Source organism: Streptomyces sp. TRM68416 (assembly GCF_014596915.1).
Lineage (GTDB): Bacteria > Actinomycetota > Actinomycetes > Streptomycetales > Streptomycetaceae > Streptomyces.
This window is the reverse complement of record NZ_JACVWU010000030.1, coordinates 1-54,278: the sequence shown is the minus strand read 5'-3', so window position 1 is coordinate 54,278 and position 54,278 is coordinate 1. Positions and strand designations below refer to the sequence as shown.

The 54,278-nt window shown below is 72.1% G+C and carries 60 protein-coding genes and 4 pseudogenes (1 of these 64 running past the window's edge); 28 read left to right on the top strand and 36 right to left on the bottom strand.

The annotated features are described in order from the left end of the window. The 4 genes from ICC28_RS34855 to ICC28_RS34840 all read left to right on the top strand — a co-directional run. Positions 1–295, top strand: the final stretch of a protein-coding gene (locus tag ICC28_RS34855) for a glycosyl hydrolase family 95 catalytic domain-containing protein (protein ID WP_188292816.1). 2,630 nt of this gene lie to the left of the window's left edge; 295 of the gene's 2,925 nt are visible here — the last part of the coding sequence; the start codon falls outside the window, past its left edge; it ends in the stop codon at positions 293–295. Then, entirely contained in the window at positions 292–1,611 is a 1,320-nt protein-coding gene (locus ICC28_RS34850; protein WP_223190308.1) for a ricin-type beta-trefoil lectin domain protein, read from the top strand. Before ICC28_RS34855 ends, ICC28_RS34850 begins: the two co-directional genes overlap by 4 nt. Before the next feature lie 283 nt (positions 1,612–1,894). Continuing rightward, the gene (locus tag ICC28_RS34845) at positions 1,895–2,113 is read left to right on the top strand and encodes a DUF2568 domain-containing protein (RefSeq protein WP_317454149.1); all 219 of its coding nucleotides are present in this window, start codon (positions 1,895–1,897) and stop codon (positions 2,111–2,113) included. A 165-nt stretch (positions 2,114–2,278) separates the two neighbouring features. Further along, positions 2,279–3,244: a TauD/TfdA dioxygenase family protein gene (locus ICC28_RS34840; RefSeq protein WP_188292813.1), complete on the top strand. Its 966-nt coding sequence runs from the start codon at positions 2,279–2,281 to the stop codon at positions 3,242–3,244. Between the two features lie 40 nt (positions 3,245–3,284). Here the strand turns inward: ICC28_RS34840 and ICC28_RS34835 are convergent. Both ICC28_RS34835 and ICC28_RS34830 read right to left on the bottom strand, forming a co-directional pair. Beyond that, positions 3,285–3,934, bottom strand: a pseudogene (locus ICC28_RS34835) (LLM class flavin-dependent oxidoreductase); the annotation flags it as partial. 46 nt (positions 3,935–3,980) lie between these two features. Further along, complete coding sequence (locus ICC28_RS34830) at positions 3,981–5,480, bottom strand: metallophosphoesterase family protein (RefSeq protein ID WP_188292812.1); 1,500 nt, start codon at positions 5,478–5,480, stop codon at positions 3,981–3,983. Between the two features lie 137 nt (positions 5,481–5,617). Between ICC28_RS34830 and ICC28_RS34825 the strand changes: the two genes are divergently transcribed. The 7 genes from ICC28_RS34825 to ICC28_RS34795 all read left to right on the top strand — a co-directional run bounded on the left by ICC28_RS34825 (position 5,618) and on the right by ICC28_RS34795 (position 9,997). Next, positions 5,618–5,977, top strand: coding sequence for a zinc ribbon domain-containing protein YjdM (locus ICC28_RS34825; protein WP_223190304.1), 360 nt, complete (start codon positions 5,618–5,620; stop codon positions 5,975–5,977). Between the two features lie 158 nt (positions 5,978–6,135). Continuing rightward, a complete protein-coding gene (locus ICC28_RS34820) occupies positions 6,136–6,477 on the top strand; it encodes an ArsR/SmtB family transcription factor (protein WP_188292811.1) in 342 nt (113 codons plus the stop codon). Beyond that, a complete protein-coding gene (locus ICC28_RS34815; RefSeq protein WP_188292810.1) occupies positions 6,474–8,186 on the top strand; it encodes a SulP family inorganic anion transporter in 1,713 nt (570 codons plus the stop codon). Before ICC28_RS34820 ends, ICC28_RS34815 begins: the two co-directional genes overlap by 4 nt. Further along, positions 8,183–8,590 carry a pyridoxamine 5'-phosphate oxidase family protein gene (locus tag ICC28_RS34810; protein ID WP_188292809.1) on the top strand — a complete coding sequence of 136 codons (408 nt, stop codon included), beginning with the start codon at positions 8,183–8,185 and terminating at the stop codon, positions 8,588–8,590. Before ICC28_RS34815 ends, ICC28_RS34810 begins: the two co-directional genes overlap by 4 nt. Then, the gene (locus tag ICC28_RS34805) at positions 8,590–9,042 is read left to right on the top strand and encodes an ATP-binding protein (protein WP_188292808.1); all 453 of its coding nucleotides are present in this window, start codon (positions 8,590–8,592) and stop codon (positions 9,040–9,042) included. The genes ICC28_RS34810 and ICC28_RS34805 overlap by 1 nt, the downstream gene beginning before the upstream one ends. An 86-nt stretch (positions 9,043–9,128) precedes the next feature. Next, entirely contained in the window at positions 9,129–9,530 is a 402-nt protein-coding gene (locus ICC28_RS34800; RefSeq protein ID WP_188292807.1) for an STAS domain-containing protein, read from the top strand. Positions 9,531–9,646: 116 nt separating this feature from the next. Then, entirely contained in the window at positions 9,647–9,997 is a 351-nt protein-coding gene (locus ICC28_RS34795; RefSeq protein ID WP_188292806.1) for an ArsR/SmtB family transcription factor, read from the top strand. Between the two features lie 29 nt (positions 9,998–10,026). On the opposite strand, the gene ICC28_RS34790 is transcribed toward ICC28_RS34795, so the two are convergent. The 3 genes from ICC28_RS34790 to ICC28_RS34780 form a co-directional block, all read right to left on the bottom strand. Continuing rightward, the gene (locus ICC28_RS34790; protein WP_188292805.1) at positions 10,027–10,908 is read right to left on the bottom strand and encodes an MHYT domain-containing protein; all 882 of its coding nucleotides are present in this window, start codon (positions 10,906–10,908) and stop codon (positions 10,027–10,029) included. A gap of 164 nt (positions 10,909–11,072) precedes the next feature. Continuing rightward, on the bottom strand, positions 11,073–11,828 hold the full coding sequence (locus ICC28_RS34785) for a dienelactone hydrolase family protein (RefSeq protein WP_188292804.1): 756 nt from the start codon (positions 11,826–11,828) through the stop codon (positions 11,073–11,075). 73 nt (positions 11,829–11,901) lie between these two features. Beyond that, a complete protein-coding gene (locus ICC28_RS34780) occupies positions 11,902–12,522 on the bottom strand; it encodes an L-threonylcarbamoyladenylate synthase (RefSeq protein WP_188292803.1) in 621 nt (206 codons plus the stop codon). 95 nt (positions 12,523–12,617) lie between these two features. On the opposite strand from ICC28_RS34780, the pseudogene ICC28_RS34775 reads away from it, so the two are divergent. Further along, positions 12,618–12,752 (top strand): annotated as a pseudogene (locus tag ICC28_RS34775) (MerR family DNA-binding transcriptional regulator); the annotation flags it as partial. Between the two features lie 134 nt (positions 12,753–12,886). Here ICC28_RS34775 and ICC28_RS34770 read toward each other — a convergent pair. Next, positions 12,887–13,042, bottom strand: coding sequence for a hypothetical protein (locus tag ICC28_RS34770; RefSeq protein WP_188292801.1), 156 nt, complete (start codon positions 13,040–13,042; stop codon positions 12,887–12,889). 496 nt (positions 13,043–13,538) lie between these two features. Here ICC28_RS34770 and ICC28_RS34760 point away from each other — a divergent pair, with 496 nt between their 5' ends. Further along, entirely contained in the window at positions 13,539–15,083 is a 1,545-nt protein-coding gene (locus tag ICC28_RS34760; RefSeq protein ID WP_188292800.1) for a helix-turn-helix domain-containing protein, read from the top strand. Between the two features lie 121 nt (positions 15,084–15,204). Here the strand turns inward: ICC28_RS34760 and ICC28_RS34755 are convergent, their stop codons facing one another. From ICC28_RS34755 to ICC28_RS34730, 6 genes are read right to left on the bottom strand one after another with little or no spacing between them, the layout of a single operon-like run. Then, on the bottom strand, positions 15,205–16,440 hold the full coding sequence (locus tag ICC28_RS34755) for a cytochrome P450 family protein (protein ID WP_188292799.1): 1,236 nt from the start codon (positions 16,438–16,440) through the stop codon (positions 15,205–15,207). Beyond that, positions 16,437–17,675 carry a cytochrome P450 gene (locus ICC28_RS34750; RefSeq protein WP_188292798.1) on the bottom strand — a complete coding sequence of 413 codons (1,239 nt, stop codon included), beginning with the start codon at positions 17,673–17,675 and terminating at the stop codon, positions 16,437–16,439. The genes ICC28_RS34755 and ICC28_RS34750 overlap by 4 nt, the downstream gene beginning before the upstream one ends. Then, positions 17,672–18,283: a GTP-binding protein gene (locus ICC28_RS34745; RefSeq protein WP_188292797.1), complete on the bottom strand. Its 612-nt coding sequence runs from the start codon at positions 18,281–18,283 to the stop codon at positions 17,672–17,674. Before ICC28_RS34745 ends, ICC28_RS34750 begins: the two co-directional genes overlap by 4 nt. Continuing rightward, a complete protein-coding gene (locus ICC28_RS34740; protein WP_188292796.1) occupies positions 18,252–18,617 on the bottom strand; it encodes a DUF742 domain-containing protein in 366 nt (121 codons plus the stop codon). The genes ICC28_RS34745 and ICC28_RS34740 overlap by 32 nt, the downstream gene beginning before the upstream one ends. After that, on the bottom strand, positions 18,614–19,036 hold the full coding sequence (locus tag ICC28_RS34735; RefSeq protein ID WP_188292795.1) for a roadblock/LC7 domain-containing protein: 423 nt from the start codon (positions 19,034–19,036) through the stop codon (positions 18,614–18,616). The genes ICC28_RS34740 and ICC28_RS34735 overlap by 4 nt, the downstream gene beginning before the upstream one ends. After that, entirely contained in the window at positions 19,033–20,430 is a 1,398-nt protein-coding gene (locus tag ICC28_RS34730; protein WP_188292794.1) for a sensor histidine kinase, read from the bottom strand. The genes ICC28_RS34735 and ICC28_RS34730 overlap by 4 nt, the downstream gene beginning before the upstream one ends. 362 nt (positions 20,431–20,792) lie before the next feature. Between ICC28_RS34730 and ICC28_RS34725 the strand changes: the two genes are divergently transcribed. The 3 genes from ICC28_RS34725 (at position 20,793) to ICC28_RS34715 (ending at position 22,908) form a co-directional block, all read left to right on the top strand. Continuing rightward, positions 20,793–21,029, top strand: a complete 237-nt coding sequence (locus ICC28_RS34725; RefSeq protein WP_188292793.1) for a hypothetical protein — start codon at positions 20,793–20,795, stop codon at positions 21,027–21,029. A 115-nt stretch (positions 21,030–21,144) separates the two neighbouring features. Next, positions 21,145–21,927: an alpha/beta fold hydrolase gene (locus ICC28_RS34720; RefSeq protein ID WP_188292792.1), complete on the top strand. Its 783-nt coding sequence runs from the start codon at positions 21,145–21,147 to the stop codon at positions 21,925–21,927. 99 nt (positions 21,928–22,026) lie between these two features. Continuing rightward, complete coding sequence (locus ICC28_RS34715; protein ID WP_188292791.1) at positions 22,027–22,908, top strand: DUF72 domain-containing protein; 882 nt, start codon at positions 22,027–22,029, stop codon at positions 22,906–22,908. A 15-nt stretch (positions 22,909–22,923) separates the two neighbouring features. On the opposite strand, the gene ICC28_RS34710 is transcribed toward ICC28_RS34715, so the two are convergent. Next, on the bottom strand, positions 22,924–23,847 hold the full coding sequence (locus tag ICC28_RS34710) for a LysR family transcriptional regulator (protein WP_188292790.1): 924 nt from the start codon (positions 23,845–23,847) through the stop codon (positions 22,924–22,926). Positions 23,848–24,028: 181 nt separating this feature from the next. On the opposite strand from ICC28_RS34710, the gene ICC28_RS34705 reads away from it, so the two are divergent. After that, a complete protein-coding gene (locus tag ICC28_RS34705) occupies positions 24,029–25,492 on the top strand; it encodes an MFS transporter (protein ID WP_188292789.1) in 1,464 nt (487 codons plus the stop codon). A 31-nt stretch (positions 25,493–25,523) separates the two neighbouring features. Next, complete coding sequence (locus ICC28_RS34700) at positions 25,524–25,664, top strand: hypothetical protein (protein ID WP_223190302.1); 141 nt, start codon at positions 25,524–25,526, stop codon at positions 25,662–25,664. Positions 25,665–25,751: 87 nt separating this feature from the next. Here ICC28_RS34700 and ICC28_RS34695 read toward each other — a convergent pair whose 3' ends face one another. The 15 genes from ICC28_RS34695 to ICC28_RS34625 form a co-directional block, all read right to left on the bottom strand. Further along, the gene (locus ICC28_RS34695) at positions 25,752–26,285 is read right to left on the bottom strand and encodes a molybdenum cofactor biosysynthesis protein (protein WP_188292788.1); all 534 of its coding nucleotides are present in this window, start codon (positions 26,283–26,285) and stop codon (positions 25,752–25,754) included. A gap of 36 nt (positions 26,286–26,321) precedes the next feature. After that, positions 26,322–27,173 (bottom strand): endo alpha-1,4 polygalactosaminidase, encoded by an 852-nt coding sequence (locus ICC28_RS34690; protein WP_188292787.1) that lies wholly within the window; start codon positions 27,171–27,173, stop codon positions 26,322–26,324. Continuing rightward, the gene (locus tag ICC28_RS34685) at positions 27,170–27,832 is read right to left on the bottom strand and encodes a spherulation-specific family 4 protein (protein ID WP_188292786.1); all 663 of its coding nucleotides are present in this window, start codon (positions 27,830–27,832) and stop codon (positions 27,170–27,172) included. The genes ICC28_RS34690 and ICC28_RS34685 overlap by 4 nt, the downstream gene beginning before the upstream one ends. Beyond that, positions 27,829–28,722, bottom strand: a complete 894-nt coding sequence (locus ICC28_RS34680) for an NAD-dependent epimerase/dehydratase family protein (protein WP_188292785.1) — start codon at positions 28,720–28,722, stop codon at positions 27,829–27,831. Before ICC28_RS34680 ends, ICC28_RS34685 begins: the two co-directional genes overlap by 4 nt. 7 nt (positions 28,723–28,729) lie before the next feature. Beyond that, positions 28,730–29,443, bottom strand: coding sequence for an NDP-sugar synthase (locus tag ICC28_RS34675; protein WP_188292784.1), 714 nt, complete (start codon positions 29,441–29,443; stop codon positions 28,730–28,732). A 22-nt stretch (positions 29,444–29,465) separates the two neighbouring features. Then, the gene (locus tag ICC28_RS34670) at positions 29,466–30,467 is read right to left on the bottom strand and encodes a GDP-mannose 4,6-dehydratase (protein WP_188292783.1); all 1,002 of its coding nucleotides are present in this window, start codon (positions 30,465–30,467) and stop codon (positions 29,466–29,468) included. Between the two features lie 46 nt (positions 30,468–30,513). Then, positions 30,514–31,869 (bottom strand): hypothetical protein, encoded by a 1,356-nt coding sequence (locus ICC28_RS34665; RefSeq protein WP_188292782.1) that lies wholly within the window; start codon positions 31,867–31,869, stop codon positions 30,514–30,516. Further along, on the bottom strand, positions 31,866–33,380 hold the full coding sequence (gene pelF / locus ICC28_RS34660) for a GT4 family glycosyltransferase PelF (protein WP_188292781.1): 1,515 nt from the start codon (positions 33,378–33,380) through the stop codon (positions 31,866–31,868). The genes ICC28_RS34665 and pelF overlap by 4 nt, the downstream gene beginning before the upstream one ends. Before the next feature lie 85 nt (positions 33,381–33,465). Then, complete coding sequence (locus ICC28_RS34655) at positions 33,466–35,571, bottom strand: hypothetical protein (protein WP_188292780.1); 2,106 nt, start codon at positions 35,569–35,571, stop codon at positions 33,466–33,468. Positions 35,572–35,963: 392 nt separating this feature from the next. Then, complete coding sequence (locus ICC28_RS34650) at positions 35,964–36,491, bottom strand: hypothetical protein (protein ID WP_188292779.1); 528 nt, start codon at positions 36,489–36,491, stop codon at positions 35,964–35,966. A gap of 413 nt (positions 36,492–36,904) precedes the next feature. Beyond that, positions 36,905–37,246, bottom strand: a complete 342-nt coding sequence (locus ICC28_RS34645; protein ID WP_188292778.1) for an ArsR/SmtB family transcription factor — start codon at positions 37,244–37,246, stop codon at positions 36,905–36,907. Positions 37,247–37,441: 195 nt separating this feature from the next. Beyond that, positions 37,442–37,816: a hypothetical protein gene (locus ICC28_RS34640; protein ID WP_188292777.1), complete on the bottom strand. Its 375-nt coding sequence runs from the start codon at positions 37,814–37,816 to the stop codon at positions 37,442–37,444. 230 nt (positions 37,817–38,046) lie between these two features. Next, positions 38,047–38,469, bottom strand: a complete 423-nt coding sequence (locus ICC28_RS34635; protein WP_188292776.1) for a DUF350 domain-containing protein — start codon at positions 38,467–38,469, stop codon at positions 38,047–38,049. A gap of 121 nt (positions 38,470–38,590) precedes the next feature. After that, positions 38,591–39,202, bottom strand: coding sequence for a lipoprotein (locus tag ICC28_RS34630; protein WP_411158639.1), 612 nt, complete (start codon positions 39,200–39,202; stop codon positions 38,591–38,593). 58 nt (positions 39,203–39,260) lie between these two features. Then, the gene (locus ICC28_RS34625) at positions 39,261–39,611 is read right to left on the bottom strand and encodes a helix-turn-helix transcriptional regulator (protein WP_188292774.1); all 351 of its coding nucleotides are present in this window, start codon (positions 39,609–39,611) and stop codon (positions 39,261–39,263) included. Between the two features lie 130 nt (positions 39,612–39,741). Here ICC28_RS34625 and ICC28_RS34620 point away from each other — a divergent pair, with 130 nt between their 5' ends. Together ICC28_RS34620 and ICC28_RS34615 are read left to right on the top strand one after the other, a co-directional pair. Continuing rightward, positions 39,742–40,488 carry an ANTAR domain-containing protein gene (locus ICC28_RS34620; RefSeq protein ID WP_223190301.1) on the top strand — a complete coding sequence of 249 codons (747 nt, stop codon included), beginning with the start codon at positions 39,742–39,744 and terminating at the stop codon, positions 40,486–40,488. Positions 40,489–40,599: 111 nt separating this feature from the next. Continuing rightward, positions 40,600–40,773 carry a CsbD family protein gene (locus ICC28_RS34615; RefSeq protein ID WP_188292773.1) on the top strand — a complete coding sequence of 58 codons (174 nt, stop codon included), beginning with the start codon at positions 40,600–40,602 and terminating at the stop codon, positions 40,771–40,773. A 99-nt stretch (positions 40,774–40,872) separates the two neighbouring features. Here the strand turns inward: ICC28_RS34615 and ICC28_RS34610 are convergent, their stop codons facing one another. From ICC28_RS34610 to ICC28_RS34600, 3 genes are all read right to left on the bottom strand, one after another. Next, entirely contained in the window at positions 40,873–41,964 is a 1,092-nt protein-coding gene (locus tag ICC28_RS34610) for an acyltransferase family protein (RefSeq protein WP_188292851.1), read from the bottom strand. A gap of 178 nt (positions 41,965–42,142) precedes the next feature. Continuing rightward, on the bottom strand, positions 42,143–42,463 hold the full coding sequence (locus ICC28_RS34605) for a hypothetical protein (protein WP_188292772.1): 321 nt from the start codon (positions 42,461–42,463) through the stop codon (positions 42,143–42,145). A 44-nt stretch (positions 42,464–42,507) separates the two neighbouring features. After that, positions 42,508–43,323: a sulfotransferase family protein gene (locus ICC28_RS34600; protein ID WP_188292771.1), complete on the bottom strand. Its 816-nt coding sequence runs from the start codon at positions 43,321–43,323 to the stop codon at positions 42,508–42,510. Between the two features lie 195 nt (positions 43,324–43,518). Between ICC28_RS34600 and ICC28_RS34595 the strand changes: the two genes are divergently transcribed. Together ICC28_RS34595 and ICC28_RS34590 are read left to right on the top strand one after the other, a co-directional pair. Beyond that, positions 43,519–43,971, top strand: coding sequence for a flavodoxin family protein (locus tag ICC28_RS34595; protein WP_188292770.1), 453 nt, complete (start codon positions 43,519–43,521; stop codon positions 43,969–43,971). A 120-nt stretch (positions 43,972–44,091) separates the two neighbouring features. Next, positions 44,092–44,619, top strand: coding sequence for a hypothetical protein (locus ICC28_RS34590; RefSeq protein WP_188292769.1), 528 nt, complete (start codon positions 44,092–44,094; stop codon positions 44,617–44,619). A 91-nt stretch (positions 44,620–44,710) separates the two neighbouring features. On the opposite strand, the gene ICC28_RS34585 is transcribed toward ICC28_RS34590, so the two are convergent. Further along, the gene (locus ICC28_RS34585; protein ID WP_188292768.1) at positions 44,711–45,274 is read right to left on the bottom strand and encodes a hemerythrin domain-containing protein; all 564 of its coding nucleotides are present in this window, start codon (positions 45,272–45,274) and stop codon (positions 44,711–44,713) included. Positions 45,275–45,422: 148 nt separating this feature from the next. After that, positions 45,423–46,868 carry a glyceraldehyde-3-phosphate dehydrogenase gene (locus ICC28_RS34580; protein ID WP_188292767.1) on the bottom strand — a complete coding sequence of 482 codons (1,446 nt, stop codon included), beginning with the start codon at positions 46,866–46,868 and terminating at the stop codon, positions 45,423–45,425. 511 nt (positions 46,869–47,379) lie between these two features. On the opposite strand from ICC28_RS34580, the gene ICC28_RS34575 reads away from it, so the two are divergent. Further along, complete coding sequence (locus ICC28_RS34575; RefSeq protein ID WP_188292766.1) at positions 47,380–49,101, top strand: alpha-glucosidase; 1,722 nt, start codon at positions 47,380–47,382, stop codon at positions 49,099–49,101. A 126-nt stretch (positions 49,102–49,227) separates the two neighbouring features. On the opposite strand, the gene ICC28_RS34570 is transcribed toward ICC28_RS34575, so the two are convergent. Further along, positions 49,228–49,608 (bottom strand): winged helix-turn-helix transcriptional regulator, encoded by a 381-nt coding sequence (locus ICC28_RS34570; protein WP_188292765.1) that lies wholly within the window; start codon positions 49,606–49,608, stop codon positions 49,228–49,230. Positions 49,609–49,700: 92 nt separating this feature from the next. Here ICC28_RS34570 and ICC28_RS34565 point away from each other — a divergent pair, with 92 nt between their 5' ends. Together ICC28_RS34565 and ICC28_RS34560 are read left to right on the top strand one after the other, a co-directional pair. Further along, entirely contained in the window at positions 49,701–50,108 is a 408-nt protein-coding gene (locus ICC28_RS34565; RefSeq protein ID WP_188292764.1) for a RidA family protein, read from the top strand. Next, positions 50,071–50,445, top strand: a complete 375-nt coding sequence (locus ICC28_RS34560) for a D-Ala-D-Ala carboxypeptidase family metallohydrolase (protein ID WP_317454152.1) — start codon at positions 50,071–50,073, stop codon at positions 50,443–50,445. The genes ICC28_RS34565 and ICC28_RS34560 overlap by 38 nt, the downstream gene beginning before the upstream one ends. Before the next feature lie 127 nt (positions 50,446–50,572). Here the strand turns inward: ICC28_RS34560 and ICC28_RS34555 are convergent, their stop codons facing one another. Continuing rightward, complete coding sequence (locus ICC28_RS34555) at positions 50,573–51,022, bottom strand: DUF6228 family protein (RefSeq protein WP_188292763.1); 450 nt, start codon at positions 51,020–51,022, stop codon at positions 50,573–50,575. A 9-nt stretch (positions 51,023–51,031) separates the two neighbouring features. Then, complete coding sequence (locus tag ICC28_RS34550) at positions 51,032–52,006, bottom strand: helix-turn-helix domain-containing protein (protein WP_188292762.1); 975 nt, start codon at positions 52,004–52,006, stop codon at positions 51,032–51,034. Between the two features lie 110 nt (positions 52,007–52,116). On the opposite strand from ICC28_RS34550, the gene ICC28_RS34545 reads away from it, so the two are divergent. The 3 genes and pseudogenes from ICC28_RS34545 (at position 52,117) to cpt (ending at position 54,018) form a co-directional block, all read left to right on the top strand. Further along, complete coding sequence (locus tag ICC28_RS34545; protein WP_188292761.1) at positions 52,117–53,145, top strand: saccharopine dehydrogenase NADP-binding domain-containing protein; 1,029 nt, start codon at positions 52,117–52,119, stop codon at positions 53,143–53,145. A gap of 27 nt (positions 53,146–53,172) precedes the next feature. Next, a pseudogene (locus tag ICC28_RS34540) lies at positions 53,173–53,394 on the top strand (DUF6223 family protein); the annotation flags it as partial. Between the two features lie 89 nt (positions 53,395–53,483). Then, positions 53,484–54,018 (top strand): annotated as a pseudogene (gene cpt, locus ICC28_RS34535) (chloramphenicol phosphotransferase CPT). Positions 54,019–54,278: the final 260 nt, after the last annotated feature.

Here is a 54,278-nt window from a genome sequence, read left to right as displayed (position 1 = left end):
CGCCGGTAGCAGCAGCGGCGCCGACGTCACCCAGCAGCCGGACAGCGACGTCGCCGCCCAGCAGTGGCGGACGGTCGACCACGGCGGTGGCGTGATCAGTCTGGTCAACCGGCAGAGCGGCCTCGCCCTGGACGTGTGGGAGGCCTCCACCGCCGACGGAGCCCGCATCTCCCAGTGGGCAGCCACCGGCAGCACCAACCAGCGATTCCAACTCGACCGCATCCAGCCCCAGGGCGAACTGCGGCCCGACCGACCAGCCAGAGCCATGTCACCGAGCGACGAGGGAGTCGCATGATGTCGATCCGCAGACGGTTGTCCGGGCGAGCAGTGTTCGTGGTACTGCTCGTTCTGGCCATGGTCGGCGTGGCAGGAGTGAGCGTTGCCGCCGGCCCGCCGCCCACCGCCGAGGGCACACTTGCGGGGACCGCCGGATGCGGACGTGCCCCCACACTGACGAACGGTACGCACACGATTCAAAGCGGCGGCAAGAGCCGTTCCTTCATCCTGAGCATCCCGGAGAACTACGACAACACCCGCCAGCACCGACTGGTCTTCGGATTCCACTGGCTGGGCGGCACCGCCGGGCAGGTCGCCGGCGGCGGAAGCGATGGCGAGGTCTATGCCCACTACGGACTCCGGCGACTGGCGAACAACAGCGCGATCTTCGTGGCGCCGCAGGGCCTCAACAACGGCTGGGGCAACTCCGGCGGCGAGGACGTGACCTTCGTCGACGACATGATCAGGCGTATCGACAACGATCTCTGCGTCGACACCACGCAGCGCTTCGCCCTCGGGTTCAGCTACGGCGGAGCCATGAGCTACGCACTGGCGTGTGCCAGGCCGGACGTCTTCCGTGCGGTCGCCGCGATAGCCGCGCCCGGGGGGATCAGCGGGTGCAGCGGGGGCACCCAGCCCTTCGCGTACATGGGAATCCACGGCATCAACGACAACATCGGCGCCGGTCGAGGGATGCGGGACAGGTTCGTCAGGAACAACGGCTGCACTCCGCAGAACCCGCCGGAGCCCGCGCCGGGCAGCCGCACCCACATCACCACCGCCTACTCGGGCTGCCGCGAGGGGTATCCGGTCGTCTGGGCCGCGTTCGACGGAGGCCACCAGCAAGGCCCCGTGGACGGGTGCGCGGGCTGCGAGAGCGGCGCCAGGAGCTGGGTCAAGGAAGAGGTCTGGAGCTTCTTCACGGGTACCGGCCCGAACCCGACCCCCCCGAACCCGACCGCATTCCGGCTGCGGAGCCAGTCCGCCGACCGATGCCTGGACGTCAGCGGCGCCAACTCGTCCAACGGCGCCCAGATGATCATCTGGGACTGCCACACCGGCGCCAACCAGCAGTTCACCCGGACCGGACAGACCCTGCGGGTGATGGGCAGATGCCTGGAGGTGCCGAGCAACGCCGCCTCCGGTACCCGAGCACGGATCTGGGACTGCACCGGCGGCGCGAACCAGCAATGGAATGTGAACACCGACGGAACCGTCAGCCACGTCCAGACCGGCCTCTGCCTGGACGTCAACGGCGGCAGCACCGCCAACGGCACTGAGGTGATCGTGTGGAGCTGCCACACCGGTGCCAACCAACGCTGGGCCCGGGCGTAAACAGGGGAGATGAAGGTGGCCGCAGTGCTCGCGGCCGCCTTCATGTCCCCCCCCCCAACGGCGACCTGCGGTCGGGCCCGGCTGTCCTCTCCGGTTGAGGCCGCGGATGCTCCGGATACGACCGGCAAGTGACCGACCGTCAGACCACCCGGGTTCAGGTCCTCGGCCCTTGTGGAGGGTTCCCGGATGGGGAACGATGCCTCGCCGTCTGGAGCCGGCGCAAAGTACCCCTCCGTGGCACTGGCTGATGGTCGTGGCACTACCCCGTTGCCGTGGGCTGCGTGTGGGGTTCCTTCACCGCGCCGGACGACCGTCCAAGGGCGAGAGCGATGTCCGCACCCCCGGACCATTGCGCCCGCTCCTCGAACTCGCTGTCTTCTTCGGCGCGGTGGCTGCGTTCTACCTCGCCGACCTGTGCCGCGCGGCCCGCTGGCTCCTTGTGATCATGGTCGGCTACCAGGTCCTCGCCTACGACAGGATCGGCCGGCTGCTCACCCACTGAGCGGCCACCGCCTCCGATGCGTTCCCGCCGTCGGCCAGATATGCGCTGGTGGGCTACCCCTCCAACCGAGCCACGCCCAAGGGGTTTACGGCACGGCCCGGTCGCCACCGGCGCCGACGGCTGTCACGATCTCGGGGAACCGGACGGACGACCCACGGAGCACGCATGACGACGGACAGGGGCACGGTGGAGGAGCGCACGGGGATCGAGGTGCGGCCGGTCGCCGGTCACATCGGGGCCGAGATCGGCGGCGTGGATCTGGCGGGCGACCTCGACGACTCGGTGATCGCGGCCATCAGGGCGGCGGTGCTGCGCTGGAAGGTGGTGTTCTTCCGCGGGCAACGGCTGGACCACGCCGGGCACGTGGCGTTCGCGCGCCGGTTCGGTGAGCCGGTCGTCCTGCCCCGCCGCGGGAAGGCGTCGCCGCCGGACTTCCCGGAGGTGGAGACGACCGCGGACCGCCTGGAACTGGGCGGCCGGTTCGGCATGGGCCACGACGAGTGGCTGCAACGCCGCCGCCACACCCTGCTGCGCGGCTGGCACTGCGACCACGGTGCCCGCGTCGACCCGCCCGCCGCGACGATCCTGCGCGCCGAGACCGTCCCGCCCTACGGCGGCGACACCACCTGGTCCAACCTCGCCGCCGCCTACGCCGGACTCTCCGCACCCGTACGGCAGTTCGTGGACGGTCTCAGGGCCGAACACCGCCTCGGCGTCGGCTACCAGTCACGCCCCGGCGACGACGCCTACGTCCGCCACCTCCTCGACCACCAGGTCGCCACCCTGCATCCCCTGGTCCGGGTCCACCCCGAGACGGGCGAGCGGATCCTCTACGTCAACGGCTACTACGTCGAGCAGATCGCCGACGTCTCCCGCGCCGAGAGCCAGGCCCTGCTCGACATGCTGCTGGAGCAGGCCGTACGGCCCGAGTACACCGTCCGCTTCCGCTGGGAGCCCGGCAGCGTCGCCTTCTGGGACAACCGCGCCACCATCCACCTGGCCCCCGGCGACACCGCCCACCTCGACTTCCCGCGCACCATGCACCGCGTGATGCTCACCGGCGACGTACCGGTCGGACCGGACGGCAGGCCGTCGGAGCCGATCGTCGGCACACAGCCCGGCCGCTGGTGACCTCAACAGGCCTCCGTCCCCGCCTCCGCCTCTGCCCCCGCCCCGGCCGCCGGCCCAGCGCCGGGCCGAGCACCGTCGCCATGTCGGTGAGGATCTGCACGTAGTCCTCGTGCGCGAAGGTGAACGGCAGCGCGAACGCCACCTCGTCCCACCTCGCGGAACGCGGCGTGCGCGTGCAACCGTTCGGCGATCTCCTCGGAGAGGGGACAGCTGGATCTCCGCGAAGCCGTAACGCCCCTCGGCGCCCTCCGCCTTGACGACGCTGCTGGTCAGGAAGTTCATGCCGTGCTCACCGGACCACCGCGCGGAGTTGAGACCGGTGCCGCCGTACCACAGGCGGCGGCCCAGGCCGGGGGAGTGCGACTGGACGCGGTCCGAGCTGTACTCGATGTGCGGCTGCCGCCGCGCGGCCTCGAAGCCGTCCGCGCCGCTGACGTCCGTGGCGGGCTCGCCCCGTACCAGGTCCAGCAGCCGCCGCACCCGCTCGTAGCCGAAGTCCTCGGCGTCCGCGGTGTCCGGATAGAGGGCGTCCTTGACCCGGTCGAAGTGCCTCGGTGGTCCGGCGCTCACCCCCGGGTTGAGCCGGCCGCCGGACAGGATGCCGACGGTCGCCAGGTCCTCGGCCAGCCGCAGCGGGTTCTCCCGGCCGAGCGGGGTCGCGGAGTCGCCGACACGCCGCCTCCAACGTTCAGGGGGCAACACCGGTGGCGACCACGTCCCGGCCGGTGCGGTTCCGTCATACCAGGGGAATGGTGACCTCGTCCTCGACGGGCGGGTCGACCTCCTGGGCGCGGTTGCCGGTGGCCGCGTAGCAGCGCAGCCGGACCGCCTCCGGTGAGACGTCCACGCGCAGGAAGCACTTGAAGAAGGGCGGGCTGTACGTGGCCGAGCTCGGCGAGAACAACTGGGTGTAGATCTTGCGCACCGGCAGCCGGAAGCGGGCCTTGCGGCCGGGCCGTCGGCCGGTGCCGAGCAGGCTCGCGACCAGCCGGGTGCGGCGGGTGATCCGGGTCGCGCCGGGGGCGCGGCCGGGCCGGATGCCGAGGCGCTCGGCGATGACGGCGGTGGCCTCGTCCTCGGTGAGCGTGAAGAAGCGGCGCAGCCGCAGCCGGCGTCCGTACAGCCTGCTGTAGAAGGCCAGGGAGTCGCCGCGCAGCGGGTAGCAGCGGAAGTCGTCCTCGGTGACGTCCGCCACGTCGACCCGCGGAATGGTGTGCGTGGCGTGCATGAAGGCGCCGCCTCCGCCGCAGACGACGTACTGGATGGTGCGGCCTTCGACCCGCACCGGATAGCGCTGGTAGTTGTGGATGTCGCCGCCGATCGCCGCCACATAGCGGTGGGCGGGGTCGCGGACGAGGTCGTCGACCGTGCCGCCGCCCTCGATGGCGCACGGGCGGTACTCGCCGTCCACGTACAGCGGGGAACCCGTGATGAGGATCTTCGGGCGCGGATCCAGGGAGACCTCGCGCAGCCACGCGCCCTGCTCGGCGTCGAGGGTGCCCAGCAGCCCGGTGTCGATGGCGACGATCCGCACCGGCCCGGCGTCGACGGCCCAGTACGGGCCGGGCTGGACGGCCTGCTGGGCGGGTTCCGACCGCAGCCGCCGGGCCTCGGCGAGCCGCCCGCCGTCCCCGTCCCGCGGCCGGTGCCACAGCAGGGAGCGCAGCCAGGCCCGGGTGAGGGGGCGCGGCTTCGCCTCGGGCGGCAGCGGCGGGGCGTCGCCGCAGAAGACGCGCATGAACGCGCCGAGGTCCTCGTACCAGTCGTGGTTGCCGGGTATCGCGTAGATCGGCGCCCGGTAGTCCCGGTACGGGCGGAAGAACTTGCCGTCGTAGTCGTCGGCGCTGCCCACCGGGTAGATCACGTCGCTGGCGAGCACCGCGAAGCTGGTGTCCCGACCCGCCTTCAACAAGCCTGGTACGACGGCGTACTGGGGCTCGTCGCCCTCGCCGGTGTCGCCGATGACGAGGAAGGAGAACCGGTCGGCCTCCGCACGCCGGATCACCTTGTCCGCCGGCGCGCCCGCGGCGGCGCGCTGGGCCACCCAGCGGCTGCGGGTCCGCCCCGTGGGGTCCCCGAACCAGGAGGCCAGCACGCCGTTGCGGGCGGCCCACAGCATTCTCGGATCGAGCCAGGAGATCTTCTGGACCTCGGTGGGCATCAGCCGCCGGTACGCACCGGGTTCTGCGGAACCCCAGCCGGCGCCTTCGGCGGTGTCGCGTGAAGAGTCGGGCATCGCTGCACCGTAACAATGATCTACGAACGCAGGGAGGGCGGGAGTGCCGTACAGGGCAAAGGAGTTGGGGCGCGAGGGGCCCACCCCCGGCGCCCGGGGTGCGTCCCGGTCCTCCGGGCGCTGGGTACGCTGGCCGGATGATCGAGAATCCTCCCCCCTGTCCGAAGTGCTCCTGTGAGTACACCTACGAGATGAACGCCCTGGTGGTCTGCCCCGAGTGCGGCCACGAATGGGTACCCGCCGACAGCGCCGCCGACGGCGGGGGCGACGCCGGCGAGCGCGTCGTGAAGGACTCCGTGGGCAATGTGCTCCAGGACGGCGACAGCGTGGTCGTCGTCAAGGCGCTGAAGGTCAAGGGCAGCCCCTCGGGGATCAAGGCCGGCACCAAGGTGCGCAACATCCGGCTGGTCGACGGCGTCGACGGGCACGACATCGACTGCAAGGTCGACGGCTTCGGGGCGATGCAGCTGAAGTCCAGCGTGGTCAAGAAGGCCTGACCCCCCTCCCGACGGGAACGCCAGGGACATCACGTGATGCGGAATTGCAAAATTTCGCAATTGATTAGATGCTGTGATGGCTGTGCTCGTAGGTAGCCGCGGGCACAGCCACCACCACAGCCACTCCCGGGTGGGGCTCGCAGGGAAACCGAGGGATCGTGTCCGTTCCGCTGTACCAGGCCAAGGCCGAGTTCTTCCGGATGCTCGGGCATCCGGTGCGGATCCGGGTGCTGGAACTCCTCCAGGACGGCCCGATGCCGGTACGGGACCTGCTGGCGGCCATCGAGGTCGAGCCCTCCGGACTGTCCCAGCAACTGGCCGTGCTGCGGCGCTCGGGGATCGTCACCGCGACCCGCGAGGGCTCCACCGTCGTGTACGAACTGGCCGGCGGCGACGTCGCCGACCTGATGAAGGCCGCACGCCGCATCCTGACCGAGATGCTGTCCGGACGCGGCGAACTCCTCGACGAGCTGCGGGGAACCGAGGGCACCCGGCGATGAGCGGCACGCTCGCCCGCGTCACCTCGCTGCTGCCCACCCGCGCCGATCTGGCGGAGACGCGCCGCGACCCCCGCCGGGACCTGCTGGCCGGGCTCACCGTGGCGATCGTGGCACTCCCGCTCGCCCTCGGCTTCGGCGTCTCCTCCGGCCTCGGCGCGGAGGCCGGACTGGCCACCGCCGTGATCGCCGGCGCGCTCGCGGCGCTCTTCGGCGGATCGAATCTGCAGGTGTCCGGGCCCACCGGCGCCATGACCGTCGTCCTCGTGCCGATCGTCGGCCAGTACGGGCCGGGCGGGGTGCTGACCGTGGGGCTGATGGCCGGCGTGATGCTGGTGGCGCTGGCCGCGCTGAAGGCCGGCCGGTACATGCGCTACATCCCCGCACCCGTGGTGGAGGGCTTCACGCTCGGCATCGCCTGCGTGATCGGCCTGCAGCAGATCCCGAGCGCCCTCGGCGTGCCCAAGCCCGAGGGCGACCACGTCCTGGCGGTGACCTGGCGGGCGTTCGAGGAGTTCGCCGAGGCCCCGAACGGGACCGCCCTCGGCCTCGCGATCGCGGTGGCCGCCGTCATGCTGGCCGGCGCCCGATGGCGGCCGACCGTGCCGTTCTCCGTCCTGGCCGTGATCGCAGCGACGGTCGTCACACAGGCCGTCGGGCTGGACGCGGCGAAGCCGATCGGCGACCTGCCCTCCGGCCTGCCCGCCCCCTCCCTGTCCTTCCTCGACCTCGGCTCGCTCGGCACCCTCCTCGCCCCGGCCGTGGCGGTCGCCGCCCTCGCCGCCCTGGAATCCCTGCTCTCGGCGTCGGTCGCCGACGGCATGACCGTCGGCCAGCAGCACGACCCGGACCGCGAACTGTTCGGCCAGGGCCTCGCCAACATCGCCGCCCCGCTCTTCGGCGGCGTCCCCGCGACCGGCGCCATCGCCCGCACCGCGGTCAACGTCCGCGCCGGCGCGAGCTCCCGGCTCGCCGCCCTCACCCACGCCGCGGTACTCGCCGTGATCGTCTTTGCGGCGGCACCCCTGGTCTCGAAGATCCCGCTCGCCGCCCTCGCCGGTGTCCTGCTCGCCACCGCCATCCGCATGGTCGAGGTCGGCTCGCTGCGGGCCATGGCCAAGGCCACCCGCTCCGACGCCCTGATCCTCGTCCTCACCGCCGCCGCGACCCTCGTCCTCGACCTCGTGTACGCCGTCGTCATCGGCCTGGCCGTCGCGGGCGCCCTCGCCCTGCGGGCCGTCGCCAAGCAGGCCCGCCTCGACCAGGTGCCGCTCGACCGCGGCGACCACACCGCCGAGGAACACGCGCTGCTGGCCGAGCACATCCTGGCCTACCGCATCGACGGCCCGCTGTTCTTCGCCGCCGCCCACCGCTTCCTGCTGGAGCTGACCGACGTCACCGACGTCCGCGTGGTGATCCTGCGGATGTCTCGCGTGTCCACCATGGACGCCACGGGCGCCCTCGTCCTCAAGGACGCCGTGGAGAAGCTGGGGCGGCGCGGCATCCTCGTCCTCGCCTCCGGCATACGCCCCGGCCAGCTCCAGGTCCTCGACTCCGTCGGCGCACTGGAGCCGCTGCGCCACGACGGCCGCACCTACGACAGCACCCCCGAGGCGATCCGGGCCGCCCGCGACCACCTGGAGACGGCCGGCCTCCTGCGCGCCCGCCCCGCCCCGAAACCCCGACCCGCCGGTGAGGAAGTCCCGCAATGAGCGCTGCCCCCACGTCCCTGCGCATGGTCGAGGTCTCCGGCGCGGAGGCACTGTGGCTGCTGGAGGGCACCAGCCTGGGCCGCCTGGTGTACGCGCAGCGCAACGGGACCGCGGTCCGGCCCGGCCGACACGTGTGGGAGTACGGCACCCTGGTCGTCCGCGCCCCCGCCCCGGCCGCGTCGGTGCGGGCGACGGCGGCCTACCACGTGGACGAGATCCGGGCCGTACCCGGCACCGGCTGGACGGTCACCGTCTCCGGCCCGGCCGAGGCGATCACGGATCCCGACGAGGCCGCCCACTACCGGCGCTCCCTCAGCGGCTGGACCCACGGCCCGCACGACACCCTGCTGCGTCTGCACCCCCAGAGCGTCACCGGCTTCCGCCTCGCCCGAACGGAGGCGTGATGACCGCGCACGGCGAAGTCCTGACCCGTCGGCACGTGCTCACGCTGCCCACCGAACCGTCCGCCGTACGGATCGCCCGCGAGACGGCCGAGCACGCCCTGGCCGAATGGGGGATCGGCCTGAGCCACCCCACGGTGGGCCCGGCCCTGCTGATCCTCGGCGAACTCGTCACCAACAGCGTCCGGCACGCGGCCGCCGTCTCCCCGCAGATGACCGTGGTCTACGCGGCGGGCTCGGACTGCCTGGCCCTCGCCGTGCACGACCGGCACCCGTACCAGCCCCCGCTGCGCTGCATGCTCACCGGCGACGGCGGTCTCGGCACCGTCATGGAACTCGTCCTCGCCCTGAGCGGTACGGCGGTGGTCCGGGCCGACGCCGACGGCGGGGGCAAGAGCATCTGGATCACCCTTCCCCTCCGAACGACCGCCGGACGACCTCTGAGCAACGGCTGAACGACGACTGAACGACCCCTGAACGCCCCCTGCACACCTGAACGCCCCCTGGGCGACCGCAGCACCGTAGAAGGAAGCACACCCGCATGACCATCGACTGGCGCTACACCGTCGAGGAGAACCTCGGCATCCTCTCCGTCGCCGGTTACCTCGGCCCCGACGCGGCCCGCCGGTTCACCGGCGCGGTCGGCTGGGCCCTGGGACGCGGCACCGGACCGGTGATCGTCGACCTGACCGAGCTGCGCGGCTGGTCCGCCGAGGGGCAGATGGCGATCGCCGAGGCCGCGCACCGGCTGCTGGAGGCGGGCCGCGGCCTGGAGCTGGCGGCCATCCCCGCCGACGGTTCCCTCGTCCCGACCGGCGACGGCCCGCCGATCCCCGTCCACGCCGACCTGCCGACCGCACGCGCGGCGCACGGCACGGGCCGCACGGAGTCCGCGGCGGGCCGCCACGAGTGGCGCACCACCGGATGGGCCGTCGAGGACTGACCTCCGCCCCCACGGCACCGGCGCACCCCCTCCCACGCGCATGACCTCGGGAATTGCTAAGGTCGGCAACTCCTGGAGGAGGCCGTCACGGTGGTGTCGGGAAGGGGGAGGGCACGATGAGTACGCCGCTGTACCAACTGAAGGCGGAGTTCTTCAAGACGCTCGGCCATCCGGCCCGGATCCGGGTCCTGGAACTGCTGAGCGAACGCGAGCACTCGGTCGCCGAGATGCTGCCCGAGGTCGGCATCGAACCCGCGCACCTCTCCCAGCAGTTGGCCGTGCTGCGCCGCGCGAACCTGGTGGTCACCCGCAAGGAGGGCTCGACCGTCCACTACTCGCTCACCAGCCCGCACGTCGCCGAACTGCTCCGTGTCGCCCGCACCATCCTCTCCGGCGTCCTGGCAGGCCAGGCCGAACTGCTCGCCGACCTGAAGGCGGCGCAAGGGGAGAGGGGGCCGTCGGCGTAACCGCCCTTCGCGGGGGTCCACGCCGTGCCTCACCACTCGCGGGTGCGTGCCGCGTCCTCCGGCGGCCCCGGCTGTTGCCAGCGCGGACCGGCGGCCGAGGAGCGGGCGTCGAAGAGGGAACCGGCGGCCGGTTCGACGGATTTCGCGCGTGGGCCCGAGGGCCGGTTCCACTCGCCGTCGCCGAGCACCAGCAGCGGGTCGAACATGACCACGACCCCGGCCAGCAGAAGGAAGATCACCGGCCCCAGGAGCATGGGCAGCAGCAGGGAGGTGGGCGATTCGCCCGACCAGGCACCGCCGGTCGCGCTGTGCACATGTACGTTGACGGCGGCCATACCGGTGTAGTGCATCCCGGACACCGCCACGCCCATGACCAGGCTGGCCCCGAGGCTCGTCAGGAAGCCGTGTACGGAGACGGCGGCCCACAGAGCGGCCGTCGCCGCGGCAACCGCGATCAGCAGGGACAGGGCGACGGTGAAGCCGTCGTAGCGGATCTCGCCGTTGAGCCGCATCGCCGCCATGCCGAGGTAGTGCATCGCCGCGACGCCGAGCCCGGTGACGGCGCCCGCCATGGTCAGCGTGACGGCTCCGGCGCCGCGGTAGCCGACCATGAACACGCCGATGCCGACCACGACGATCGCCACGGCCAGACTCAGCACCGTCAGGCTCGTGTCGTAGCGGATCCGGGTCTCCTCGACATGGAAGCCGATCATCGCGATGAAGTGCATCGTCCAGATGCCGCAGCCGATCGAGGCGGCGCCCAGCGCCAGCCAACCGGGTTTCCACGAGTGCTCGTTGATGAGGGAGCGGACGACGCACCGCAACCCCAGGGCCCCACCCAGGCAGGCCATCACATAGGCCGCCACCGGTGTCACCGCTCCGTAGCGGAACCCGTCCACCGTGCCTTGCATGCGCCAACTCCCCCCAGAGTCATCGCCAGTTGTCGTGCAAGGTCTACGGGTAATGAACGGGCAGAGCAAGCCGTTACCGCGAGTCCACAGTTAACTCTGGGGCACCGGACGTGAACTCCGGCCACCGGGCATCGCATTCCGGCCATGAGTGCAGTCGGTCTGGCTCAGAACGTGCGGCGGAGGAGATCCAGCAGCGCCGCCCAGTGCCGCTCGTCCGCCTCGCGGTCGTACGCGGAGGTGTCGGCCTGGGTGAAACCGTGGGGCGCTCCCGGGTAGACCTCGCAGCGGTGACGTACGCCCGCAGCGGTCAGGGCCTTGTCGAGGCGGTCGATCTGGTCGCGGGGGAGTGACGGGTCCCGGTCGGCGTGGCCGAAGTACACCTCCGCGGTGATCCGGTCGGCGATCAGGTGCGCGCTGTCCGGGTCCTCGGTCGCCAGGCGCCCGCCGTGGAAGCCGGCCGCGGCCGCCACCCGGTCCGGATGGGTGCCGGCGGTCAGCAGGGCCAGCCGGGCGCCCATGCAGTAGCCGGTCAGCGCGACCGGACCGTCGGCGACCAGAGGGCTGTCGGCCAGCCACCCCAGATACGCACCGGCGTCCCGCATCGCGAGCTCCGGGGTCAGCGCCCGCATGATCGGCCCGAGCCGCTCGAAGATGTCCGGACGCGCCTCCGGGTCGATGAACTCGGGCAGTTCGACCACGGGCGCACGTCCGTGGCGGTAGAAGAGGTGGGGCACCAGGACCGTGTATCCGGCCTCGGCCAACCGGTCCGCCATGGACCGCAGCCGGGGGCGCGGACCGAAGGCGTCCATGTAGAGCAGGACCCCGGGCCGCGGGTTCCCGTCGACGGGGTGGGCCAGGTACGCGTCGGCGGTGCCGTCCTCGGTGGCGATGTCGACTGCGGATCCCTGTATGGCGGTCATGACGGGTGTGCTGCCTCTCTGAGCGAAGAGTGTGCGGAAGGAACAGGTCAGGGGAGCCCTGAAACGCCCCGCCTCACTCGAATCGCGATGTGTCCCCCGCCCCCCGCCGCACGATCTCGGCCTCGCCGCCGGAGAAGTCGATGACCGTCGTCGGCTCGGTGCCGCAGTCCCCGGAGTCGACCACCGCGTCCAGCACATGGTCCAGACGGTCCTTGATCTCCCAGCCCTGGGTCATGGGCTCGTCCTCGTCGGGCAGCAGCAGCGTGCTGGACAGCAGCGGCTCGCCCAGCTCGGCCAGCAGCGCCTGCGCCACGACATGATCGGGGATGCGTACGCCCACGGTCTTCTTCTTCGGGTGCTGGAGCATGCGCGGCACCTCCCGCGTCGCGGGCAGGATGAAGGTGTAACTGCCGGGTGTACACGCCTTGATCGCGCGGAAGACGTCGTTGTCGACCCGGACGAACTGGCCGAGCTGCGCGAAGTCCTGGCAGACAAGGGTGAAATGGTGTCGGTCGTCCAGCTTGCGGATGGTGCGGATCCGGTCGATGCCGTCACGGCTGCCGAGCCGGCAGCCCAGCGCGTAACAGGAGTCCGTCGGATACGCGATGAGCGCATCGGCTCGGACGCTGTCGGCGATCTGGGAGACGATACGCGGCTGGGGGTTGTCGGGGTGCACGTCGAAGTACTTCGCCATCCGCCGAGGGTATGCCCTCTACGCCCCGCCGACGTGCAAGGCCTGCGGGTCGCCGACTTGAGTCTCCCCGCCGGGGGAGACCGGAGGGCGGGGGCATGCACGGGGACACCCTGTACTCGATCGGCGAACTCGCCCGCCGCACCGGCCTGACGGTAGAGACGGTGCGGCTCCGGTCCGACCGCGGCATCGTCAGCCCTGCCGAGCGCACCCCCGCGGGCCACCGCCGCTACGTCCCCGCACCGCCCGACGCCCCCACCGAGGAACAGGACTAGGCGTGAGCGGAGTTGGGGGCCTGTCCCTGGACCCCGTGTTCCGCGCGGCGCTCCGGGGCCTGGTGGAGGACCTCACGCACCGCACGTCCGCCTCACCGCGCCCGGACGTCGTCGTCATCGCCCACCTCCATGCGGGAGCGGCCGTGGCCGCCGGACTCGCCCGAAGCCGCCCCGTCGACGCCCTGACCGCCCACTGCGCCCACACCCTCGGCCACCCGGAACTGCGCCGACTCCTGCTGCGTCGCCACGGACCAGCCGTACTGGGCGGGCCGCGTCGGCACCGGCACGGCACACGACGGCCCGAACCCGACCTTCGCATCCCTGTTGGCCGCGCTCGCCCTCGCTCCCGAGGCCCGAGCCCGGGCGGCCGTTGCGGTCGGCGCGATCCGCACCGACGGCGCGCGGGTGGCCGCGGAGTTGCTGCTCGACGAGGCCGGCTGAGAAAAGCGCCGGACCACGGGACCTGCCGCCCGATGGTGCCGCGCCCCCCCGTCACGAGGCCCGCCACCCGATGGTGCCGGGCCCCCATCGCAAGGCTCGCCCCTCGACCGGGCCGGGCCCCGTCCTGCCTCCCCGCCCGCCCTCTCCGGGAAGGTCACCCGTACGTCCTGATCCGCCCCGCCTGACCGCCGCCGCCCTGGGCACCCGTCCCCGAAGCGAGCGTCGACGGCCGGACGGGGTCGGGTGGGGTAACGTCCCTGGCCGGTAGGTGTGGGACGAGGCGAAAGGCAAGGGAAGGCCGACGTGGCTGGCCGAGAGGGCGGGATCCGCCGGGCGGAGGCGAAGGAGCCCGACGACGGGGCATGGGCACAGGAGCTGCTGGACCTCCTGCGACCGGCCCGGCGTGACATCGGGCTGGTCGTGGCGTGGCTCGCGGACGCCGTGGACGGCACCGCGTGTCTCCAGGACGACGAGGGCACCCTGCTCGCCGGCACGCACACGCCCGTGGACAAGGGCCTCTTCGAGGACCTGGTCGGCGAGGTCGCCGCGGGCCGGATCGCCTCCGCCGCCTGGGAGGGCCAGGGCCGTCATCTGCGGCTGGTCCGCGTGGAGTACCCGGGTCCGGCGTCGGCGGGCGTGCTGACGGTCTCCCGCGCCGAGGCGTTCGACCGGCGCAGCGCCGACATCGTCAGACGCACCGTCCAGGTCCTCGAACTGCTGCTCAGCGCCCGGGAGACCACCACCGCCGGACACCGGCTGGAACGCGCCACCGCCGACCTGAGACTGGCGATCCTGCAACTGCTGATGGTGGAGGACATCATCGCCGCCCGCCGTGTCGCCGCGGGCCTGTGGCCGGGCCTGCTCGACACCGACTCCGCCTGCGTCTACGTCGTCGAGAGCAGCCCCGAGGAGCGCGACCGGCTCGCCGAGGAGTGCCTGGACGCGACGCGGGAGCAGGCGCTGGTGGTGCGCTGCCCGGCCATGGACGGACATGTGATCGTGGTGACGCCCCGGGACACCGTGGCCGGTGAACTTCGCTCCCTGATCGGCCGCCGCCCGCGGGTGTTCCTCGGCGGCAGCGCCCGGCAGCGCCTCGCCCGCACCGCCACCGCCTACGGCCAGGCCGTCAGCGCACTTGCTGTGGCGCACTTCCGACCCGACAACGCCGCCGTCTACGCCGAACGCACCCACCCGGAGCGTCTGATGGACCCCGCGGCGCTACGCGCGTGGACCGACCGGGTGCTGCGTCCCCTGGACACCCTGTCCCACCCCACCCGCGCCGAGCTGCTCGCCACCACCCGGCTGGGCCTGGAGTTCACGGCCGTCAGCGCGGCCAAGGTCCTGGGCGTCAGCCGCAACACCGTGCGCGCCCGCATGGACCGCACGGAGGCCCTGCTGGGCACGGACTTCACCGACCTCGCCGCCCGCGCCGTCGTCCACCTCGCCCTCAACGCCCAGGAAGGCCTGGAGCCCGCCCCCGCCGGCGCGGGCGGCCCGCAGAAGGATCCCGCCCGCCTCGACGACCTGCTGGCCGGGCCCGCCCTGCAGGTGTGGGCCCGTGACCTGCTGGCCCGCCTCGACGCCGACGCCCGCCCCCTGCGCCGCACCCTGCGCGCCTGGATCGCCGAGGGCGGCAACGCCGAACGGGCCGCGCAGAGCCTGGGCGTCCACGCCCAGACCGTGCGCGACCACGTCCGGGGAGCGGAGCCGGTCCTGGAACGGCAACTGCTGGCCGGAGGCAGTGATCTGTACGAGGTGGTCCTGGCCCACCTGGTGGCGGGAGACCTGGACCAGCCGGTCCTGCACCGGGCCAATCGGGAGCATTCGGACTCACTTGTGCACAGGTGAGTCCCGCGGCCCGATCAGCGGGCATCGCCGCGGTTCACAAGCCCGCCGCCGTGCACGTAAGTTCGACGAGCCGCGGGGGCACGACCGGAACGGGGGACCGGTCGCGCCCCTGCCCGCGGTCTCAGCCGCCCGGCCGCACCGGGATCTCCTGCCAGCCGAACGCGATGAACGACGCCACCTGACGCAGCTCCGACGCGTCCACGGCGAGCCGCAGCCCGGGGAAGCGCGCGAACAGGGCCGGCAGCGCGGTCAGCGCCTCCACCCGGGCCAGCGGTGCGCCGATGCACCGGTGCACACCGATCCCGAACGCCATGTGGTCGTCCGCGCCGCGGGAGGCGTCGAAGACGTCCGCGTCCGCCCCGTAGTGCGCGGGATCCAGTCCGGCCGCCGCGTACGTCGTGATGACGGCGTCCCCGGCCGGGATCGTGACGTCGCCGACGGTGAGGTCGGTGACGGCGAACCGCAGCGGAAGCGAGGCGATCGAGGGGTGCACCCGCAGTGTCTCGTCGACGACCGCGTCCCAGCCGACGCGCCCCGACCGTACGGACGCCAGCTGCTCGGGGTCGCGCAGCAGGGCGACGACCGCGTTGCCGATGAGATTCACCGTGGTCTCGAAACCGGCGCCGATGACCAGCAGCAGCGTGTAGACGAGCTCCTCGTCGCTGAGCCGGTCGCCGTCCTCGTCCCGCACCCGGATCAGCTCGGTGGTGAGGTCGTCGCCGGGGTGGGCGGTGCGGTGGGCGATCAGCGCGGGCAGCACCGTGCCGATCTGCTGCTGCACGAAGGCCGCGTGCTCGGGCGTCGGGTCGGAGGTGTCCATGATGGCCGCGATCAGCCGCGTGGTGTCGTCCACCAACTCGTCGGGCACACCGAACAGTTCGCAGATGATCCGCAGCGGGAGCGGGTGGGCGAGGGCCGTCTTGAGGTCGACGACGTCGTCCTCGGCCGCGGCCACCTCGTCCAGCAGCTCCGTCGTGATCGCCTCGACCCGGGCCCGCATCGCCTCGGTGCGCCGCTGCGTGAAGCTGGGCGCCACCAGCTTGCGCAGCCGCGTGTGGTCGGCGCCGTAGGTGGAGAGCATGTTGACCACGCCGACCCAGCCCAGGATCCAGCCCCAGGAGGGGTGTTCGCCGATCTCGGGCCACAGCCTCCAGTGCTGCCGCGGATCCTTGCTGATCCGGGGGTCGAGGATCAGCTGTTTGAGGACGTCGTAGCCGGTGGGCGCCCAGGCGGGTATGCCCCCGGGCAGCTCCACGGGCACGATCGGGCCCAGGGCGCGCAGCCGGGCGGCCTCGGCGGGGATGTCGGAGCCGAACGGGTCGATGGCGAAGCGTTCGGTGCGGTCGGTCACGGTCACGACGGGACTCCTGGCTGGTCGGGGGAGCGGGGGCTGAACCTGACGGGCAGGGCGGTGAGCGAGCGGTGGAACGGGCCGGGCCGCCAGGTCAGACGGTCGCGCGGCAGCACGGGCCGTAGGTCGGGCAGCCACTGGGTGAGCCGCTCGATCGCCTCGGTCGCGATGAGCAGCGTGTGCTGCTTGACCGGGCACGCGTGCGGACCCGCCGACCAGGACAGGTGCGAGGCGTCCCCCGGGCGCCGGGCACCGGCGTCCGCCCGCTCGGCGGCGTGGGCGAGCGCCCCGTAGGAGATCACCACCGGGACCGCGGCCCTGATCCACGCGCCGTGGAAGGACACGGGCCTACGGGCGTAGTGGATGCCGTAGTTGGCCAGCGGCGTCTCGTGGTGCAGGACCTCGGTCACGGCGTCCATGACGGGGCGCGCCCCGCTGGTGAGGGTGGAGTAGTAGGCGGGGTTGCCGAGGATGCGGGAGAGTGCGTTGGAGACGAGGTTGGCCGTCGGTTCGTGCCCCGCGCCGAGGGTGAGGAAGACCTGCCAGGTGACCTCCTCCGGGCTCAGCCGGGCCGGGTGGTCCAGCAGCCGGCTCGGCAGGTCGTCGCCGCGCCGCTCGGCCTTGGCGGCGATCAGCTCCAGCACGTAGCCGCCGTACTCCGCCTCGCCCTCGGCGGCCTCGGCACCGCCCTCCATCATCTTGCCGAGCGCCGTGTTGAGCCGGTCGCTCTGGCTGTCGGGCAGCCCGAACAGGCTGTTGAACACCAGCGCCATCAGCGGCCGGGCGAAGTCGCCCACCAGGTCCGCCTCGCCCCTCGGCCCGATCCGGCCCACCAGCAGATGCACCGCCCGGTGCACCCGCGCCCGCAGGTCGTGCGGCTCCACCTGGTCGAAGACGTCGATCAGCGAGGTCCGGTAGCGGGCATGGGCGGCGCCGTCGGCGAACAGGGTGTTGGGCCGCCAGCGCATCATCCCGAGCACCGGCGAGTCGTCGGCGACCGTCGACTCCCAGGGCCGCGGGTCGTGCGAGAACGTCTCCGTGTCCCGCAGCAGATCCAGCGCGGCCTGCCGGTCGGTGACCACGTAGGCGGGCACGCCCGGCGCCAACTCGGCCCAGCCGACCGGTCCTTGGGCGCGCAGGGCGTCGTAGTAGCGGTACGGGTCCTGGGCGAAGCCGTCCTCCCACAGGCGCACGGGCGCCGAGCGGGAGAAGGTCTGCTGGGCGGCGGGGTAGGTGGTCACCGGCTCTCCGGAGGGTGGCGGTCGATCAGGTGCTGGACCAGCGCGAGCAGGGCGTCGACGGAGGAGTCGGCGTCCCGCGCGTCGCAGGTCACCATCGGCGTGCCGGGCTCCAGGTCCAGCGCGGCACGCAACTGCTCCTCGGTGTGGTGGTCCGGGGCGTCGGGGAAGGCGTTGAAGGCCACCGCGTACGGCAGCCCCGTCTCCTCCACCAGGCCGAGCACGTCGAACGACGCGTCGATCCGGCGGCTGTCCACCAGCACCAGCGCGCCGAGCGCCCCGTAGGCGATGTCGTCCCACAGGGAACGGAACCGCTCCTGGCCGGGCGTGCCGAACAGGTACAGCACGATCCCGCCCGCGAGGCTGATCCGGCCGAAGTCGATGGCGACGGTGGTGGTCGTCTTGTCCCGCACCCCGGCGAGGTCGTCCGTCTGTGCGGAGGCCTCGCTCAGCCGCTCCTCGGTGTGCAGCGGCCGGATCTCCGAGACGGAGTCGATCAGGGTGGTCTTGCCCACCCCGAAGGGGCCCGCGACCAGGATCTTCACCAGGTCGCGGGCGGTGTCGGGCAGGTGGATGGTGTCACTGGTGGTGTTTGAGGGCGCGAAGGCCATCGGCCACTCTTTTCAGCAGGTCGGGGTCGAACCGTTCGGCGGGCGGGACCGGTGCGCGGGCCACTGCCAGGTTCCGGTCGACGAGGGAGCCGGCCAGCACCCGCACCGCGGAGACCGGCAGCCGCAGCAGCGCCGCGGCCTCCACCACCGTCAGGGACCCGCCGTCCAGGACGTCCAGCAGGGCGAGTTCGGCCGCGGGCAGGCCGGACGGCACCGGCAGGCCGGTGCCGGTGAGCACCGACAGCCGTTCCAGGTGCGGACGGCTGGGCCGGGCCACACCGCCGGTCGACAGGTACGCGGGTACGAGCGGACGGCCGGCGGGGCGGCCCGTCATGCCGGCGCGCCGCCGTCGGCTCCTCGGGTCGCGGCGGCCATCGCCTTCTCGCCCAGCCGCGCCACCTGGGAGTGCACCCGGTGCGCGAGCAGGTCCAGGCGCACCTCGCCGTCGCCGTAGGCGGCCACGCAGGTGCCGTGGTCGGTCGGCACGATCAGCACGTACCCGTGGTCCGACTCGATGACGACCTGCCGCACCTCGGCCCGGTCCCGGTCGGCGAACGCGGCCGCCGCGGTGCGGCACGCCCCCTGCACGGTGCTGGTGATCGCGGCGACCCGCTCGGCCGACGGCTGCGACAGGGCGTCGGTGTAGCCGGTGACGAGGCCGTCCCGGGTGAGCAGCACGGCGGCCACGACATGCGGCACCTGCAGGATCGGGTCCAGCACCCATGCGGTGTCTCCTGTTTCGCGGCCGGTCATCGGGCCGTGCCCCCTTCTTCCTCGGTTTGCTCGGTGTGTTCGGTGTGTTCGGCGTCGTCGGTCTGCGGATGGGTGCGAGCGCGGGCCGCCGCGGTGCCGGACTGCAGCGCGCCGAGCGCGGCGGCGGCCTCCTCCGGGCCGGGCGCGGAGGGCCGGGGCGCCGGTGCCGCCGGCGCCGGTTCCGCCGCGGCGGCGAGGCGCTCCCGCCGCCGCCGCTGCGGCAGGGCGCCCGTCTGATGTCCGGGTACGGGGGCGGCGGCGCCGTCGCCCGGCTCCGCGCCGTAGGAGTGGGAGGCCGCGGCGGGCTCCTCGGGCTCGGCCCGGCGGGTGGGGCGCGGGGCACTGGCCGCGGGCGGCTGTTCCTCGGGGTCGATCCGGGTGAGGAGGTGGCTGTCGACGCGCAGGACGGCCCGTACACCGCCGTAGGGCGAGGGGGAGGACAGGTCCACGGCCAGGTCGAACTGCCGGGTGAGCTGGCCGATCGCGGCGAGTCCCATGCGCGGCGGGTCGCCGAGGTCGGTGAGCAGGATCGGGTCGGTCCCGGCCACCATGCGCTGGGCGCGGGCCCGTTCGTCCTGGGTCATGCCGACTCCGGCGTCGTCGACGGTGACACAGGCGCCGTGGTGGACGTGCTCCAGATTGACCACGACGTCCGTGTCCGGCGCGGAGTGCCGCAGCGCGTTGTCCAGCAGCTCCGCGACGATGATCGCGACCGGTTCCACGGCGTGCGAGACCAGGGCGGTGCCCGCCCGCAGATGGTTGTGGACCCGGACCCGGTGGTATCCGGCGAGCCGGGCCTGGCCGCCGGTCACCGCGTCCACCAGGTGGGACTCCTCGCGCGCGAGCCCCACCCAGGCCCCGCACACCACCGCGGCCACCTGGGCGCGGCGCAGCGACTGCTCGTTCTCGTGGTCGAGTTCGAACAGTGTCTGCGTCAACTCAGGATCGTCGTAGCGCTGTTGGAGACCGCGCAGGGCGTCCTGAAGGCGGTAGAGGGCGGCCTGGATCTCGCGGGTCGCGCCGCGCATGCCCGCCTGCGCGGCGGCGTCGACGCGGATGCGCTGCGCGGTGAGTTCGATGCGCAGCTGGTCCAGGACGCGCTCCAGCGCGAGGCCGAGCGGTGAGGCCGTCGCCTGCGGGTCGCGCGGACCGGGCACGGCGATGTGCGGGTGCGTCAGCTGCCGGGCGGCGGCCGGCACGCGCTTCCCCGCCAGATGCTCGACCTCGTCCGTGAACGTCCGCAGTACGCCGTCCAGATGGGCCCGAAGGGAGGCGATCTCCTCGCGCTGCACGGCCCGTTGGCGCCGCGACCGGAGCAGCCCGCCCCCCAGGGCGAGCGCGGACAGTGTGCCGACGGCCAGTCCGCCGACGGCAAGGTCCGGTAATTCGATCATCGAATCGGTATCCAGAGAAGTCGGGCAGGGCAGAGTGCGAAAGCCCCTCACGAGGCGCTCGCAGCACAGTACACACCGTCATCGACCGCTCTCGCACGCCAGATCGACAGTTCACTCCGAAACTGCTCGCCGTCTGTTCGCTTCTGCACCGACTGTCTGAATTGCCGCGCCGCGGGCCCGAGTTGATGTCGCCTCGGTGACTCCGGGTGATCACCGCGGGCCCGTCGATCTGACGCCGCGCGCGGGGCTACGAATGCCCGGTGGTGCTGACTGGCCGGGGTCCGGGCGGGTACCCGGCGTGCATCGACAAGCGGTGCCGGAGTCGGTGCGGCACCGGACCGGCAGCGAGGGAGGAGGTCCGCATGACCAGCAGTGCGGAGACCGGTGGTGCGACGGGCACGCCGGACAAGGACTACAACCTGATCTGGTACGTGGAAGCGTGCCTGAGCAACGCCCTGCGCCTGGAGTCGTACATCCAGGACGCCGAACGCAGCAAGGACACCGAGGTCGCGGACCTGTTCCGCAAGGCCCAGGCGGACAGCCGCAAGGGCGCGGAACTGGGCAAGGAACTGCTGCGCTCCCGCCTCAGCGGGGGCTGACGGCACATGTCCCGCACGCCCGGACGCCGCCCGGCAGGCGGTGTCCGGGCCTTCCTGTGCATGGGTGCGACCGGTACGCTACCGGCCAGTAACCGTCCCGTGTGCAGGAGGCACCATGCCGCAGCTCGAAGTCGACGGCGCAGCCCTGACGTACGACGACGAGGGCCCCCGCGACGGCGGCGACGTGCCCCTGGTCCTCGTCCACGGCTGGACCGCGAACCGGCACCGCTGGGACCACCAGCTGGCGCACTTCGCCGAGCGGCGCCGGGTGGTCCGCCTCGACCTGCGCGGACACGGCGAGAGCAGCGGGACCGGGGTCCGCACCATCGACGAACTCGCCCGGGACGTCCTCGCCCTCCTCGACCACCTCAAGATCGAACGGTGCGTACTGGTCGGCCACTCGATGGGCAGCATGATCGCGCAGAGCCTGGCTCTCGCCCACCCCGACCGCGTCGAACGCATGGTGCTGGTGAACTCCATCGGCCGCATGGCGTACAGCCGCGGCCGCGGCCTGCTCATGGCCGCCTCCACCCGCGTCCCCTACAAGCTGTTCGTCGCCGCCAACATCCAGCGCGCCTTCGCCCCCGGCCACCCCCGCGAGGAGATCCGCGCGTACATCCGCGCCTCCGCCGCCACCCCGCGCGAGGTCGTCATGACGCTGTACGGTGCCATGCGCGCGTTCGACGTCCTGGACCGCGTCGGCGAGATCCGCACACCCACCCTGATGATCCACGGCTACCACGACGTCCAACTGCCCGTCGGCCAGATGCTGCGCATGGCCAAGGCCTACCAGGACGCCGAGGTCCGCATCATCGACGCCGGTCACGAACTGCCCGTGGAACGCCCGGCGGAACTGACCGCGGCGATCGACCGGTTCCTGACCGGCGCGAGGAACTGATCGACCGGTTCCCGACCGGCGTCAGGAACCGACCCGCTCCGCACCGCGGGGGCGGCATGCCGCAGGAAGACAACACGCGCGTGCGGGTAACCGGCCCGTATGGGTGACATCCTGATCGGCGTCTGTTCGTGGACGGACCGCGCACTCGTCGCGAGCGGCTGGTACCCGGCCGGGCGGCGCGACGCCGAGGGGCGGCTGCGGCACTACGCCGGACAGTTCCCGCTGGTGGAGGTGGACGCGAGCTACTACGCCCTGCCCACCGCGCGCAACAGTCGGCTGTGGGTCGAGCGGACACCGGACGGGTTCGTCTTCGACGTGAAGGCGTTCTCCCTGCTCACCGGCCATCCGACCAGGCCCTCGGCGCTGCCGGCGGGGCTGTCGGCGGACGCGGGCGAGCCGCGGGTCCTGGACGAGGTGTGGGCGCGGTTCACCGACGGCATCGCGCCCCTGCGGCAGGCCGGCCGGCTCGGCGCCGTCCTGTTCCAGTTCCCGCCCTGGTTCCGGCCGGGACCCCGTGCCGAGACCTTCCTCGGCGAGTGCGCCGAGCGCACCGCCGGCTGGCCCGTGGCCGTCGAGTTCCGCCATCCGCGGTGGTGGCAGACGGAGCAGCGGCCCACGACGTGCGAACTGCTGCGGCGAAACGGATTCGCCGCCGTCGCCGTGGACATGACGCAGACGCTGCCCTCCTCCGTCCCGCCCGTCACCCCCGTCGCCGCACCCCGGCTGTCGGTCGTGCGCTTCCACGGACGCAGCCCCGCCTGGGGAACCGGCAGCAAGGAGGACAGGTTCCGGCACGACTACACGGACGACGAACTCGGGGAGTGGGTGCCAAGGGTCCGCTCCCTGGCCCGGCGGACCGAACAGGTGCACGTCCTGTTCAACAACTGCTGCGGGGACGCGGCCGTACGCGCCGCCGCACGCATGCGCTCCCTCCTCGCCGCCGCGACACGCGCCGACGGTCCGGCGCGGCGGACCTCCTGATCCCGCGGGAGCGACTCAGACCGGCAGCGCCGCCCGCGGATCCCCCTGCGCCACCTCCCGCGCCGCGTCACGGGCCGCAGCGGCGAACGCCTGCACCGCACGGCTGCCGTTCCCGGCCCGCCACACCAGGCCGTACCCGACCGGTTCCGCATCGACGAAGGGCAGGTACACCACACCCGGCCGCGCGTGGTACGTCGCCGTGTGCGCGGCCGCGAGCAGGGCGCCCCTGCCACCCGCGACCAGCGTCAACGCCTCCTGCATATTGGTCACCGCCGGCCCGCGCGCGATCGGCCGGCCGCCCGGTGTGTGCGTGGGCACACGCTGCTCCAGCCAGTAGTCCGGCACTTCGCCCTCGATCGTGAGCAGGGGTACGTCGGCGAGGTCCTCCAGGGACACCGCGTCCCGAGCGGAGAACGGGTGCCCCGAGCAGACGGCGAGCACACGCTCCTCGGCGAGCAGCGCCGGACCGCCGCCCAGGTCGTCCTCGCGCACCGGGAACTCCTGGAGCTGGATGTCGAAGGCACCGCTGCGCAGCTGTCCGTACGGATCGGACATCGGTACCTCACAGATCTCCACGGCGAGCCCGGGGTGGGTGGACCGCAGCGCCTCCGCCGCCTTCATCACGATCTCGCCGGTCAGCGCGTTGGAGAACCCGACGTGCAGCACCGTGTCGATGCCGCGCGCGGTGGCGGCGGCATGGGCGAGGGCGGCCTCCACGGCGCGGTAGGGCGGTTCCAGGTCCGTACGCAACTGCCGGCCCAGCGAGGTGAGGGCGACGCGACGACTGGTCCGTACGAACAGCGGGGCGCCCACACGCCGTTCCAGCCGCTGCACGAGCTGACTCACCCGGGCCCGGGACAGCCGCATCCGATCGGCCGTACGGCCGAAGTGCAGCTCCTCGGCGAGCAGCAGAAAGCACTCGATTTCGTCGTGCTCCATCGAATCCCCCAGGTGAACCGGATCGGTAAGCCCGGCTGTACGAACGTCAAGATCTTCGCCGTTGTTCCGGGCCGGCGCCGGGACGGAGGGTGGACGGGCCGCCCGACGACCGCCCCGTGAGGTTGCCGGTCCCGCGGCGCCCCTCACCCACCACCTGCCACGAACCAGGAGTCGAATCGACATGAGTGCGCAGAAATCAGCAGTGGCCCCGCTCGGCGCCCGTGACTGGGGCGTGCTGCTCGTCCTGTGCGGCGCGATCTTCCTGGAGGGCATCGACGTGGCCATGCTCAACGTGGCCCTGCCCTCCATCCGGGCCGATCTCGGCCTGTCCACCGGCTCGTTGCAGTGGGTCATGAGCGCATACGTCCTGGGGTACGGCGGCTTCATGCTGGTCGGCGGACGCGCCGCCGACCTCTTCGGGCGGCGCCGGATGTTCATCGGCTGGCTCGCGGTCTTCCTGGTCTTCTCCGGACTCGGCGGATTCGCCACCGAGGGCTGGATGCTGGTCACTGCCCGATTCGTCACCGGAGTCGCGGCCGCCTTCATGACCCCGGCCGGCCTGTCCATCATCACCACCGGCTTCGAGGAGGGGCCGCGCCGCAACAAGGCCCTGCTCTTCTACTCCGGCACCGCGGCCGGCGGATTCTCGATCGGCCTGGTCGTGGGCGGTCTGCTCGCCTCGGTCGACTGGCGCTGGGTGTTCTTCGCCCCGGTCGTGCTCTCGGCCCTGATCCTGCTCGCCGCGCTCGCCTTCGTCCCCAAGTCGCCCCGGCCCGACCGCGCGGGGCAGAGCCTCGACCTCGCCGGCGGCACCGCCGTCACCGCGGCGATCGTCCTTCTGGTCCTCGGTGTCGAACGCGCCGCCCACACGTCGCCCGCCTGGACCCTCGGCACGCTCGGCGCGGGCCTCGCCGCCCTCGCCACGTTCATCGCCGTCGAACGGCGCTCGGCGGCACCGCTGGTCCGTCTCGGCATCCTCCGCAGCGGAGCCCTGGTGCGCGCCAACATCGTCGGACTGCTCTTCGCGGGAGGCTTCTTCGGCTTCCAGTTCCTGGTCGTCCTCTACCTCCAGGAACTGCGCGGCTGGTCCACCCTGGAAACCAGCTTCGCGATGATCGTCATCGGCGTCGACGCGATCCTCTCCCCGGTGCTCGTGCCCCGGCTGGTCGCCCGCTTCGGCAACGCCCGGCTGATCCTCGGCGGACTGGTCCTCGCCTCCCTGTCGTACGCGCTCTTCCTGCCGGTCGGCGCCGACTGGACCTACCTGACCATGCTGCCGAGCCTGCTCCTGCTCGGCATCGCCTTCGCACTGGCCTACGGGCCGCTCACCATCGTCGCCACCGACGGCGTCGAGGAGGAGGAGCAGGGCCTGGCCGGCGGACTGCTCTACACCTCGTTCCAGTTCGGCGCGGCACTGGGCCTGTCGGCCACCGCGGCCGTCAACGTCTCCGCCACCGCGTCGCAGGCTCCCGGCGCGCTGCTCGACGGGTACCGGGCGGCCCTCGTGGTACCGCTCGCCGCCGCCCTGCTCGCCACGCTCGTCAGCGCCTTCGGTGTCCGCTCCCGCCGGTCCGCCGACAGCCGCGTGATCGACAAGGCGGAGCTGCCCGACGACCGTACGTCCGAACTCCCCACCGCCCACTGACACTCCGCCCCCACACGAAGGGACACCCCGCATGGCCACCGACCCGGTCCACTACTGGCGTGGTGGCCCCGAGGACCCGGAGTACCACGTGATCCGCATCGACCCCTGGCGCATTCAGCTGGTCCGCGGCTCGGATCTGCGGAGCACCATCGGGCAGCCGAGGACGGCCTGACGGCAGCGCGTCCCGTCCCGTCCCGGCGCTGTGCGAACGCGCAGAGCCGGGCCCGCCGTCGCGACGGCCTGGGCCGGCGGCGTCCGGTCACCCCGGTCCGGGGGCACCCTCCGGAGCGCCGGCCTGCCGCTCCACCCGCAGCACGGCCTTGCCGACGGCGAGCGTCCCGTCCGTCAGCGGGGTGCACCGCACACCGCCCTTGCCGCGCAGGGCGCGCTGAGCGCCCGCGCCGATGGTCACGTCCATCCAGGCGCAGGGGCGGGCCGGGCGGTTGACGGCGAGGACGACCGGGCCCGTACCGCAGTCCAGACTGACGACCGAGCCGACGAGGGCGTCGATGTCGATGCCGCGGAGCAGGACGTTCCGGCGGGTCCGGCGCAGGTCCACGGACGGATCGATCCCGGTCGGGAGGTTCTCGACGGCCATCAGGGTCACCGAGGCGTCCCGGTGGGCCCGCTGCCCGTAGTAGCGGTCGCCCACCAGCCCGAGGCCCTCGCGCACCTCCGCCCGCTCCACGAGTTCCCCGTCCCCTCCGGGCGCGACACCGTCCGCCGGACGCCCGGCCAGCCGGTGGACGGGCGACACCAGCAGCTGCACCACCTGAACAGGGACGTCGGTCATACCGCCCACCCTAGAGCGACAGCCGGGCCGGGGCCGTCAACAGGGTTTGCGCCAGACCCCGAGCTCCGGCTCCTTCCGCATGGACGACAGTCTCAGCCGACGGGACTCGGGGCAGAACTCGGCGGCAGGTTCGGCGTACTCCACGTGGAAGACCGCCTTGCCGGCCTCGATGAACGGCTTCAGCAGCTCGCACTCGTCGTACTGGGCGCACTCCTCGTTGACCGCGAAGTCGAAGTGGCGCACGAGCTGCGGGATTTGGGGAAGGTCGTTCTTCAACCCCACCGACAGGCCCCGCCGGTGGGCGATGTCGGCGATCATCCGGTTGTAGCGGAGCTGGTCCCGTGCGGTGAGCGGGAAGCCGGTGTCGTTGCCGTAGCCCTCCATCAGATCCGGTTCCACGGCGTCGAACCCCTTGTCGCGGCACATGTCGAACCGCCGCTCCATGATCGGCCGGAGCACGGACGTCCGGCGGATGTCCAGCCAGCGCTCGCCCTTCCAGCCGTTGGGCCGCCCGAGCACCGAGTCGGGGAACGCGTCCTTGTCGGGCCGGAAGTCCTCCCAGGCCCCGACGTTGATGTAGCAGATCACCTTGCGCCCGTCGCGGTGCAGCCGGGCCACGTCCGCCGCCGAGTTCTCGAAGCCGTCGATGTCGTAGACCGGCACGTCGACCGACGGGTCCACCCGGCCGTCCAACTGCCACTGCCAGGCCAGCCCGGGACGCGGCCGCCAACGGGCCCGGTCCGGACCGTCGGGCGTCTCCGCGTCGGACGACCGGGTCTGCGAGGAAGAGGGGGCGGGGGAGGCCGCGTCGCCCCCGCCCGTACATCCGGCGACCCCCGTGAGGACGAGTGCGGTCAGCAGGGCGGCCGCCCCCGCGATGTTCCTCATCGCTTCGCTCCGGTCAGGGCGGGGGTCAACTCGGCCCACGGATTGGGCGGTTCGCCCGTGACGGGCCCGCACACCGCCGCACCCCGCTCACGTGCCGTCCGCACGGCCAGCGGGACGAGCGCCTGCGGCGCCCCGTAGACGAGATGGCAGAACCGCTCGGACGGCTGCCGCGCGGTCCAGTTCGGCCGGCTGAAGGCCGAGACGTACGTCGACCAGTGCCCCTCGAAGGTGACGGTCAGGTCGGCCAGGCGGGCGTACCCGGGCGCCGGGTGCACGCCCGGATTCAGTACGACGGTGCCGGCACCCAGCCGGCGCAGGGACCGCACCAGCCGCCGACAGGCCGGAAGCCCGTCCGGCGAAGCGGTCACGCGATCCAGGAAGCACCCGTCGGTCGCGTACCACTCCCGGTACCGGCGCACCTCGTCGGCGACCTCGGCCGGCTCGCGCGCCCCGTAGTCCGTGTCCGCGTAGCCGAGCAGCCGGGCCCCGGCCCCGCGCAGCGCCCCGGCCACAGCCGTGAACGCCGGATCGGGCTCCGGCCCCGGCCCGCTCGCCGGGTTGAGGATCACCGCATACGTGTCGGCGGCGCCCTCGATCAGCCGGTGCCAGGCCCCGGGATCCTCGGCCGGATGAACGTAGAGCGGAATCAGCAGGTTCACGGTGTTCGGCCGTCCTCCCAGAGCGCGGCCAGCGACTGCTCCAGGGTGCGCGCCGGGCGCCAGCCGAGGGCGTGGTAGGCGGCCGAGATGTCCGAGCACTGCCAGGACACCCGCGCCGAGCGGGCCGAACCGGTCACGTCCTCCTCGATCCGGCCGCGGAACCCGGCCAGCTCGGCGAGCCGGCGCACCAACTCCCTTACCTGGACCGGCGATCCGCCGCCGATGTTCAGCACCGGGGGCAGCGGTCCGGGTGCGCCGACCGCCAGCTCCACGGCCCGTGCCAGGTCGTGTACGTCGACGAAGTCGCGGTACGCCGACAGGTCGCCGAGGCGCAGCACGGCCGACGGGTCCGGCCCGGCCTCGCGCAGCAGGGTGGCGAGCCTGCCGGGCAGCCCGGTCGCCGGGGCCCCGGGGCCCACCGGGTTGCCCACGCGCAGCACCACCGCGTCCAGCCCGGAGGCGGCCACCGCGGCCGTGCCCGCCAGCTTGGTCGCGCCGTAGGGGCCGACCGGACTGGTGGGCGCCTCCTCCGTCACCCGCATGTCCGGGACGCCGGGACCGTACTCGGCGGCGGAGCCCAGATGCACCAGCCGGGCGGCCGGTGCGGCCGTGCGCAGCGCCGCGCACAGGGCGGCCGGGCCGCGGGCGTTGACCTCGGCGAGGGTGACGGCGTCGCCGCCGGTCGCGCCCGCGCAGTTGACGACGGCGTCGGGCGCCGCCGCCTGGAGGGTCTTCGCCAGCCGTTCCGTATCGGCCGAGGCGAGGTCGATGTGATGGTCGGCGTCGCGGGAGCGTCCGCCGCCGAGCACCCGGGTGCCGGGAAGGGCACGCAGGCGCTCGACGACAGGTCCGCCCAGATAGCCGGTGAAGCCCAGGACGAGAATGCGCATGCGGTGCTCAGGCTCCCTTGAGCAGAAGGGACTTGCGGCTGGTGAACTCGGCGTTGGCCCGGTCGTAGTCGTCGGGGCGTCCGATGTCCAGCCAGTAGCCGTCGAACTCGTAGGCGTGCGGCGGCCGTCGGGCCGCGAGCAGGTCCAGGACGAGTTCGTCGAACCCCAGCGGCAGCCCCGGGGTGTAGGAGTCGAGCGTGGCGCGCGACAGTCCGTAGACACCCATCGAGACGCGGTAGTCCACGCTGGGCTTCTCCGTGAACGCCACCACCTTGCTGGCGTCGGTGGTCAGCACCCCGAAGTCGATGCGCACCCTGCGCGCGTACGTGGCGATGGTCAGCGGCGCACCGGACTCACGGTGCGTGCGCAGGACGTCGGCGTAGTCGAGGTCGGTGAGCACGTCGCCGTTCATCACCAGGAAGTCCTCCGGGAGCCGGTCGCGCAGGGACAGCAGGGGGCCCATGGTGCCCAGAGGGCTCTCCTCGGTGGCGTAGTCGACGTTCATGCCCCACTGGGAGCCGTCGCCGACGAAGGCGCGGATGATCTCCCCGAGGTGGCCGATGGCGAGGGTGCAGTGGGTGAATCCGGCCGCCGAGAGCTGGCGCAGCACGATTTCGAGGATGGCGTGCTGGTCGCCGATGGGCACCAGCGGCTTGGGCAGGGCGGTGGTGTACGGACGCAGGCGGACGCCCTTGCCTCCCGCGAGGATCACTGCATGCATGGGAATGCTCCTTCGTGGGGGGTCAGATGTTGTAGATGCCGGTCTTGTAGCGGGCCAGGTTGGCCGGGTCGCGGAAGAACTCCACGGTGCGGGCGAGCCCTTCCTCCAGGGTGTGCGCGGGCGTCCAGCCCGTGGCGGCGTTGAGCCGGGTCGCGTCGGCGACCAGCCGCATCACCTCCGAGGCGGCGGGCCGCAGCCGCTCGCTGTCCTCGCGCACGTCGAGTCCGGTGTCCATGACCTTGCCGATCAGTGCGACCAGGTCGCCGACGGAGATCTCGCCGCCGGTCCCGGCGTTGAAGGTGCGGCCCACGACCCGTTCGGCGGGCGCGGTGCCCACCGCGAGGAAGGCCTGCGCGGTGTCCCGCACGAAGGTGAAGTCCCGGGTGGGGCGCAGGTCGCCGAGGGTGATCGTGCGCGCGCCGGCCGCCACCTGGCCGATGACGGTCGGGATCACCGCTCGCATCGACTGCCGAGGCCCGAAGGTGTTGAACGGCCGCAGCGTCACCACCGGGGTGCCGAAGCTCGCGTGGTAGCTGTCGGCCAGCCGGTCGCCGCCCGCCTTCGAAGCGGCGTACGGCGACTGCGTGTTGATGGGATGGTCCTCGGTGATCGGCACGGTCTGCGCGGTTCCGTAGGTCTCGCTGGTGGAGGTGTGCACCAGCCGGGGCGTGCCCAGGGCGCGGACCGCCTCCAGCACGTTGAGGGTGCCGGTGACGTTGGTGTCCACGTAACTGTGCGGCGCCTGGTAGGAGTACGGGATCGCGATGAGGGCGGCCAGGTGGTACACGCAGTCGGCGCCCTCCAGCAGCCCGCGGACCGAGCCGGGGTCGCGGACGTCGCCGAGGACGATCTCGACGTGGTCCAGGACGTCCGACGGCAGGGTTTCCAGCCATCCGTAGGAGGAGAAGGAGTTGTACTGGGCCATCGCCCTCACCTGGTGGCCGGAGGCGACGAGCGCCTCGGTGAGGTGGGAGCCGATGAAACCCTCGGCTCCGGTGACGGCGGCGAGCGGTGCGGAGGTCAACTCAGGGGTCCTTCCGGTCGGTTGGTGTGCGGGGGCGCGGGCCGGCTCACACGTGCGGGGCGGGCCGGCCGAGCGTCCACAGAGCGCATGCGGTCAGACAGAGCGCCGCCGCCCCGTGGATCAGCGGCAGCGCGGGCAGGTCCAGCAGGGCGACGGCGGCGGCGAGCAGACAGATCACGGCCGGCGGCCAGGCCGTGCCGAACGCCTGGAGCAGCAGGGCCGTCCACAGGGCGGCCGCGAGCGGCAGCAGTACCCGCGGGTCGCTGCCGGTGAGCAGGGCGGCGGGCAGCAGCGGCAGCAGATAGAGGAACAGGCACAGGCCGAGGACACCGGCCGAGCGCCACAGGAACGCGAGCGGTGTGGCGGCCGCGCGCAGCGCCGCGACCGACAGCCCGCGAAAGCGGTACAGCAGCCACTCGGCCGGTCCCATCGACACGGTCAGCACGATCACCGCGTAGGGGTGCCGCCGCCCCTCCAGCAGCACCAGGATCCCGGCCGCAAGACCGAACAGGCCGTACGGCAGCGAGCGGTGCCGCTTGGGCGGGGGAGCGTCGGGTCCGGCCGGTGCGGCGAGCGCGACCCGCAGCACGTACGCGGTGACGGCGAGCGTGGCGAGGAGCGCCAGGGCGGGGAGCCCGGTCCGCAGCACCGGTCCCGGCTCCCACCAGGGCAGCACCGCGCAGCCGGCGACCAGCGGAGTGAGCGCGGCGAGCAGCAGCCACTCCGCGCCCAGCACCAGCAGCACGCCCGCCGAGGCCAGGTATATCGACTGCGCGGCCGCCACCAGGGTCATCGGGCCGTCCTGCGCCACCGCCGCCGCGCACCCCGTCGCCACGGCGGCGCCCACGGGAGCGCCGGCCAGCAGGGTGCGGGCGGCCTCCCGGCGGCCCGTCGCCATCCTCAGATGAGCCCGGTGGCCGAGGGCCTGCCCCCACGCCCAGGAGGCCAGCGCGGCGACGATCAGCGCGGTGACCCGGTGGGCGGGATGCCACAGCGGTGCGGTGAGCAGATAGGCGAGGCCCGGCAGCGCGAAGAGCAGGCCGCGCAGCAGACAGCGCACGTGGTCCGGGCGCCAGGGGTCGGGCGTCGGCACGGGTTCGGGAAACGTCCGCGGCACCCGCTCGAACAGGGCGGAGGCCAGGGCGAAGATGTCCCGGTGGCCGTACCGCTCCTGGACCACAGCGGCCGTCAGCCCCTCCGACTCCAGCAGGGCGGCCACCTCGTAGGGGTGGACGGCGGGCCCGATGCGGTCGGCGAGTTCGGCGGCCAGGTCGTCCACCGCGGCCCGGTGTGCGGTGCGCCGCGGAAGTCGCAGGGCGAGGGTGGTGTCGGGCCGGGCCAGTCGGAGCGCGAGCGTGTCCTGCTCGGCGCCGCCGGGTTCGAGTGCCATCGGCCCGCTCATATCGCCAGGCTCCGTGCCGGTTGCGGGACGGCCGGTGCGACCGCTACCGGCCCGGCGACCGACTCCCGTGCGAACAGCGGCAGTTCGTGGTAGATGGCGCGGAACGTGTCGATGGTCCGGCGCAGCGTGAACTGCTCGATCACCCGCAGCCGGGCCGCTTCCCCCATCGCCGCCCGCCGCTCGGCATCGCCCAGCAGCTCCAGCGCGGCGGCCGCCATCGCGGCCGGATCCCGGGGCGGCACCACGAGTCCGGCGTCGCCGACGGCCTCGCGCACCCCGCCCACGTCGGTGGAGACCGTGGCCCGCCCGCAGGACATCGCCTCGATCAGCGTGAACGGGAACCCCTCGCTGATGCTGGAGAGCATCACGACGTTGCCCGCCGCGTAGGCGTCCTTGATGTCGTCGACCCGGCCCTCGAAGGCGACGGCGTCCGCGTGCCCCAGCTCGGCGGCCAGCGCCTCGCACCGCTCCCGGTACGCCTCCCCGCCGCGCGGCGTGCCGCCGAACAGCCGCAGCCGCGCCTCGGGTTGCCGCTCGCGCACGAGGGAGAAGGCGCGGATGAGGGTCTCCAGGTCCTTGATCGGGTCGACGCGTCCCGCCCAGCTGAGGGTGGGCACCCCGGGTTCCGGACCGGCGGGCGGGAACGCGGCCGGGTCGACGCCGTTGTAGACGGTCCGGATCGACTCCGGCGCGGCACCGCCCTGTTCCTCCCACAGCCGGTTGTAGCGGTTGCCCGGCGTGATCAGGGCGGCCCGGCGGTAGGTCTCCTCCGCCAGCAGCCGGAAGAAGCCCAGGACGACGGCCTTCACCGGCCATCGGTAGGGGGCCGTGCGGTAGCCCAGGTAGCGCTCGCGCAGATAGACGCCGTGCTCGGTCAGCAGCAGCGGAACGCCGTGCCGTTCCAGCGCCGCGAGTCCGGGCAGCACGGCCACGCCGCCGCTCACCGCGTGGGTGACCCCGGCACTGGGCACCGGAGCGGCGAGCGGGCGCAGCGCGTGCTCCAGCAGCGCGGTGGCGGTCAGCGCGTCGTGCAGCGTCGGGCGGGCCTCCCGCACGACCAGCCCCGGCCGGTTCCACACGGAGGCCAGCACGCGGACGGCCCGGTCACCGCGGAGAAAAGGGCTGAGCGTGCCGTCCGCCGCGGCCCGCGCCATCGTGGACAGGGCGGGTGCGAAGCCGTCCTCGGCACACGGATCGAGGAGCGCGGTCAGGAACCGCTCGTAGGACTGGACGAGGCGGTTGCGGGCCCGTCCCTTGGGCGGACTGCCCTGCGGCGGAGCGCCCCACATCGGGACGGACCAGACGCGCGACACGTGCGGGGGCAGGTCCCATACGACGGGCTCGTGCCCGGTGCCGGTGACGGCGACGATGTCGAAGTCCAGGTCGGGCATGCCCTGGACGAGCTGGTCGCACCAGACGCTCACGCCTCCGTGGCTGTGCGGATAGGTTCCTTCGGTGAGCAGGGTGACGCGCGTTGCGCCGGACGGGCGCGCGTCGTGGTGAACGTGCATCGATGTGCTCCACGGCCGAGGAGTGGGGTGGTCGTGCCGGTCCCGGCCGCGCGCGGGCGGCCGGGACCGTCGGTCGGTGCGCCGTTCAGTGCGCCGCGGTGTACTCTCTCGTCCCCTCCGGGACCCGGGTGGCGGGCGCCGGGTCCGTGGCCGACGCCGGTTCGGCGGTGCCGGTCGCCTGCGCCGCGGAGGACGGCAGGGCGAGAGTGAGCGGGGCGCCGTGCGAAGGCGTCCAGCCGGACCGCTCACCCGCGTAGGCCTCACCGAACGCGGTGCCGGCCAGCGTGGTCCCGGTGGGCATGGTCGCGGTGACCGCGACGCCGTCGGGTGCCTCGACGGTCACGGTGCCGCCGACGCGGTAGGCGGTCACCCGGCCGTCCCGCAGCGCGCCCTGCCAGGCGGCACGCCGTTGCAGTTCGGTGCCGATGGCCTTCATCCGCAGGTTCACCACGGGGGTGTTGGCGGCGAACAGCGCGTCGTAGCCGTCGAGCACGCCGTTCAGCACCGGGTAGGCGATGCGGTCCTCGGCGAGGTTCGACTGGTGGATGAAGTGCGGCTTGGGGTCGTTGGAGAGCACATGGCCGAGGGCCGTGGCGGTCTCCAGCGGCACGATGTACTCCGCGTAGCCGGTGGCGGTGTCCAGCGGTTCGGCCAGACAGGTGGAGGTCTCCGGGTAGTCCTCGCAGATGCCGCTGCCGCCCTGGGCGCGTGAGGTGTAGATCCAGTTGTACTCGTCGACCTGCTCGGCCGCTCGGCCCGCGTTGTAGAAGACGTTCATCGGGTAGCGGGGCACGGTGGTCGCCGGGCCGACCTGCCGCTGCCGCGGGTCGCGGGAGTTGTCCGAGGCGAGCCAGGCGATGCCGGTGTCGGTGAGGGCGGGTGCCAGGTTGGGGTTGTCGTCGGGCTGCTGCGGCAGCACCTTCAGACCGGAGTGTTCCCCGGTGACCAACTCGTCGTTCTCCAGGGGCAGTCCGACGCTCTCGCCCCAGGCCCGGTTGGTGGCGATCTCGTCGACGACGGCCGTCCGGCCCACCCACCGGACACTGCCGTCCGTCTCGGTGGCGCAGCGCCACGGCACGACCGTGGTGTCCTGCTCGCAGCCGAGGAAGGCGTGGGTGTACGTGTGGTTGATCCAGCGGAAGCGGGACCGGTCGGCGACGAGTTTGTCGGTGAGGTGGTCGACCCCGTTGTGGTCCTCGCGGTGGTCGACGCTGCCCGCGCCGTTGTAGGCCATGTCGAGGGTGAAGTCGTGGTCCTCCTGCCAGTCGACGGCGTGGTCGACGTCGTCGGGCACCATCCGGATCGGGTCGGGTGTACCGGCCCCGTCCGGGCAGTCCACGTCACCGGGCGTGCAGTTCAGCTCCGAGTTCCAGCGGTCGTCGGCGGCGAACACGTCGTCGACGTGCACGGCGAAGTAGTTCCGTGACGCGCCCAGGTGCACCCCGCCGGTCATCCACTCCACGATGCCGCGGGCCAGCAGCCGGAACTGCTGCTGGTACTGGTTGTAGACGAAGGTGACGACGAGCTCGCGGCGCCCGTCGTGCCGGTACTCGCCCACCAGGGAGCCGCGCTGCGAGGTCCCGGGGACGGCGGCGTCGACGTACGCAGTGAAGTCCGCGCCCGCGGCGGGCTGCGCCAGGTAGGCGTAACTCTCGCCGACGGACGGGGAGTTGTCCTCGAAGGGGACCGAGCCGTCGAGGTAGCCGAAGGGGCCGGCCCGCCCGGCGTCCGTCACCTCGGCCCGTACTCCGTCGAGGCTCCCGGAGTAGTCGGGGTACTGCAGTCCCGCCTCGGGGCGGGCGTAGGTGTAGGCGTCGACCTGCGGGATGCCGTAGGTCTGTTCGTAGGCCACCAGGGCGGCCATCTCGGTCGAGTTCGCGGCGAACGGGTTGTCGCTCGGCAGCACGACCGCCTGGTACTTGGCCCGTGGCCGCCCGTCGACGGTGTCCGCGAGCAGCTCCGCGTCGATCACCGGCCGGTCGGCCGCGGTCAGGTCGATCTCGGTGTACGGCGTGCCCGCGGTGTCCAGTTCGGCCGCGATGGCGTCGGTGGACGGACCGCCGTCGCTCACGACCAGGACCCGCAGATCGATACGGGGCGTGCTGTCGGCCTGCGCCGCGCCGGCCGGAAGTCCGAGCGCGGCGATGAGTGCGCCCACCGTGAGCGCGGTGGTGCATAAGATCCGCTTCATGCGGGTGTGTTCCCTCCCCGGGCAGGGGTGAGTACAGCTCGCGCGGAGCGGACGCACCCCCTTGCGCGACGCCGAGCCCCCCTCATCAGGTCGGTCGTCGACACATCCGTCGCGTCACATGGTGGTGCGTGTGTGTAGCTTTTGTAGTCGCCTTGCGAAACATGACGGAAAAGAGCAGGTGTCCAACAGGTCGCAGTCGAGCAGGAATTGGACCGTTGTGGACCCTGCCGGTCGGGTGGAATCCGCAGCGGCGGGCGGCCGATGTGCAGGCCGGGGCTCTGCCGCGCACCGGCGGGCGGCTGGCGCCCGCCGGTGCGACTGCCGGTGGTATGGACCACTCGGGTGGTGCTGGTCACAGCCGGTTTCTGGTCATCCGTGAACCCGCGGCTCCGTCAGGCGCACAGGATCCGCGTCTCGGGCGTGTACACCGGCCCGGCGCTGAGGCTCGTGGTGTCGCTGAACTCGGCGTAGAAGTACGAGTAGAACCCGATGTTGCCGTTGCAGCCGGAGTCGGCGGCGACCTGGAGGGTCAGCGTGACGGTGCGGCTCTGGCCGGGCGGGACGGTGGCGCCGTAGTTGGCGCCGAGGTCGGCGGGGCCGGTGCCGGAGCAGGGGGTGCTGCCCGCGGACGTGGTCAGGGCGCACGAGGTGAAGTCGTACTTCAGGTCGGGGCGCTGGGTGGTCAGCCAGGTGGGGCTGATGGTCTGGTACACGAACCAGATGTCGTAGCTGGCGTTGTTGGTGAGGGTCATCGACAGGTTCACCGTGCCGCCGGGCGTGGTGGTCGCGCTGTCGGTGTCGAACGTCAGGGTGGCGGAGGCCGGTTCGGCCGCGCTCGCGGTGGGGGCGAGACCGAACGCGGCGAGCAGGAGGCCGAGGGCCGCGGCGAGACCGAGGCGTCTCATCAGAGTTGATCGCATGGCCCGGGAGGCTAGGCACGCGCCGGACGCCTCGTCTGTACCGCGGGGCGCCCCCGAGGAGAGGGGCGGCCGGAAGTGGTCGTGGGGTGAAGGGCTTGCGCCGAAAGTGTGAAGCAGGGCGGTGGAACGTATACACGCACCCCACGAGCGTCTCCGCGCCCGGCCCGCCCCGAGCCGAACACCGAAGACCGGGCGGTGCCACGGCGGGCGCTATTGGCGTATACCTCACTGCCCACGCCCGTACCGGCCCGGGGCGGGGTGGTGCCGTTCTCGGCCAACCACCCGCATTTCGGCCGGACCGCCCGCCGACGCCACGAGGCGTGCCGACGAACGCCGGCCCGACGCCACGAGGCGTGCTGCGGGACGGCCGACCCGGGACTACGAGGCGTGCCGCGACGACTGCCGACCCGGGGCTACGAGGGGTGCTGCTCCGACTGCCGCAGCACGGTGAGGAGTTCGTGCTGCCCCGCCAGCAGGTCGGTGAGGATGTGCCGTGCCGCCCGCAGGAGTTCGGCGACATCGCCGCCGGCGAGCGCGTAGCTGACGGTCGATCCCTCGCGGATGGACACGACGATGCCGGATCGCCGCAGCACGGCCAACTGCTGGGACAGGTTCGACGGTTCGATGTCGAGGTCGGCGAGCAGCTCCCGCACCGGGACGGGACCGTGCTGCAGCAGCTCCAGGACCCTGATTCGCACCGGGTGTCCGAGCATGCGGAAGAACTCCGCCTTGGCCTGGTAGAGGGGGACTTGCATGGGCGCCGACTCCCTGCTGCGTCAACGATGGGTCCACGGCGGGGCCCGGTGGGGGCCGCCGCCGCGGACACGGTCACGATGATTGATCCTGCTCGCCCGGGGCGGTCGGCGACCGCGAGTTGGGATCATGCTGATGTGGGGACTTGAAGAAGTCTTCACATCGTGGGCGCACCTGGCCCCGGGCGCGCGGTCGGTCTAGACCTCGATCTGCGTCTCGACGCGCTTGAGCTGATGGCGGGCCATGGCCAGGTTCGAGCGGGCCCGGTCGAGGACGAGGTACAGGAACAGGCCGTTGCCGCCGCGTCCGGTGACCGGACGAATGAGGTGCAACTGGCTCTCCAGCGTGATCAGGATGTCCTCGATCCGGCTCTGGAGACCCAACTGCTCCATGGCCCGCAGCTTGGCCCGGACGACATCGGTGTTCCCGGCGGCGGCGACCGTCAGGTCCAGGTCCTTGCCCCCGCCCAGGGTGCCCAGGGCCATCCCGCTGCTGTGGTCCACCACAGCCGCGCCCAGGGCCCCCTCGACCCCCGTCATCAACTCCTTCAGTGACACGTCCACACTCGCCACAGCGCCTCCCCTTCGGTCAGTGCGGCGGAGCGATCGGCTCTCGCCCCGCCCGGTGGTCGCACCGTAGGTACTCGGCGGGGTCGTCGGGGGCGCGTCTCCAGGACTGACGGATGCTGAGCGACTTGTGACCTCGGGAGGCGGCAGGCTGACCGCTCCTTGTCCCTTCGCGCACCTCTGTCTGCCCGACGAGAAGGGAAGGCCGCGCCGGGGTCGGCCCGGGAAGGGGCGCGTCAGGCGATGGAGGCCGAAAGGATGGCCGACACCGCCAGATTGCAGGACGCCGTCACCCAGACCGCCGGGTGGTGCTCCGCCTCGACCAGCGTCACGCCCAGACGGCCCGGCGTGATCAGGTCCACCACGAGGAAGGCCAGGGCCATCATCACCAGGCCCAGCACACCGAACGCGGCGGTCGACGCGAGCCCCTTGCCGAAGTTGTCGTAGGTCGTCCAGATGGACGTGAAGACGATGCCGCCGACACCGAGCAGCGCCGAGCTGAGCAGCACGGCGGCGTTGCGGTTGCGCTCCTCCCAGATGAGCCGGCCGAGCTTTCCGGGCGTCAGCACGTCGATCAGGACGATGCCGAGGACCAGCAGGACCAGGCCGAGGGCGCCGTAGGCACCGGCCCGGCCGAGTCCGTTGACGATGTCGCTCATGGGGTGGCCGGCTCCGAACTGTGAGGGATCGTGAATGATCGCGGTCAAGGCGATGCAAAATCTAACGCACCGGTTCGACGCCTCGACAACGCCCGTCCTCGACCGCCGCCTCCGGATGCGCTCAGCCGGTGTGCAGCGTCTGTCTGGCCAGCTCGTACGCCGGAACCATGGACCGGTGCTCCCCGATGTCCAGTCCGCCGAGGTGCAGGACGACCGGCCCCTGTGGCGTGGTGACGGCCAGGGCGCGCTCCTGTTTGGTCTCGTCCAGCATCTCGTTACGGGCGAGGTACTCCACCTCGGTGCCGCTGAGGCCGCCCGTGGTGAAGGCGCGGTACCGCTCCTTGCTCACCCCGTCCTCGGCGGCCAGGAATGCCTCCAGGACGCTCCGGGCGCTGTCGTCGCCCGGCCTCCCCGTCCACACCCGCAGAAAGCCGATGCTCCCCGCGGGCTTGGCGTCGATCTCGCAGGCCAGGGTGACCGGCCCCTGGTGCAGCGGTGCGTCGACGGCCTCCGCGCTCCACTTCTCGGCGATGTCGAAGGCGACGGGCAGTTCGCAGGCGGAGCCCTTCGCTCCGAGGGACCCGCCGCTGCGCACGGCCGGGGCCGCCGGCGCGGACGTACCCGCCGTGGCCTTCGCGTCGTCCCCGCCCTGCGGGGCGCAGGCCGCCAACACCCCGGCCAGTACCACGGCACATCCCGCGCGACGCCCAGCCGCACCTGCCCCCACCAGCACGTTCATCTCCCCTCGGAAACCCGGCGGGACAGACTAGCCGAGCCCCGGCGGGGCGCCGTTACCGGTTGATGTCGGCGGACATCCTGCGGTCGGGCTGCGCTGTACGGTCGGCCTCGTCCTGGACGAGGAGCGTGAGCAGGGACGCCACGGTCAGCCCGGCTTCGGCCGGATGGCGCAGCACCCTGCTGGGGTCGATCCGGTAGGTGTTGCTGCGGCCCTCTCGGGTGTGGGAGAGGTAGCCGTCCTGCTCCAGATCGGAAATGATCTTCTGTACGGCCCGCTCGGTGAGCCGGCAGCGTGCGGCGATGTCGCGGATACGGACGTTGTGGTCGTCGGCGATGGCGGCCAGTACACGGGCGTGGTTGGTCAGGAACGTCCACCCGTTGTGTGGCTCGGGAACTCCCTCCATGGGAGGATTGTACGGCCGATCATTCCTGTATTCAAAAACCGGAAGCAGATTTCATGTATATCTTGACGTGTTACGGGTGGTGGGGTGAGGCTGGAAGCGACCACGCACTTCAATGACCGGGGAGGCGGTCATGCCGGAGCCTGCGTATGAGATGTCGCCCCGGGTGGAGGGCGCCTCAGAGGACGCGGCGGCTGGTAGCAACGCGGCGCGGCACGTGCCCTGCGCGCCCAAGATCGACATCAGACCCGACGGTGACCGCGTCACCATGGCCGTATGCGGGGAACTGGACCTGGACGCGGCCCAGGACCTGGAGCAGTCGCTGCGCCAGGCGCTCATCCGCTCCGTCCAGGGCGTGGACCTGGACCTGAGCCATGTCGCGTTCTGCGACTGCTCCGCGCTCAACGTCATGCTCGGGCTGCGCGCCCGCGCCCTGCGGGAGGGGAAGACGCTCGTCGTCCGCGACGCCGGCCCCGCGGTCGAACGCCTGCTCACCCTGACCGGCACCGTGTCGTTGTTCGCTCCCACGGACGTCGACGCCGACGACGCCGGGGAGGCTTGGAACCCCACCGACCTCGACGAGAGCGAGGACGAGAGCATGTTGCAGGACCTGCGGATCGAAGTCGTCCAGCTCCGGCGCGCGATGCAGACCCGGCCGACCATCGACCTGGCCCGGGGCATCCTGATGGCCTCCTTCGGTCTCAGGCCCGAGGACGCCTGGGAGGTCCTGGTCACGGCGTCCCAGAACTCCAACACCAAGCTCCACCACCTCGCCCGCGACCTGGTCGCCACCGTCGGGGGAGAGGCGCTGAGCGAGCCCCTGCAGAAGCAGGTCTCCGCGGCGGTCGCCAAGGTCAGCGCGGGCGCGTCGGTGTCCTAGGACGGCGGGCCGCCGGCTGTGGTTGTGCCGTCGTTCGTTTAGGGCCCGCGTCCCCGGTTCACCCGGTGGTGCAGCAGAGGAATCGAGCACGGCGCGGGGAGGAGAAACGCCATGAGTGGAGAGCAGAAGGCCAAGGCCAAGATGGAACAGGCAAAGGGCAAGGCCAAGGAAGCGGCCGGTCGCGCGACGGGCAACGAGCGCATGACGGCCGAGGGCCGGGCGGAACAGGCCAAGGGCGACGTCCGCCAGGGCAAGGAGAAGGCGAAGGACGCCTACCGACGCTGAGCGCCCCCGAGCGAGCGGCTCGCACAGGGACCGGGCGGCCGGGCTGTCCCACAGCCCGGCCGCCCGGTCACGTTCTGCCGCGGCCCGTTCAGGGCCGCCTCACCGGCGCCGGTCGGCCGCCGACGACCCCTGCCGGCGGAAGGCCCAGTCCAACGTCGGCTCCATGACGGGGCGGAAGAGGCGTCGCACCGGCGGCGTGCACAGCACCGTCATGACCGCCGCGGCGATCAGGGTGACCGTGATCTCCCCGAGCGGCTCGTGGAACCAGCCGTGGTCCGACCAGTGCCAGTGGTTGGCGGCCTGGATGGCGAAGCCGTGCAGCAGATAGCCGTACAGCGTGCCCGCGCCCAGCGCCGTGAACCACATGGCGCGCCTCGGCACCAGGGCCAGGAAGCAGGCGACCAGCACGACCGAACAGCCGAAGATGGCCAGCGTCATGACGGGCCCGGACCAGGCCGGCGCGGCGAGCTGCTGCGCGCTGCTGCGGTGGAAGAACCAGGCGTAGTTCATCCGCGGGACCGCCCAGTAGGCCACGACCGTGGCGCAGAGCAGGACGGGCAGGGCCAGCAGTCGCACCTCACGGCGGCGCAGCAGCTCGAAGTGGTGCGGTTTCAGGCACAGCCCGAGTACGAAGTAGGGCAGGAACTGAAGAACGCGCTGCAGATCCAGGTCGTCGCCGATGGACGGCGTCACACTGGCCAGCATCGCGATGGCGAGGGCCAACGGCAGGGGCCGGCGTACCGCGTTCCACAGCGGAGTGGTCAGCCGCCAGATGAACAACGCCGCCAGGAACCAGGTCAGATACAGCGGATCCAGCAGGGTGATCTGCCGCTCCGGCTCGTTGTCGCTCCACCGGGTGAAGAAGGTGTACGCCACCTCGAAGACCACGTACGGCACGACGACGCCCGACACCAGCCGCTTGATGCGCCCCGGGCTCGCGTCGAAGCTCCGGGAGAAGTAGCCGGAGATCACGATGAACGCCGGCATGTGGAAGGCGTAGACGAACATGTAGAGCGCGGTCACCGTCCGGCTCTCGGACCGCAGCGGCTCCCAGGCGTGCCCGATCGCCACCAGCACGATCGCCAGATACTTGGCGTTGTCGAAGAAGGCGTCTCTCTGCTTGCCCGGCTCGGCGGCCCGCCCGGCCTGCGCCGAGTCGGCCTCCGCGGGCGGCGGAGCCTGCCCGGGTATGCGCTTGAGCAGCGATTGCTGCGTGATTCCTTCCTGATGGAACCCAGACAGAGCAGAACACCTCTAACGGAAGTTGCCTATGTGACCCGTGTGTCGGGCGTGTGGGCCACCGTAGCGACGGCTGCGCAGGCCCGTAAACCTGGACGGTCCTGATGTGACCCGCATGGCACCGCGTCCGTCAGTCGGGCGCGGTGAGCAGTCCGTGGACCGCCGCCGCCGACTCCTCCGGACTGGTGCGCCCGGTGACGGACACCTCCAGGTACCGGGTACCGCTCGCCGCGTGCCGTGAACGCACCGCGGGCGCGCTCTCCGCGGCGCACGGGACTATCACCACCACCCCGTTGCGCGCGAGCACCTCGGCCACCAGGCCCAGACGGCCCGGGTCGGCACACAGGTCGTCGTACCGGTCGAGCACCTCCACCCGCCGCCGCTCGGCCTGGAGCCGTTCCGCCAGCGCGTAGGCGGCTGCCAGGCGGTCGGCGGTCGGCCGGCCGGTCACCCACACCGTCGCTCCCGGGCAGGTGCAGCGGCACCTCGGATCACTCAACTCGGGTATCCCCAGGTACGGGCGATGTCGCGCAGCGCCGGAGGAACGTCGGCCGGATCGGGGAGCGGCCGGGCCTTCTGGACCCTTCCGGACTTGATGGTGTCGCTCCAGTCGCCGATGAACGGCACGAACGGACCGTGATCGACCCTCCGGTAGTCCAGCATGCGGGGCGTCCACTCCACGCCGAGGAACGCGCATATCTCCTGGGTGACCTCGACGGGTCGCTCGGTGAGTTCCTCGTAGCGGACGGTCAGTCCGGGCAGCGCGGTGCGGGCCGCCTCGACCGCCTCCACGTACCCGAGCACCTCGCGCACGGTCGCCTCCGGATCCCGGTCCGGACGGCCCGCGATGAGCGAGTCGACCATCGACGCCGGATGGCGCAGCAGGAAGATGTACCGCGCCCGCGGCCAGCCCTCGTGCAGCCGCTCCCACACCGCGGCATTGCCCGGTGTCTTGTCCACGATGATCTGCTTCCCGCTGCGCACCAGCTCCCGGTGCAGGATCCGGTCCCACAGCAGGAACTCCAACTCCCGCTGATCGAGGTCGAGTTCGCTCATCGCCTTCTTCGTGTACGGCTTGCCGAGACCGACGGTCAGCGTGCGCAGGTGCATCTCGTGCGGGGCACGGATCCGGGGGTGGCTGTTGAGCAGTACCCGCAGGAGCGTGGAGCCCGAGCGGACGGAGGAGAGGACGAACACCGGGTCCGGTACGAGCCGGTGGGCCGACCGCGGAACGGGGCGCACGACCCGCTTCCGGATCCGCCGTCGGATCCCGCGGGCCACGCGACGGACCTCCAGGCCGCTCCAGTCCATGACGCACGCCTCCCTGCTCACCGTACGCGCAGCACTTTTCCTCCCGTTGACGTCCCTTGACCCTACCGCTGTTGAACCGTGGACCAGTCATGGCCGACGCCTGGGAATTCCGTGAGAAAAGAGCGGGGTGGAGATCACCGGAGGCAACGAGCCCGGCTTGCGGCGACCGGGTTCGCCACGGCAGGGTGGGGTCGTGTGGCAACCCTGCTGATCGTGCACCACACGCCCTCACCCAACTGCCAGGCCCTCCTCGAGGCGGTCGTCTCCGGAGCGACCGCACCCGAGATCGAGAACGTACGGGTGGTGCGGCGCGCGGCGCTCGCCGCGACCGCCTCCGACGTCCTGGCCGCCGACGCCTACCTGCTCGGCACCCCGGCGAACCTCGGCTACATGTCCGGCGCCCTCAAGCATTTCTTCGACCAGGTCTACTACCCGTGCCTGGACGCCACGCGGGGCCGCCCCTTCGGCTACTACGTGCACGGCGGCAACGACGTCACGGGAGCGGTGAAGTCCGTCGAGACCGTCACCACCGGTCTCGGCTGGCGGCGCGCCGCCGATGCCGTGACGGTGACCGGCGAGCCGGACCGGGCCGACGTCGAGGCGTGCTGGGAACTCGGGGCGACGCTCGCGGCCGGGCTGATGGACTGAGGGCCACTGTGGGCGAGAGCACTTGGCCAGGTGCCGCGGGCACTGTTTCGCGCGGGGGAGGGGACATTACCGTGAGAGAGGTATTCCCGCCCCACCTCAAGCAGCTCGGACGGCCTGCCTGTGCTCTCGGACTTCTCCTCGCTCATCGCGGCGACCGCCCGATGGCTGACGTGCGCGTTTCCGCCGAGCGGCGGAGCGCTGGCCGCCGCCCTGTGCGACGTCCAGGCGCGTCAGGCCGTCACGGTCGCCGCCTGGCTGCGCTATCCCACGCCGATGGACGCGGCCCTTGCAGCCATGGCCGGGCCCGGCGGCTCCGCCCGGCTCGACTGGACCACCGGCGCGGACGGGGCGGCGGAGTCGGACCCCGAGGGGCAGGCCTGGCGGACGTGGGTGGACGAGGTCGTGGCGAGCTGGGCCGCCTGCCTGCTGACCGACCCGGAGCTGGCCGGCGTGGCGGCGGCAGCGGTGCGTGACACCGGCCATGCCGAGGCGACGCCGGTGGAGTTCCGGCGCCTGCTTGCGCCGGACGAGACCGACCGGCGGGCCGCGGCTCTCCTGCGCCACCCCGATCTGCTGGCGCCGGTCGCCGACCTGCACCGGGACCTCCTGGTCGACCGGCTCGGCGCGGGAGAACCGCAGGCGGCCTGAGCCGGGGGTTTAGCCCTGGCAGGAGACCACAGGCGGCCTGAGCCCGGGCTTCACCCCTGGCGGGAGACCGCAGACGGCCTGAGCCCGGGCTTCAGCTCTTCTTCCCGCGGCCGGTCAGCGCGTCACGCAGCCGGTCGACGAGTCCGGCGCCGGGGGCCAGCATCTTGTTGGCCGGCGGCCGGTCCGGGGCCGAGGGGTGCGGGCGCGTCGGCGCCACCTTCTTCGCCTGTCGCACCTTGTCGCCCAGGGAGTCGAGCGTCTCGGGGGTGCACGCCGAGCGCAGTTGCGGGAAGAGGTTGCGCTCCTCGTCGGCGACATGGGTGCGGATCTCGCTCATGAGCCGGTTGATGAGCCGGTCGAACTCGGGATCGCCGGCGTCGCACCCCTCCAGGTCCTTCATGATCAGCTCGGCCTTGGAGTGGTCTTCTATCTCCTTGTCGGCCAGCCTGTCCCCGTCGGGGAGGTGCTCGCGCACGGCCGGGTAGAGATAGGCCTCCTCGGCGACCGAGTGCCGCACCAGCTCCATGGTGGCCTGGTCGGCGTAGAGCTTGCGGTCCTCGTGGCCGCTCGGCAGCCCGGCGATCTTGCCGAACAGCTCCTCGACCTCTCGGTGGTCGGTCATGAGCTCGTCGATGACGTTTCCGCCGTGTCCCATATCAGTACCTCCAGCCTGAAGGCGGCGGCCAGGGTACGGATCCGCCGCGGGCGCCGAGTGCCCGCGGTGGGCGCGGACTAACCCGGGGCACGGACGTGGGCGGGCGGCGGCGGAAGCTCCGCCGCCGCCCGCCCGGCGCCTGCGCGGATCAGACCGCCGGAGCCGGGTACGTCGGGTACTCCACGCCGGAGACGTACTGGACGACCCGGATGACCTGGCAGGAGTAGCCGAACTCGTTGTCGTACCAGAGGTAGAGGATGGCGTTGTCGCCCTCGACCTTGGTGGCGCCTGCGTCGACGATCGAGGCGTGACGCGAGCCGATGAAGTCGTTCGAGACCGCGTCGGGGGCGGTGATGAAGTCGATCTGACGCTTGAGCGGCGAGGTCAGCGACACGTTGCGCAGGTAGTCCAGGACCTCCTCGCGGCTGGTCTCGCGCCCGAGCTGAAGGTTCAGGATCGCGATCGAGACGTCCGGCACCGGGACCCGGATCGAGCTGCCGGTGATCTTCGCCTTGAGGTCCGGCAGCGCCTTGGCGACGGCGGAGGCCGCGCCGGTCTCCGTGATGACCATGTTCAGCGGCGCCGAACGGCCACGGCGGTCCGACTTGTGATAGTTGTCCAGCAGGTTCTGGTCGTTGGTGAACGAGTGGACGGTCTCCACGTGCCCGCGCAGCACCCCGTACTCGTCGGCCATCGCCTTCAGCGGCGGCACGATCGCGTTGGTGGTGCAGGACGCGCAGGACAGGACCTGCTCGTCCGGCTTGATCGTGTCGTGGTTGACGCCGTGCACGATGTTCGGGACGTCGCCCTTGCCCGGCGCGGTCAGAACGACCTTGTCGACACCGGGACGCAGGTGCTGGGACAGCCCCTCGCGGTCCCGCCACTTGCCGGTGTTGTCGATGAGGATGGCGTCCTTGATGCCGTACGCCGTGTAGTCGATCTCCGACGGGTCCCCCGCGTAGATGACCTTGATCTCGTTGCCGTTGGCGATGATCGTGCTGTTCGCCTCGTCGACCGTGATCGTGCCCTGGAACTGGCCGTGGATGGAGTCCCGGCGCAGCAGCGAGGCGCGCTTGACGAGATCCTGCTCGCCACCGCCCCGCACGACGATGGCGCGCAGCCGCAGCCCGTTGCCCGAGCCGGCCTTCTCGATGAGCAGGCGGGCGACCAGACGACCGATGCGCCCGAAGCCGTAGAGGACGACGTCGCGGCCCTCGCTGCGCTCGATCTTGTTGGCGCCGGTGGCACCGGCCACCGCCTCGGCGGTGAACTCCGCCACCGACAGGCCCCGGTCGTCCGACTGGTACGTCGCGGCCAGCATGCCGATGTCGATCTGGGACGGGCCGAGGTCGAGAGCGGTCAGCGCCTTGAGGAAGGGCAGCGTGTCGGTGACCGACAGTTCCTCACCGGCGATCTGGCGGGCGAACCGGTGGGTCTTGAGGATGCTCACCACCGACTTGTTCACCAAGGAGCGGCTGTGCAGCAGGACCGTGACGTCCCGCTCGCGGTGCAGTTTCCCGATGATCGGGATCATCGACTCCGCGATCTCCTCGCGGTTCTTCCAGTTGGTGAACGAGTCGTCGTTGACAGTCACAGAGAAGTCTCTTTCGAGCTAGAGGGTGCTCATATGCTAACCGCCCATGTCGAGAGCCTGTCAGGGGGGCCCGGTGACTGCGACGAGCACCACAGGCGACGCGGACGACCGCGCCGGAGGGGGAACTCGTGGTCGTCGTGCCACCACGTCCGCAACGGCGTGCCGCGGGCGGTGAACGCCCCGGGCGTCGCGGCCGCCGTGCCGACGGGGGCGAGGGCCCCGACGCCACGTCGGCTCCGGGCCGGGCGTTTGCCGCTGCGCGGCCCTGCTCGACCGGAGCAAGGCCGACGTGGCCGGCCCGCTGCGCGTGCGCCGGGGCCGGCCCGGCTCTCGGGTGAGGGCTCTCCGGTCTGTGCACCCCGCTGAACGGGCAGAAGGTCATCATCGCCGGGGAGGGCGCAGTCGCCCACGACCTGTTCGGCCCGGCCATGTCCTTGCCCCGGCACACACCGACAAGCCACCCCCGTACCAGTACCCGAGGACATTCGATGACCTTTGACGTGCCCGAAACGTGGCCGGCCCCGCAGCCGCCTGGTGGAGCGACGCGGTGGTCTACCAGATCTACCCCCGCAGCTTCGCCGACTCCGACTCCGACGGCATCGGGGACCTGCCCGGCATCGTCGAGCGCCTCGACTACCTGGCCCAGCTGGGGGTCGACGTGCTGTGGCTCTCCCCGGTCTACCCCTCACCGCACGACGACAACGGCTACGACATCAGCGACTACCAGGACATCGATCCGCTCTTCGGCACACTGGCCGACTTCGACCGGCTCCTGGAGGCCGTGCACGGACGCGGCATGAAGCTCGTGATGGACCTGGTCGTCAACCACACCAGCGACGAACACGCCTGGTTCACCGCCTCCCGCGACGGCGGCCCGACCGGCCCCCGGCGGGACTGGTACATCTGGCGCCCGCCGCGCGAGGGCATGCAGCCCGGCACCCCCGGCGCGGAGCCCAACAACTGGGAGTCGTGGTTCTCCGGCCCCGCCTGGACCTTCGACGAGGCGTCCGGCGAGTACTACCTGCACACCTTCTCCCGCAAGCAGCCCGACCTGAACTGGGACAACCCCGAGGTCCGCCGGGCCGTGCACGCGATGATGCTCTGGTGGCTCCAGCGGGGCGTCGACGGCTTCCGCATGGACGTCATCAATCTGATCTCCAAGGACCCGGCCCTGCCCGACGGGATCGTCCCCGAAGGCAGCCGCTACGGCTTCGGCCACCCGTACTACGTCTGCGGGCCCCGCATCCACGAGTACATCGCCGAGATGCACCGCGAGGTCTTCGCCCGGCACCCGCGCCGGCTGCTCACGGTCGGCGAGATGCCCGGGGTGACCGTGGAGGAGGCCAAGCTCTTCACCGACCCCGCCCGCCGGGAACTCGACATGGTCTTCCAGTTCGAGCACGTCGGCCTGGACCAGGGCCCCGGCGGCAAGTTCGACGCCCGCCCCCTGCGGCTGACCGACCTCAAGGCCAGCCTCGGCCGCTGGCAGACCGGCCTCGCGGAGACCGGCTGGAACAGCCTGTACTGGAACAACCACGACCAGGCCCGCGTCGTCTCCCGCTTCGGCGACGACAGCCCCGCCCACCGCGACCGCTCGGCCAAGCTGCTGGCCACCGTCCTGCACCTGCACCGCGGCACCCCGTACGTCTACCAGGGCGAGGAACTGGGCATGGCCAACGCCCCGTTCGCCTCGATCGACGACTTCCGTGACATCGAGTCGCTCAACCACCACCGCGAACAGAGCGCCCTCGGCACGGCCGGCGAGACGATCCTGGACGGGCTGCGGCGCCGCAGCCGGGACAACGCCCGCACCCCGATGCAGTGGGACGCCGGCGAGCACGCCGGATTCACCACGGGCACGCCGTGGATCGCGGTCAACCCCGATCACACGACCGTCAACGCCAAGGCCCAACTCGCCGACCCGGACTCGGTCTTCCACTACTACCGCCGCCTGATCGAGCTGCGCCACACCGAACCCGCCCTCACCCACGGCGACTTCCACATGCTCCACCCGGAGCACGAACAGCTCTACGCCTTCACCCGCCACGACCCGGCCACCGGCACCGAACTGCTGGTCCTGGCCAACTTCGGCGGCACCACCCTCACCGTCGACCTGCCCGACGGCTGGGACCACAGCGACACCCTCATCGCCAACCTCCCCGCCACCTCACCCCTCACGAGCCCGCACACCCTGCGGCCGTGGGAAGCACGGGTCCACCGCCGCACCCGCTGACGCCGGCCCTGTCGGTGATGCGGGGCCAGTCCACCAGCGACCCCGCGGCCGGCTGCCAACTCGGCGGCCACCACCTGGTCCTGGGCGGCCGGGCTCCACGCGGCCTGAGCCGAGCCGTCGGTGCCGTCAGTCGTCGAACCGGTGACGGGCGGCCTCGATGTGGCCGAGGTACCGCTGGGTCCAGCCGCACATGCTGTCCACCGTCGCGCGCAGCGCCCGGCCCGGTTCGGTGAGCGTGTACTCGACCCGCGGCGGCACGGTCGGGTGCACCTCGCGCGACAGCAGGCCGTTGCGCTCCAGCATGCGCAGGTTCTGGGTGAGCATCTTGTGGCTGATGCCCGCTACCTCGTCGCGCAGCTCACTGAACCGCAGAGTGCTGTCACCGAGCGCCTCGATGATCAGGAACGCCCACTTGTTGGCGACGTCCGAGAAGATCTCCCGGGCGAGGGAGTCCGCGCGCCGCAGATCCGCGTCCTCGGGCAAGCCCCCGAGCTGCTTGGTCACCATCAGGTTCCCCAGTCACCGAAAAGTGCGTTCTTCCATGTCATCGCACACTCTCCTACGGTTCCTGAGTAACCACAAGAGAGGAATGGCACGGCATGAGCATCACTCTGTTGAACCCCGGCGAACTGCCCACCGTCGACGTCTACCGGCAGGTGGCGGTCGCCTCCGGCACGCGGCTGGTCTTCGTCGCCGGTCAGGTCGCCTGGGACGCCGAGGGAGCGACGGTCGGCGAAGGCGACCTCGCCGCGCAGGTCGAGCAGTGCTACCGCAACATCGGCACCGCCCTGGCAGCGGCCGGCGGCTCCTTTGACGACGTCGCGAAACTGACCGTCCACGTGGTGGATTGGACCCCCGACAAGATGCCGCAGCTCCTGGAAGGCATCTCCCGGGCATCCGCGAAGCTGGGCGTCACGCCGGTCCCGCCGGCCACGCTGCTGGGCGTGGCCGCACTGGACGTCCCCGAGCATCTGGTGGAGATCGAGGCGATCGCGGTGCTGGACTGAGCACGGCGACGCCCCGATCACCGTCCCCAGCGGCTTCCGCTCCTACGCCTGCGACAACGCCGTGGGCGGCTCCTCCACCATCCGCCACCTCTACGGCGACGCCGCCGACCTCACCGGATCCCCGGCCCCTGTGCCGCCACGCCCAACAGTCCCGCACCCACGGCTACTCGCACATCCCGGCCCGGTCCACCCCGGCCACAACGACCACACCCACCGGGCGTTCGCCCCGTCACCGTACTGGTCCGCCCCGACCTGCGGAAGCTGGCCGACCGGACACCGAACCCGTGGCGGTCCGATCCCTCGAGGGGCGAACTCACCCCTGTACCGGCAATCTTGAGGTCGTCCTCGCCCCAGGACGAGGACCGCACCTGTCGGCCGACCGCCGGGCAGGAACGAAGTGCTCGGGCACGGCCCAGGCGCGAGGCCGGGGGGCCGGTGTCCGAGAGGTCGGCCGGCACGGTCGTTCACCCTGTCAGGAAGTGGCGGACGTCCGCCGCGAGGGCCGACAGCTGCTCGCCGGCCTCCAGCCATGTGGTCACCGAGGCGGTCCAGCCGCCGGCGGCCCGTGGCCAGGGGCGCAGGGTCCAGGTCAGGCCGACGTGACCGCCGTAGTGGTGCACGGCGGACACGGCAAGGTCCCGGTCGTCGGTCTGCCAGGTGCGCTCGCCGTCCCACCCCCGGAACGCCCCGGCCAGCTCCTCCAGAAAGGCCGCCAGATCGCCGGTCCCGACCCAGGCCACCACCTCGTCGACACGGGCGGTCAGGCCCGGAGCCCGGACCTCGACCGCGTAGTGCACGGAATCCTCGTCGAGGGCGAACCGGTCGCAGAAGCGCACACCGACGAGCGGGTTCTCCAGGCAGCCGACGGTCAGCACCGGCTGCCTGTCGGCGGGTTCGTCCGGTGCAGAGGCCATGGGTGAACGCTAGGGCAGCGCCAGGCCCTCCGGGGCTCCGGGTCGGCTCCGTGCACGGAACGTACGGCGGTAGGTGTCCGGAGACACGCCGACCGTGCGGTTGAAGTGGCGGCGCAGGGTCGTCGCCGTACCCATGCCGGTGGCGGCCGCGACGGCTTCGACACTGTCGTCGGTGGTCTCCAGCAACTCCTGCGCGCGGCGGATGCGTTGGACCAGGAGCCACTGGAGAGGGGTGGTGCCGGTCACCGACCTGAAGTGACGGCCCAGGTGGCGCGAGCTCATCCGCGCCCGCCGGGCCAGGTCCTCCACGGTCAGCGGCTGGTCGAGCCGTTCGAGGACCCAGGGGAGCAGCTCGGCGAGCGGATGGTTGCCCGGAGCGGGTACCGGCGTGGTGACGAACTGGGCCTGGCCACCGTCCCGGTGGGGCGGCACGACCAGCCGGCGGGCGACCGCGTTGGCCACGGACGAGCCGCGGTCGAGACGGACCAGGTGCAGGCAGAGATCCATGGCGGCGGCCTTGCCCGCCGAGGTGAGCACGCTGCCCTCGTCGACGTACAGGACGTCCGGGTCCACCGTCACCCGCGGGTGGCGCTCGGCCAGAGCCCGGGTGTGCGCCCAGTGGGTCGTCGCGCGCCGCCCGTCGAGCAGACCGGCGGCGGCCAGCACGAACGCCCCCGTGCACAGGGAGGCCACGCGCGCGCCCGCCTCGTGCGCGGCGCGCACCGCGTCGACCAGGTCCGCGGGCGGATCCACCTCGACATCGGCCCACCCGGGGACGATCACGGTGTCGGCGTGCGGCAGCCGGTCGAGACCGTGATCGACCTCCAGCAGGAACCGGCCGACCCGCACGACCCCCGGCCCGCACACGGCGACGCGGTACCACGGCCCGGCCACACCGTCCGGGGCGGCACCGAACACCTCCTGGGCCAAGGACAGTTCGAAGTGCAGCATGCCTTCGGTGACGGCCAGCGCGACAGTGTCCACGTCCGGAATTGTACGAGTGCTGTCGTTCCGGACACTCGTACGCGGCGTGAGATCCCGGAAGGATGCTCATCACGGACCGCAGCAGATCATTCGCGTACGGGGGAGAACCCATGGGATCGCAGCAGAGGGTGGCCGTGTTCGGCGCCTACGGGCACACCGGCCGCTTCGTGGTGGCACACCTGCACGAACGCGGATTCGTCCCGGTACTCGTCGGCCGGGACACCGAGAAGCTGAAGGCCATGGCCGCCACCGAACCCACCTGGGACGTCTCCCCGGCCGCCGCCGACGACCCGGCCGCCCTCGACAACGCCCTGTCCGGCGCGGCCGCCGTGATCAACACCGCGGGCCCCTTCGCCACGACCGCCGCCCCCGTGATCGAGGCGGCCCTGCGCGCCGGCATCCCCTACGTCGACGTCGCGGCCGAGATCGAGGCCAACGCCGACACGTTCGCGCACTTCACCGACCGCGCCCGCACCGCCCGGGCCGTGATCGTCCCCGCGATGGCCTTCTACGGCGGCCTCGGCGACCTCCTGGCGACCACCGCGGCGGGCGACTGGACGACGGCCGACGAGGCGCACATCGCGTACGGCCTCAGCAACTGGCACCCCACCGCCGGGACGCGCGCCGCCGGCGCGGTCTCCCACCGGCGGCGCGGCGGTCGGCGCGTCCGCTTCACGGGCGGCCGGCTCCAGTACCACCACGACGACCTGCCCACCCTTGACTGGCCCTTCCCCGACCCGATGGGACCGCGGCCCGTCGTCGGCGAGTTCACCATGGCCGACGTCGTCACCGTGCCCAGCCACCTGTCCGTCCCCGAGGTCCGCACCTACATGACGGTCGAGGCGGCCCGCGACCTGGCGGCGCCGGACACCCCGCCCCCGGCCCCGGCCGACGCGCACGGGCGGTCCGCGCAGACCTTCCTGGTCGACGTCGTCGTACGCTCCGGCGGCCGCGAACGCCGCGCCGTGGCAAGGGGACGGGACATCTACGCCGTCACCGCCCCCCTCGCCGTGGAAGCCGTCGACCGCATCCTCACCGGCCGGACCAGGACCTTCGGCGTGGCCTCCGCCGGCAAGATCTTCGACGCCCCAGACTTCCTGCGCGCGCTGTCCCCGCACATCTCCCTGGAGCTGCTGTAGCCGTCAGGACCCGCCCGGCACCGTGCCGGCGACGCCACCAGGAAGAAGGGGGCCGTCGCGACGCTGCCGGCAGGCCTGGCCGGCGTCGTCGTGGGCACGCTGAACCTGGCCCTCGCCGACGGCGGCCCCGGCACCGGCAACGGAGTGATCGGCGGCGCCATGGCCGTGGTGCTCGGGCTCATTGCCACCGCACTCGGCCGCCAGGCCCTCGCCCGCTCCCGCCGCTCAGGGCAGTCGGTCGGGGTCTGACGGCCGCCGCGACGGCGACGGGACCGCTGCGCCCCCAGCAGGGCCGAAAAGCTTTTCGTGCCGCAGGGGAAGCGCCTTAGTGTGGCGCGGTGACGACTCAGGTGATCATTCTCAATGGTGGTTCGAGCTCCGGGAAGTCCGGGATCGTGCGGTGCCTGCAGTCCGTACTGCCGGATCCGTGGCTGGCGTTCGGGTGTGACTCGTTCGTCGATGCCCTGCCGGCGAGGATGCAGGGGGCGGACGGCGGCATCGTGTTCGACCCGGACGGCGGCGTGAGCGTCGGGGCGGACTTCCGCGCCCTGGACGAGGCCTGGGCAGAGGGCATCGCCGCGATGGCCCGCGCGGGCGCCAGGATCGTCATCGACGACGTCTTCCTCGGTGGAGCCGCGTCCCAGCAGCGCTGGCAGAAGGCCCTGGACGGGCTGCCCGTCCTGTGGGTCGGAGTCCGCTGCGACAGCGACGGTCGCCGCCGGCCGGGAGATCGCACGAGGCGACCGAGTGAGGGGGATGGCCGCGATGCAGGCGGACATGGTGCACGAGGGCGTGACCTACGACCTGGAAGTGGACACGACCCACACCGAGTCCCTGGAATGCGCACGCATCATCGCCGCCCACGCGGTCTGAGCCGACCCGATGCCCGACGCAGCCCCCTGACCGGCGGCAGATCCGTCCACTACCCGTCCCAGCGGGCCACCAGGCCGGACCATCCCCTCCGTCGGACTGGTTACCGACCGCCCAGACCTCGCCCGGCGCACGCAGGACGACCCGGTACAGGTGCGCGCACGTGGCCGACAGCGGGCCCAGCCACCGCCGGCGCCGCCCGTCCCCGTACAGCAGACGCACGGCGCTGCCCCGGCTGCCGGGCGGTCGGGCCCGACCGCCTC

Coding starts and splice junctions, on each gene's coding strand:
- ICC28_RS34850 (WP_223190308.1), top strand. CDS start 292: ATGATGTCGATCCGCAGACGGTTGTCCGGGCGAGCAGTGTTCGTGGTA.
- ICC28_RS34840 (WP_188292813.1), top strand. CDS start 2,279: ATGACGACGGACAGGGGCACGGTGGAGGAGCGCACGGGGATCGAGGTG.
- ICC28_RS34830 (WP_188292812.1), bottom strand. CDS start 5,480: ATGCCCGACTCTTCACGCGACACCGCCGAAGGCGCCGGCTGGGGTTCC.
- ICC28_RS34825 (WP_223190304.1), top strand. CDS start 5,618: ATGATCGAGAATCCTCCCCCCTGTCCGAAGTGCTCCTGTGAGTACACC.
- ICC28_RS34815 (WP_188292810.1), top strand. CDS start 6,474: ATGAGCGGCACGCTCGCCCGCGTCACCTCGCTGCTGCCCACCCGCGCC.
- ICC28_RS34810 (WP_188292809.1), top strand. CDS start 8,183: ATGAGCGCTGCCCCCACGTCCCTGCGCATGGTCGAGGTCTCCGGCGCG.
- ICC28_RS34805 (WP_188292808.1), top strand. CDS start 8,590: ATGACCGCGCACGGCGAAGTCCTGACCCGTCGGCACGTGCTCACGCTG.
- ICC28_RS34800 (WP_188292807.1), top strand. CDS start 9,129: ATGACCATCGACTGGCGCTACACCGTCGAGGAGAACCTCGGCATCCTC.
- ICC28_RS34795 (WP_188292806.1), top strand. CDS start 9,647: ATGAGTACGCCGCTGTACCAACTGAAGGCGGAGTTCTTCAAGACGCTC.
- ICC28_RS34790 (WP_188292805.1), bottom strand. CDS start 10,908: ATGCAAGGCACGGTGGACGGGTTCCGCTACGGAGCGGTGACACCGGTG.
- ICC28_RS34785 (WP_188292804.1), bottom strand. CDS start 11,828: ATGACCGCCATACAGGGATCCGCAGTCGACATCGCCACCGAGGACGGC.
- ICC28_RS34780 (WP_188292803.1), bottom strand. CDS start 12,522: ATGGCGAAGTACTTCGACGTGCACCCCGACAACCCCCAGCCGCGTATC.
- ICC28_RS34745 (WP_188292797.1), bottom strand. CDS start 18,283: ATGGCCTTCGCGCCCTCAAACACCACCAGTGACACCATCCACCTGCCC.
- ICC28_RS34740 (WP_188292796.1), bottom strand. CDS start 18,617: ATGACGGGCCGCCCCGCCGGCCGTCCGCTCGTACCCGCGTACCTGTCG.
- ICC28_RS34735 (WP_188292795.1), bottom strand. CDS start 19,036: ATGACCGGCCGCGAAACAGGAGACACCGCATGGGTGCTGGACCCGATC.
- ICC28_RS34730 (WP_188292794.1), bottom strand. CDS start 20,430: ATGATCGAATTACCGGACCTTGCCGTCGGCGGACTGGCCGTCGGCACA.
- ICC28_RS34725 (WP_188292793.1), top strand. CDS start 20,793: ATGACCAGCAGTGCGGAGACCGGTGGTGCGACGGGCACGCCGGACAAG.
- ICC28_RS34720 (WP_188292792.1), top strand. CDS start 21,145: ATGCCGCAGCTCGAAGTCGACGGCGCAGCCCTGACGTACGACGACGAG.
- ICC28_RS34715 (WP_188292791.1), top strand. CDS start 22,027: ATGGGTGACATCCTGATCGGCGTCTGTTCGTGGACGGACCGCGCACTC.
- ICC28_RS34710 (WP_188292790.1), bottom strand. CDS start 23,847: ATGGAGCACGACGAAATCGAGTGCTTTCTGCTGCTCGCCGAGGAGCTG.
- ICC28_RS34705 (WP_188292789.1), top strand. CDS start 24,029: ATGAGTGCGCAGAAATCAGCAGTGGCCCCGCTCGGCGCCCGTGACTGG.
- ICC28_RS34700 (WP_223190302.1), top strand. CDS start 25,524: ATGGCCACCGACCCGGTCCACTACTGGCGTGGTGGCCCCGAGGACCCG.
- ICC28_RS34695 (WP_188292788.1), bottom strand. CDS start 26,285: ATGACCGACGTCCCTGTTCAGGTGGTGCAGCTGCTGGTGTCGCCCGTC.
- ICC28_RS34690 (WP_188292787.1), bottom strand. CDS start 27,173: ATGAGGAACATCGCGGGGGCGGCCGCCCTGCTGACCGCACTCGTCCTC.
- ICC28_RS34680 (WP_188292785.1), bottom strand. CDS start 28,722: ATGCGCATTCTCGTCCTGGGCTTCACCGGCTATCTGGGCGGACCTGTC.
- ICC28_RS34675 (WP_188292784.1), bottom strand. CDS start 29,443: ATGCATGCAGTGATCCTCGCGGGAGGCAAGGGCGTCCGCCTGCGTCCG.
- ICC28_RS34665 (WP_188292782.1), bottom strand. CDS start 31,869: ATGAGCGGGCCGATGGCACTCGAACCCGGCGGCGCCGAGCAGGACACG.
- pelF (WP_188292781.1), bottom strand. CDS start 33,380: ATGCACGTTCACCACGACGCGCGCCCGTCCGGCGCAACGCGCGTCACC.
- ICC28_RS34655 (WP_188292780.1), bottom strand. CDS start 35,571: ATGAAGCGGATCTTATGCACCACCGCGCTCACGGTGGGCGCACTCATC.
- ICC28_RS34650 (WP_188292779.1), bottom strand. CDS start 36,491: ATGCGATCAACTCTGATGAGACGCCTCGGTCTCGCCGCGGCCCTCGGC.
- ICC28_RS34645 (WP_188292778.1), bottom strand. CDS start 37,246: ATGCAAGTCCCCCTCTACCAGGCCAAGGCGGAGTTCTTCCGCATGCTC.
- ICC28_RS34635 (WP_188292776.1), bottom strand. CDS start 38,469: ATGAGCGACATCGTCAACGGACTCGGCCGGGCCGGTGCCTACGGCGCC.
- ICC28_RS34625 (WP_188292774.1), bottom strand. CDS start 39,611: ATGGAGGGAGTTCCCGAGCCACACAACGGGTGGACGTTCCTGACCAAC.
- ICC28_RS34620 (WP_223190301.1), top strand. CDS start 39,742: ATGCCGGAGCCTGCGTATGAGATGTCGCCCCGGGTGGAGGGCGCCTCA.
- ICC28_RS34615 (WP_188292773.1), top strand. CDS start 40,600: ATGAGTGGAGAGCAGAAGGCCAAGGCCAAGATGGAACAGGCAAAGGGC.
- ICC28_RS34600 (WP_188292771.1), bottom strand. CDS start 43,323: ATGGACTGGAGCGGCCTGGAGGTCCGTCGCGTGGCCCGCGGGATCCGA.
- ICC28_RS34585 (WP_188292768.1), bottom strand. CDS start 45,274: ATGGGACACGGCGGAAACGTCATCGACGAGCTCATGACCGACCACCGA.
- ICC28_RS34570 (WP_188292765.1), bottom strand. CDS start 49,608: ATGGTGACCAAGCAGCTCGGGGGCTTGCCCGAGGACGCGGATCTGCGG.
- ICC28_RS34565 (WP_188292764.1), top strand. CDS start 49,701: ATGAGCATCACTCTGTTGAACCCCGGCGAACTGCCCACCGTCGACGTC.
- ICC28_RS34555 (WP_188292763.1), bottom strand. CDS start 51,022: ATGGCCTCTGCACCGGACGAACCCGCCGACAGGCAGCCGGTGCTGACC.
- ICC28_RS34545 (WP_188292761.1), top strand. CDS start 52,117: ATGGGATCGCAGCAGAGGGTGGCCGTGTTCGGCGCCTACGGGCACACC.